This window comes from Peribacillus sp. SIMBA_075 (assembly GCF_046534585.1).
This window is the reverse complement of the sequence record NZ_JAWRYN010000023.1, coordinates 1-57,671: the sequence shown is the minus strand read 5'-3', so window position 1 is coordinate 57,671 and position 57,671 is coordinate 1. Positions and strand designations below refer to the sequence as shown.

At 40.2% G+C, this 57,671-nt stretch carries 53 protein-coding genes, 4 pseudogenes and 1 riboswitch; of the genes and pseudogenes, 24 read left to right on the top strand and 33 right to left on the bottom strand.

Annotation, left to right across the window (positions count from 1 at the left end):
- Nucleotides 1–28: 28 nt before the first annotated feature.
- On the bottom strand, nucleotides 29–451 hold the full coding sequence (locus SB775_RS16780) for an RrF2 family transcriptional regulator (RefSeq protein ID WP_061465352.1): 423 nt from the start codon (nucleotides 449–451) through the stop codon (nucleotides 29–31).
- A 271-nt stretch (nucleotides 452–722) separates the two neighbouring features.
- Between SB775_RS16780 and SB775_RS16775 the strand changes: the two genes are divergently transcribed.
- Both SB775_RS16775 and SB775_RS16770 read left to right on the top strand, forming a co-directional pair.
- On the top strand, nucleotides 723–1,193 hold the full coding sequence (locus SB775_RS16775) for a cysteine dioxygenase (RefSeq protein ID WP_410862339.1): 471 nt from the start codon (nucleotides 723–725) through the stop codon (nucleotides 1,191–1,193).
- A gap of 80 nt (nucleotides 1,194–1,273) precedes the next feature.
- A pseudogene (locus SB775_RS16770) lies at nucleotides 1,274–2,169 on the top strand (4-hydroxyphenylacetate 3-hydroxylase C-terminal domain-containing protein); the annotation flags it as partial.
- 451 nt (nucleotides 2,170–2,620) lie between these two features.
- Here SB775_RS16770 and SB775_RS16765 read toward each other — a convergent pair.
- The 4 genes and pseudogenes from SB775_RS16765 to SB775_RS16750 form a co-directional block, all read right to left on the bottom strand.
- Nucleotides 2,621–3,220 carry a TetR/AcrR family transcriptional regulator gene (locus SB775_RS16765; protein ID WP_410862337.1) on the bottom strand — a complete coding sequence of 200 codons (600 nt, stop codon included), beginning with the start codon at nucleotides 3,218–3,220 and terminating at the stop codon, nucleotides 2,621–2,623.
- An 18-nt stretch (nucleotides 3,221–3,238) separates the two neighbouring features.
- Nucleotides 3,239–3,942: pseudogene (locus SB775_RS16760) on the bottom strand (MBL fold metallo-hydrolase).
- Between the two features lie 211 nt (nucleotides 3,943–4,153).
- Complete coding sequence (locus SB775_RS16755; RefSeq protein ID WP_061465357.1) at nucleotides 4,154–5,608, bottom strand: alanine/glycine:cation symporter family protein; 1,455 nt, start codon at nucleotides 5,606–5,608, stop codon at nucleotides 4,154–4,156.
- A 204-nt stretch (nucleotides 5,609–5,812) separates the two neighbouring features.
- Nucleotides 5,813–7,465, bottom strand: a complete 1,653-nt coding sequence (locus tag SB775_RS16750) for a glycerol-3-phosphate dehydrogenase/oxidase (protein ID WP_410862335.1) — start codon at nucleotides 7,463–7,465, stop codon at nucleotides 5,813–5,815.
- Between SB775_RS16750 and SB775_RS16745 the strand changes: the two genes are divergently transcribed.
- The gene (locus tag SB775_RS16745; protein ID WP_410862333.1) at nucleotides 7,453–7,710 is read left to right on the top strand and encodes a hypothetical protein; all 258 of its coding nucleotides are present in this window, start codon (nucleotides 7,453–7,455) and stop codon (nucleotides 7,708–7,710) included. The genes SB775_RS16750 and SB775_RS16745 overlap by 13 nt on opposite strands.
- Before the next feature lie 16 nt (nucleotides 7,711–7,726).
- Nucleotides 7,727–7,879 carry a hypothetical protein gene (locus SB775_RS16740; protein ID WP_410862331.1) on the top strand — a complete coding sequence of 51 codons (153 nt, stop codon included), beginning with the start codon at nucleotides 7,727–7,729 and terminating at the stop codon, nucleotides 7,877–7,879.
- Nucleotides 7,880–8,232: 353 nt separating this feature from the next.
- On the opposite strand, the gene glpK is transcribed toward SB775_RS16740, so the two are convergent.
- The 4 genes from glpK to SB775_RS16720 form a co-directional block, all read right to left on the bottom strand.
- Nucleotides 8,233–9,723 carry a glycerol kinase GlpK gene (gene glpK, locus SB775_RS16735; protein WP_410862329.1) on the bottom strand — a complete coding sequence of 497 codons (1,491 nt, stop codon included), beginning with the start codon at nucleotides 9,721–9,723 and terminating at the stop codon, nucleotides 8,233–8,235.
- Between the two features lie 24 nt (nucleotides 9,724–9,747).
- A complete protein-coding gene (locus tag SB775_RS16730) occupies nucleotides 9,748–10,572 on the bottom strand; it encodes an MIP/aquaporin family protein (protein WP_377385844.1) in 825 nt (274 codons plus the stop codon).
- 237 nt (nucleotides 10,573–10,809) lie between these two features.
- Nucleotides 10,810–11,352, bottom strand: coding sequence for a glycerol-3-phosphate responsive antiterminator (locus SB775_RS16725; protein WP_089361795.1), 543 nt, complete (start codon nucleotides 11,350–11,352; stop codon nucleotides 10,810–10,812).
- Nucleotides 11,353–11,506: 154 nt separating this feature from the next.
- On the bottom strand, nucleotides 11,507–11,935 hold the full coding sequence (locus SB775_RS16720; RefSeq protein WP_410862327.1) for a hypothetical protein: 429 nt from the start codon (nucleotides 11,933–11,935) through the stop codon (nucleotides 11,507–11,509).
- A gap of 175 nt (nucleotides 11,936–12,110) precedes the next feature.
- Nucleotides 12,111–12,212, top strand: a riboswitch (SAM riboswitch).
- A 247-nt stretch (nucleotides 12,213–12,459) separates the two neighbouring features.
- Here SB775_RS16720 and SB775_RS16715 point away from each other — a divergent pair.
- The 3 genes from SB775_RS16715 (at nucleotide 12,460) to SB775_RS16705 (ending at nucleotide 15,408) form a co-directional block, all read left to right on the top strand.
- On the top strand, nucleotides 12,460–13,563 hold the full coding sequence (locus SB775_RS16715) for a 5-methyltetrahydropteroyltriglutamate--homocysteine S-methyltransferase (RefSeq protein ID WP_410862326.1): 1,104 nt from the start codon (nucleotides 12,460–12,462) through the stop codon (nucleotides 13,561–13,563).
- 211 nt (nucleotides 13,564–13,774) lie between these two features.
- Nucleotides 13,775–14,077: an ArsR/SmtB family transcription factor gene (locus SB775_RS16710; protein WP_410862324.1), complete on the top strand. Its 303-nt coding sequence runs from the start codon at nucleotides 13,775–13,777 to the stop codon at nucleotides 14,075–14,077.
- 155 nt (nucleotides 14,078–14,232) lie between these two features.
- A complete protein-coding gene (locus SB775_RS16705) occupies nucleotides 14,233–15,408 on the top strand; it encodes an MFS transporter (RefSeq protein ID WP_410862322.1) in 1,176 nt (391 codons plus the stop codon).
- 102 nt (nucleotides 15,409–15,510) lie between these two features.
- Here SB775_RS16705 and SB775_RS16700 read toward each other — a convergent pair whose 3' ends face one another.
- Entirely contained in the window at nucleotides 15,511–16,035 is a 525-nt protein-coding gene (locus SB775_RS16700; protein ID WP_061465365.1) for a hypothetical protein, read from the bottom strand.
- Between the two features lie 321 nt (nucleotides 16,036–16,356).
- Nucleotides 16,357–17,841: an amino acid permease gene (locus tag SB775_RS16695; protein WP_410862320.1), complete on the bottom strand. Its 1,485-nt coding sequence runs from the start codon at nucleotides 17,839–17,841 to the stop codon at nucleotides 16,357–16,359.
- A 469-nt stretch (nucleotides 17,842–18,310) separates the two neighbouring features.
- Here SB775_RS16695 and SB775_RS16690 point away from each other — a divergent pair, with 469 nt between their 5' ends.
- Complete coding sequence (locus SB775_RS16690) at nucleotides 18,311–19,936, top strand: M4 family metallopeptidase (RefSeq protein WP_410862318.1); 1,626 nt, start codon at nucleotides 18,311–18,313, stop codon at nucleotides 19,934–19,936.
- Nucleotides 19,937–20,209: 273 nt separating this feature from the next.
- Nucleotides 20,210–20,611, top strand: a complete 402-nt coding sequence (locus SB775_RS16685) for an SET domain-containing protein (protein WP_056523115.1) — start codon at nucleotides 20,210–20,212, stop codon at nucleotides 20,609–20,611.
- 267 nt (nucleotides 20,612–20,878) lie between these two features.
- Here the strand turns inward: SB775_RS16685 and SB775_RS16680 are convergent, their stop codons facing one another.
- Together SB775_RS16680 and nagZ are read right to left on the bottom strand one after the other, a co-directional pair.
- Complete coding sequence (locus SB775_RS16680) at nucleotides 20,879–21,067, bottom strand: hypothetical protein (RefSeq protein ID WP_410862316.1); 189 nt, start codon at nucleotides 21,065–21,067, stop codon at nucleotides 20,879–20,881.
- An 89-nt stretch (nucleotides 21,068–21,156) separates the two neighbouring features.
- Nucleotides 21,157–22,401, bottom strand: coding sequence for a beta-N-acetylhexosaminidase (nagZ, locus tag SB775_RS16675; protein WP_410862314.1), 1,245 nt, complete (start codon nucleotides 22,399–22,401; stop codon nucleotides 21,157–21,159).
- Between the two features lie 271 nt (nucleotides 22,402–22,672).
- On the opposite strand from nagZ, the gene SB775_RS16670 reads away from it, so the two are divergent.
- A complete protein-coding gene (locus tag SB775_RS16670; protein ID WP_089361804.1) occupies nucleotides 22,673–23,026 on the top strand; it encodes a hypothetical protein in 354 nt (117 codons plus the stop codon).
- Nucleotides 23,027–23,098: 72 nt separating this feature from the next.
- Here the strand turns inward: SB775_RS16670 and SB775_RS16665 are convergent, their stop codons facing one another.
- Entirely contained in the window at nucleotides 23,099–23,881 is a 783-nt protein-coding gene (locus SB775_RS16665; RefSeq protein ID WP_318686569.1) for a TrmB family transcriptional regulator, read from the bottom strand.
- A gap of 226 nt (nucleotides 23,882–24,107) precedes the next feature.
- Here SB775_RS16665 and SB775_RS16660 point away from each other — a divergent pair, with 226 nt between their 5' ends.
- Nucleotides 24,108–24,878 (top strand): TSUP family transporter, encoded by a 771-nt coding sequence (locus SB775_RS16660; protein ID WP_089361806.1) that lies wholly within the window; start codon nucleotides 24,108–24,110, stop codon nucleotides 24,876–24,878.
- Nucleotides 24,879–25,001: 123 nt separating this feature from the next.
- A complete protein-coding gene (locus SB775_RS16655; protein ID WP_410862312.1) occupies nucleotides 25,002–25,940 on the top strand; it encodes an oxidoreductase in 939 nt (312 codons plus the stop codon).
- Between the two features lie 469 nt (nucleotides 25,941–26,409).
- Here the strand turns inward: SB775_RS16655 and SB775_RS16650 are convergent, their stop codons facing one another.
- Entirely contained in the window at nucleotides 26,410–26,850 is a 441-nt protein-coding gene (locus SB775_RS16650; protein ID WP_089361807.1) for a peptidylprolyl isomerase, read from the bottom strand.
- Nucleotides 26,851–27,011: 161 nt separating this feature from the next.
- Here SB775_RS16650 and SB775_RS16645 point away from each other — a divergent pair, with 161 nt between their 5' ends.
- A complete protein-coding gene (locus SB775_RS16645; RefSeq protein ID WP_410862310.1) occupies nucleotides 27,012–28,004 on the top strand; it encodes an NADPH:quinone oxidoreductase family protein in 993 nt (330 codons plus the stop codon).
- A 37-nt stretch (nucleotides 28,005–28,041) separates the two neighbouring features.
- Here SB775_RS16645 and SB775_RS16640 read toward each other — a convergent pair whose 3' ends face one another.
- The 3 genes from SB775_RS16640 to SB775_RS16630 form a co-directional block, all read right to left on the bottom strand.
- Nucleotides 28,042–29,502, bottom strand: a complete 1,461-nt coding sequence (locus SB775_RS16640) for a PAS domain-containing sensor histidine kinase (protein WP_089361809.1) — start codon at nucleotides 29,500–29,502, stop codon at nucleotides 28,042–28,044.
- 137 nt (nucleotides 29,503–29,639) lie between these two features.
- Nucleotides 29,640–30,068 carry a cell wall hydrolase gene (locus SB775_RS16635; RefSeq protein ID WP_061465376.1) on the bottom strand — a complete coding sequence of 143 codons (429 nt, stop codon included), beginning with the start codon at nucleotides 30,066–30,068 and terminating at the stop codon, nucleotides 29,640–29,642.
- 227 nt (nucleotides 30,069–30,295) lie between these two features.
- Nucleotides 30,296–30,565, bottom strand: a complete 270-nt coding sequence (locus tag SB775_RS16630) for a DUF1292 domain-containing protein (protein ID WP_089361813.1) — start codon at nucleotides 30,563–30,565, stop codon at nucleotides 30,296–30,298.
- A gap of 209 nt (nucleotides 30,566–30,774) precedes the next feature.
- Between SB775_RS16630 and SB775_RS16625 the strand changes: the two are divergent.
- The 3 genes and pseudogenes from SB775_RS16625 (at nucleotide 30,775) to SB775_RS16615 (ending at nucleotide 32,648) form a co-directional block, all read left to right on the top strand.
- Nucleotides 30,775–31,352: pseudogene (locus tag SB775_RS16625) on the top strand (sigma-70 family RNA polymerase sigma factor).
- Nucleotides 31,352–32,035, top strand: coding sequence for a DUF3600 domain-containing protein (locus tag SB775_RS16620; protein ID WP_410862307.1), 684 nt, complete (start codon nucleotides 31,352–31,354; stop codon nucleotides 32,033–32,035). The pseudogene SB775_RS16625 and the gene SB775_RS16620 overlap by 1 nt, the downstream one beginning before the upstream one ends.
- A gap of 226 nt (nucleotides 32,036–32,261) precedes the next feature.
- Nucleotides 32,262–32,648 carry a VOC family protein gene (locus tag SB775_RS16615; protein WP_061465380.1) on the top strand — a complete coding sequence of 129 codons (387 nt, stop codon included), beginning with the start codon at nucleotides 32,262–32,264 and terminating at the stop codon, nucleotides 32,646–32,648.
- Between the two features lie 383 nt (nucleotides 32,649–33,031).
- Here the strand turns inward: SB775_RS16615 and rpsN are convergent, their stop codons facing one another.
- The 12 genes from rpsN to katA form a co-directional block, all read right to left on the bottom strand.
- Nucleotides 33,032–33,301, bottom strand: coding sequence for a 30S ribosomal protein S14 (rpsN, locus tag SB775_RS16610; protein ID WP_061465381.1), 270 nt, complete (start codon nucleotides 33,299–33,301; stop codon nucleotides 33,032–33,034).
- 266 nt (nucleotides 33,302–33,567) lie between these two features.
- On the bottom strand, nucleotides 33,568–34,737 hold the full coding sequence (locus tag SB775_RS16605) for an NAD(P)-binding domain-containing protein (RefSeq protein ID WP_410862305.1): 1,170 nt from the start codon (nucleotides 34,735–34,737) through the stop codon (nucleotides 33,568–33,570).
- 66 nt (nucleotides 34,738–34,803) lie between these two features.
- Nucleotides 34,804–34,953 (bottom strand): 50S ribosomal protein L33, encoded by a 150-nt coding sequence (gene rpmG, locus SB775_RS16600; RefSeq protein WP_061465383.1) that lies wholly within the window; start codon nucleotides 34,951–34,953, stop codon nucleotides 34,804–34,806.
- A gap of 21 nt (nucleotides 34,954–34,974) precedes the next feature.
- Nucleotides 34,975–36,168 (bottom strand): GTP-binding protein, encoded by a 1,194-nt coding sequence (locus tag SB775_RS16595; RefSeq protein WP_410862303.1) that lies wholly within the window; start codon nucleotides 36,166–36,168, stop codon nucleotides 34,975–34,977.
- 520 nt (nucleotides 36,169–36,688) lie between these two features.
- Nucleotides 36,689–36,859: a hypothetical protein gene (locus SB775_RS16590; protein ID WP_176431796.1), complete on the bottom strand. Its 171-nt coding sequence runs from the start codon at nucleotides 36,857–36,859 to the stop codon at nucleotides 36,689–36,691.
- Nucleotides 36,860–37,023: 164 nt separating this feature from the next.
- A complete protein-coding gene (locus tag SB775_RS16585) occupies nucleotides 37,024–37,404 on the bottom strand; it encodes a nucleotide excision repair endonuclease (RefSeq protein WP_176431821.1) in 381 nt (126 codons plus the stop codon).
- Nucleotides 37,405–37,618: 214 nt separating this feature from the next.
- Nucleotides 37,619–37,771: a YpzG family protein gene (locus SB775_RS16580; RefSeq protein WP_072272311.1), complete on the bottom strand. Its 153-nt coding sequence runs from the start codon at nucleotides 37,769–37,771 to the stop codon at nucleotides 37,619–37,621.
- 103 nt (nucleotides 37,772–37,874) lie between these two features.
- Entirely contained in the window at nucleotides 37,875–38,522 is a 648-nt protein-coding gene (locus SB775_RS16575; protein ID WP_284469374.1) for a DUF4352 domain-containing protein, read from the bottom strand.
- A 21-nt stretch (nucleotides 38,523–38,543) separates the two neighbouring features.
- Entirely contained in the window at nucleotides 38,544–39,908 is a 1,365-nt protein-coding gene (locus tag SB775_RS16570) for an alkaline phosphatase (RefSeq protein ID WP_061466275.1), read from the bottom strand.
- Between the two features lie 500 nt (nucleotides 39,909–40,408).
- Nucleotides 40,409–41,566, bottom strand: a complete 1,158-nt coding sequence (gene purT / locus SB775_RS16565; RefSeq protein WP_410862301.1) for a phosphoribosylglycinamide formyltransferase 2 — start codon at nucleotides 41,564–41,566, stop codon at nucleotides 40,409–40,411.
- A 626-nt stretch (nucleotides 41,567–42,192) separates the two neighbouring features.
- Nucleotides 42,193–43,386 carry a M14 family metallopeptidase gene (locus SB775_RS16560; RefSeq protein WP_410862299.1) on the bottom strand — a complete coding sequence of 398 codons (1,194 nt, stop codon included), beginning with the start codon at nucleotides 43,384–43,386 and terminating at the stop codon, nucleotides 42,193–42,195.
- Nucleotides 43,387–43,712: 326 nt separating this feature from the next.
- Nucleotides 43,713–45,167, bottom strand: coding sequence for a catalase KatA (katA, locus tag SB775_RS16555; RefSeq protein WP_410862297.1), 1,455 nt, complete (start codon nucleotides 45,165–45,167; stop codon nucleotides 43,713–43,715).
- 644 nt (nucleotides 45,168–45,811) lie between these two features.
- On the opposite strand from katA, the gene SB775_RS16550 reads away from it, so the two are divergent.
- From SB775_RS16550 to SB775_RS16525, 6 genes and pseudogenes are all read left to right on the top strand, one after another.
- Entirely contained in the window at nucleotides 45,812–46,702 is an 891-nt protein-coding gene (locus SB775_RS16550) for a TetR/AcrR family transcriptional regulator (RefSeq protein ID WP_061465391.1), read from the top strand.
- Between the two features lie 155 nt (nucleotides 46,703–46,857).
- Nucleotides 46,858–47,205: a phage holin family protein gene (locus SB775_RS16545; RefSeq protein ID WP_410862295.1), complete on the top strand. Its 348-nt coding sequence runs from the start codon at nucleotides 46,858–46,860 to the stop codon at nucleotides 47,203–47,205.
- 420 nt (nucleotides 47,206–47,625) lie between these two features.
- Nucleotides 47,626–47,937 carry an ArsR/SmtB family transcription factor gene (locus tag SB775_RS16540; RefSeq protein ID WP_089362084.1) on the top strand — a complete coding sequence of 104 codons (312 nt, stop codon included), beginning with the start codon at nucleotides 47,626–47,628 and terminating at the stop codon, nucleotides 47,935–47,937.
- 128 nt (nucleotides 47,938–48,065) lie between these two features.
- Complete coding sequence (locus SB775_RS16535; protein ID WP_410862293.1) at nucleotides 48,066–49,241, top strand: MFS transporter; 1,176 nt, start codon at nucleotides 48,066–48,068, stop codon at nucleotides 49,239–49,241.
- Between the two features lie 13 nt (nucleotides 49,242–49,254).
- Nucleotides 49,255–49,518, top strand: a pseudogene (locus tag SB775_RS16530) (endonuclease); the annotation flags it as partial.
- Between the two features lie 312 nt (nucleotides 49,519–49,830).
- Nucleotides 49,831–51,198 (top strand): amino acid permease, encoded by a 1,368-nt coding sequence (locus tag SB775_RS16525; RefSeq protein ID WP_410862291.1) that lies wholly within the window; start codon nucleotides 49,831–49,833, stop codon nucleotides 51,196–51,198.
- 51 nt (nucleotides 51,199–51,249) lie between these two features.
- Here SB775_RS16525 and SB775_RS16520 read toward each other — a convergent pair whose 3' ends face one another.
- On the bottom strand, nucleotides 51,250–52,113 hold the full coding sequence (locus SB775_RS16520; protein WP_410862289.1) for a DUF4349 domain-containing protein: 864 nt from the start codon (nucleotides 52,111–52,113) through the stop codon (nucleotides 51,250–51,252).
- Between the two features lie 310 nt (nucleotides 52,114–52,423).
- Here SB775_RS16520 and SB775_RS16515 point away from each other — a divergent pair, with 310 nt between their 5' ends.
- Nucleotides 52,424–53,530 carry a GerAB/ArcD/ProY family transporter gene (locus SB775_RS16515; protein ID WP_410862287.1) on the top strand — a complete coding sequence of 369 codons (1,107 nt, stop codon included), beginning with the start codon at nucleotides 52,424–52,426 and terminating at the stop codon, nucleotides 53,528–53,530.
- A gap of 105 nt (nucleotides 53,531–53,635) precedes the next feature.
- Nucleotides 53,636–54,847, top strand: coding sequence for a Ger(x)C family spore germination protein (locus SB775_RS16510; RefSeq protein ID WP_410862285.1), 1,212 nt, complete (start codon nucleotides 53,636–53,638; stop codon nucleotides 54,845–54,847).
- Nucleotides 54,848–55,301: 454 nt separating this feature from the next.
- On the opposite strand, the gene SB775_RS16505 is transcribed toward SB775_RS16510, so the two are convergent.
- Together SB775_RS16505 and SB775_RS16500 are read right to left on the bottom strand one after the other, a co-directional pair.
- Entirely contained in the window at nucleotides 55,302–55,523 is a 222-nt protein-coding gene (locus tag SB775_RS16505; RefSeq protein WP_410862284.1) for a hypothetical protein, read from the bottom strand.
- Between the two features lie 194 nt (nucleotides 55,524–55,717).
- Nucleotides 55,718–57,313 (bottom strand): spore germination protein, encoded by a 1,596-nt coding sequence (locus tag SB775_RS16500; protein WP_410862282.1) that lies wholly within the window; start codon nucleotides 57,311–57,313, stop codon nucleotides 55,718–55,720.
- Nucleotides 57,314–57,671 lie beyond the last annotated feature (358 nt).

Genomic DNA, 57,671 nt, shown 5'->3' with positions numbered 1-57,671 from the left:
AGTGGGATGCATATGATTTTGGCACCGATTAATTTTTATAAATATTACCTTCCAAAAGATCTTCCAAAGTTGTATGATCCAGTAATTCTGCCACTTGATCTCTAATCAGTGCCCAAAGGGGTTTTAATAAACAGTTATTATCTTCAAGGGGACAATATTCATATGCTGTAATACTTACACAGCTCATAGGGGCAAGCGGTCCTTCTAAGTCCCGAATTACGTTTCCAATGATAATCTGATTGGGCAATTCCTTTAAGCTATACCCTCCGTAGACCCCCCTTTTACTTTTAACATAACCGTGACTTTTTAAATGTAAGAGAATTTGCTCCAGATATTGAGGCGACACTAGCGTCTCATTCGCAACATCTTTTATCTGCATGAGTCCTTTTTCGTTCTTTGCTAAAGCTATTAAAGCTCTTAATGCATATTCCCCCTTACTTGAAATCTTCATATGATCATCACTCCCAGCCAATACACTTTATATCATGCTATTTTATGAATGAAGATTATATACGTGGAATTTTGTGTCTATTTCATTCCTGGAAATGCACATCTATATACTTTATTCATACTATATTTCAGAAAGTTGACAAATTTAATCATGTTTCTATGGAATCAATTTAATATAGAAAGAAAATATTAAAACCCTTTAATAACGGGACAAGTTCAACTTCCTCATTGTAAAAAATGAACACTATCTTATTTGTAAGGAGGCGCGAAGAATGGATTTTTTAGAGTCTGTCAAATGCACTTTCGATAATTTACCCTCGTATGATGAAGGTAATTTAGTACAAGCCGTTCAATCTTTAAATCTAACTTTTCATGAGGTTTCTAAGTATGTTACTGAACCGATGGATTTAGAATACGGAAGGAATGTTATTTACAAATCCGAAAATGTCGAAGTAATTGTCATTCATTTACCTAGTATGGCTAGGACTTTTATCCATGATCATGGATTGTCTATTGGATGCATTTTTGTGGTAGCTGGTGATTTTTCAAACGTATTATATAAGTCGGAAGACAAAGAATCTAATCCAATTTATGATCAAATAGAGGAGTTTTCCCAAAATGATATCCTCCTTGTTAAAGAAGATACCATTCACATGATGTATAATCCCACCACTTCTCCTGTTATTACCTTTCATATTTACACTCCACCATTAAAAGGCGGAACAATCTATACTTCCCCATAAGATAATCACAAATAATCTAAAAGAGAAAGAGGTGTTATATTTCACAATCAAAAAAACCATGGTTCATTAGGAGGATGTTATTAAGTGGAGCCAAAATGATTGGTACCGCAGCACCCTATTCGAATGATTTAATTGTATATCCCCCCGTAAATCTGAAAGAAGAACAGGAATCCATAGCTCATATGCTTATTGTTGCGGCCAACTCTCCTGGATTGCATATGGTTTGCCGGGAATCCTTTGCTGCAAATCAGACAAAAATAGTGGATTCTCCTCTAAGTTCAAGGTACGACGAGATGGATGCTTTATTAATTTTTGACAATGTATTCGTCCCCTGGGAACGTGTTTTACTTTACGACAACGCTGATGCTTTGCTGCAAATTAAATTGAATCCCGCATCAATGGCTTAGCGTATCATCAGGCTATCGTTCGGTTATTAACTAAGCTGGAATTCGTTACAGCAATAGCTTGTGAGATTGCTGAAGCAATAGGGGCCGATGCCTATCTGCATGTTCAAGAAAAAATAGGGGAACTATTAATCCAGGTTGAAACGATTAGAGCATTATTGATATCTTCGGAAAGGGAAGGAAAGCTAGATCAGTATCAAACGTTCATCCCAAATTTCACGTACATTGAAACAGCCAGAAACCTCGGGACCAAATATTATCCCCGTGCCATAGAAATCTTACAGCTCATAGGGGCCGGAGGATTCATTCAATTACCCTCAAGTGTACAGGACTTCCAAAGTCCCTTATCGGATTTGCTGAAAAAATATTTTAAAGGAGCGAATCTGGAGGCAGAAAAGAGAACAAAACTATTTAAATTAGCCTGGGATCTTGTGGGGAGTCCTTTAGGATCTAGGCATGAATTATATGAACGTTTTTATGCAGGAGATCCAATACGCAATATAGCTAATCAGTATAATAATTATGATAAAAAAAGATTTAAACAAATGTTAAAAAAATATTTAGATCATTAATAGTTAGGGTCACAGCAAAATATTCCAAGCAGGAAGTCCATCAGCTTTGATTTAAGCGGAAGACCATGATGAAACAGGTACTGTAATTTGAAGACCTTCTTTACTTTGCACTATATTGATCCAAGAGCCACATGAAAAATCTATTTAAAATCACGATAACTCCATAGATCCAAGCTAATTTAACGCTTTTAAGGGACAAAAGTAATCCTACTGGAACCAAGAAAATAAATGCCTCCAGCACGAAATGAAGTTGCGCTGATAGTTGTATACTAGCCTAGGGGAACCAAATCCCCCCAGAGGATCGCTATTCCAAGTGGGTTGACAATGCCCTTTCATAATACCGGCGTTTCCCACTTTGAAACCCCAATGACCGTATACAGCAAGTGCAAAAATTTCTAATGAAAATCGGAGGGATAAGTTTACCATCTGCAAGACTGCCAGATAACCCATTTTAACCTTCCACCAGATCATATTTATCTTTATTCATTACAATTGAATGGATTCCCTCTATATATGTATTTAGCAGAATAGAAAAACTTTTATCGATATCAATTGGCATTCCAAACCCACCCATTTTTTCAATTGAAGTAAATCCATGTAAAATACTCCTTAATCCTCTCACCAAGTGAATCGCCATTTCTTCCTTTAAATCATAGGCTTGCAGTACTTGGACAACAAACTCCAAAACTGCTTGCTGTGCTTGCTGTAATTCCATGTCTTCAGAATTTGGAAAACGGGTGGTGGCATCATAAAGGCCTGGATGAACTCTAGTAAATTCAACATACGCCTCACTAAGTGCCCTGATTGCATCATCACCGGAACGTCCCACTGCTGCTTGAATCATGTATTCATAAAGTTTTTTAACTCCATTTACTGCTAGTTTCTGTTTTAATCCATTTAGGCCGTCTAAATGGTTATATAACGAGGGGGACCGTATTTGTAATTCCTCAGCCAACTGGCCTAAAGTAAGATGATCAAGGCCGTTTTCATCAACTAGTTCAGTCGCTTTCTGTAAAATGATGGACAAATCCAACCTTATACGTTTAGACATCCATTTTAACCTCCTTTTTCATTGTTGAAGTTTTAATTCGGCTTCAACTATTGCTCTGTCCATAGAATTCCCAGGGTTTTCAGCATCTTTCCATGACCTACAGCAAGTAAAGCTGGTTTATGACTTCTTAATTTCTTTGCACTTTCAAGTGCGATAAGTTTATCCCATGTGTAAAAGGATGGGAATGGAAATAAAGGCTTGATCATTCCAGAAACCGCAGTTCCACCTCTTGTTTGCAGGGCATCCCCGACAATTAAACTATGATTACGGGTATCAAGAAGCGATATCGAACCAGGGGTATGTCCAGGTGAATAAATAACTTCCAATGAACCGATACGGTCACCCTCTTTAAGCAGTAAGTCTGGCCGAGTTTGAATATTCTTAGGGACTCCGCCACGGATTGGATTTTCATTTTGCAGGAGCGTGACATCACCAGCAAGTAATGATGCTTCCCTAATAGAAATACTCACTTGTACATCAGGCATTGATGCTTTTAGCCCGTCAAGTGCACCAACATGATCATCATGAGCATGAGTAACTATTATTCTTGTTATCGGTTTTCCAATAATTTGCGCCGCTTTCATTATGTTTTTTCCGCTATAGGGTAATGCTGCATCTACTAGTGTAAGGCTATTCTCTTCCTCTACTAAATAACAGTTAACGGGAAATACACGTGGCATGAAAGATAGTTGAAATACTGTACCAACCTTTGTCATCTTCATCTTTAATCAAACTCCTCCCTCAAAACTAATGTAATTAATATTGTAACTAATATGATTAGTTTTACGATATTATTCCATACTTAACTAAAACATCACGGTCAGTCTCAAAATGATGCTAACAAAATATCCCTAGTTATCGAAAAACCATAAAAAACCAGCTCTCAATTACCTTGAGCTGGTTTTTCATGTATCACATCATATTCATTTATTTTCAGGAAACATTTTCCTTGTCGCCGACATATTCATTCTCCCAAAAATCGGCGTTCTTAATGCCTAACGGTTTAGGGTCGAAAACGGGATCCAAACCTTTCTTCTTTTGCCTCTCATAATCCTTTAAGGTAATAAGTGCTGGTTTAGCGAGAATTAAAATGGCAATGACATTGAGCCATACCATAATCCCTAATCCAGCATCACCTAATGCCCAAGCCAGCTCTGCCGTACGAATGGTTCCATAGAAACTAGCCGCAAGAATGATGAGTTTCAATGCAAACATGGCCCACTTACTATTCCGCTTGCGCATTAAATAAGCAATATTCGTTTCTGCAATATAATAGTATGCCATGATCGTCGTAAAAGCGAAGAAGAAAAGCGCAACAGCAACAAACCCAGCACCAAATCCCGGTACTGCGCTATCGATGGCCGCTTGTGTATACCCTGGGCCCGGTGTTACATCTGCTAGATTATTGACAATGAATGATCCATTTTCCGCTTGAGTATTATACATACCTGTAAATAAGATCATGAAAGCCGTTGCTGAACAAACGAACAATGTATCGATATAGACAGAAAATGCTTGTACAAGACCTTGTTTGGCAGGATGCGAAACTTCTGCCGCAGCAGCCGGGTGAGGACCTGTGCCTTGCCCCGCCTCATTCGAATAAACTCCGCGTTTCACTCCCCATGCTATCGCCATTCCGATGAGCCCGCCAAATGCAGAATCCATCCCAAAGGCACTTCTGAATATTAATGAAATGACACCTGGTAATTCTGTAATATTCATTATGACGATGACAACAGAAAGTAATATATAGCCAAGGGCCATAAACGGTACGATTATTTGCGCAGCATTGGCTATCCGTTTTACACCACCGAATATAATGAAACCAAGTAAAAGGATGATAGCTATACCTGTGATTGCAGGTTTAATGCCAAATGCATTCTCCATTCCGGCAGCAATTGAATTGGACTGAACACCAGGCATCAGCACGGCCATGGCTACTAGTGCAGCGAGTGCAAAAAGAACAGCAAACCACTTCACGCCCATTCCTTTTTCAATATAATAGGCAGGGCCCCCTCGATATTGACCGTCTTGTTTGACTTTATATATTTGAGCTAAGGTCGATTCCACAAACGCACTTGATGCTCCTATGAAGGCTATGGCCCACATCCAAAAAACGGCACCAGGACCACCAAAAGCGATAGCCGTCGCCACACCAGCAATGTTACCTGTACCGACCCGACCCGAAAGAGCTATGGATAAAGCCTGGAAAGAGGAAACGCCCGCTTCAGAACTTTTCCCTTGGAACATCAAAACGACCATTTCCTTAATATGCCTTACTTGCAGAAAACGGGTCAAAATCGAGAATACTAAACCTACTCCCAATAAAATGTAAATGACAGGTGTGCTCCACAAAACTCCATTTAAAGCCGTAATAAAATCAGACAATCAAGCTCCCCCTTTGATTATATTTTGAAAATTCAAACTTATCTATTTTTGATTATATTTCATCTTAATCCATTAAACAATAGTTTTTGCGTCAAAAGACCTAACATGCCACTTTTTTATTTTTCCAACTGAGATATCCATACTTTCCTCCCGAATTGAAAAAAACGCCAGCAATTCCGCCGGCGTCATTTTTTTGCATATAGGTCAAGATACTCTAATCGCACCGAGTATTTCCTGTTCCAATTGATTGGTTCTCTCCATTTTTGTCGATTCTGACCATCCAAAATATCCAGCCATATAATCGATCACTGCATTTTTATGCGTTTGGACTAAATCAATATCGAATAACAAGGTCCCGGTCCTGCGGAAGAAAAAGTCCACTGGAGTTGCAGCCATTTCATGATCAAGTGCATATTTCAGCTGTACGAACAATTTCTGCGGAATGCCAGTGCTTATTCCTCCGTTTCCTTCGCTTTTGGCGATATTGAATAACACAGGTGCGTTAGACCCGTACATGGCCAATATATCCTCGGAGTCCTTAACAGCAATTCCTGAGTCTACCCCCATTTGAATATTTTGCTTGATATAATAGGAGAAGTTGCTTGATCCCCCGACATCCCCGCCCGAAATTGGCATTCCTTTAGTGCTGCTGGCTCGGTAAGTCTTATTTGACTGCTGGGAAAGCTTTCCTGCCACAAGGTCGACCGTCGTTTTTGCCATTTTGCGATAACCGGTCAATTTTCCTCCAGCAATCGTGATAAGGCCCGAATCGGACTCCCAAATTTCATCTTTCCTTGATATTTCAGAAGGATCTTTTCCTTCTTCAAGAATCAACGGTCTCACTCCAGCCCAGCTTGATTCGATATCTTCATCCGAAATTTTCACTTCCGGAAACATATAATCTATCGCCTTTAATAAATAGGCACGGTCTTCGGATGTAACGGTTGGCACTGCAGGATCACCATCATAAAAAGTGTCCGTAGTCCCTACATAAGCCTTACCGGCTCTCGGGATGGCAAAAATCATCCGTCCATCTGGTGTATCAAAATAAAGCGCCTGCTTCAATGGGAATTTCGATTGGTCGATGACCACATGAACACCTTTTGATAACTTCAGCGTTTTCCCTTTTTTCGATTGGTCTTTTTCACGGATGGAATCCACCCATGGACCCGCTGCATTAATAACCTTGTCTGCGTATATTTCATAAACATCACCCGAAAGTAAATCGGCAACTTGGACGCCGTTCACCTTTCCATTTTCATATAACAATTTTTCTACTTTTGTATAATTTATCGGTGTTGCACCTTTATCGACTGCTGCCTTCATGACTTCAATCGTCAGACGTGCATCATCTGTCCGGTATTCAACATAATGGCCTCCGCCTTTAAGCCCTTCTTTCTTTACAAGGGGTTCCATTTTCAGTGTTTCACTAACCGATAGCATTTTCCTTCGTTCGCTTTTTTTAACGCCTGCCAGGAAATCATAGACTCGGAGTCCGATGGATGTACTGAATTTCCCAAAGGTGCCGCCTTTATGCATCGGGAGCAGCATTCTTTCTGGTGTAGTCACATGTGGCCCATTTTCATAAACAATCTCTCTCTCTTTTCCAACCTCAGCAACCATTTTTATTTCAAATTGCTTAAGATATCGCAGACCACCATGGACAAGCTTTGTTGAACGGCTTGATGTGCCTGCCGCAAAGTCCTGCATTTCAACCAATGCCACTTTCATTCCACGGGTCGTTGCATCCAGGGCAATTCCTGCACCAGTAATTCCCCCACCAATGACTACCACATCATATTTTTCTTTTTTCAGAAGTTCGATCGTTTCTTTCCGATATAAATTTGAAAACCTCATGCCTGACTCCTCCTTTAAGTAATGCCTTCCAATGTCAATTAGCCTGTATTACTCGTGAGTTCTGCACGTTTACTCGTGAGTTCGCACTGTTTACTCGGGAATCCGCGCTGTTTACTCGTGAATTCCGCTGTTTACTCGTGAGTTCGCGCTGTTTACTCGTGAATTCGCGCTGTTTACTCGTGAATTCGCGCTGTTTACTCGTGAATTCGCGCTGTTTACTCGTGAATTCTGCACTTTACTCGTGAATTCCGCTGTTTACTCGTGAGTTCGTACTGTTTACTCGTGAGTTCTGCACGTTTACTCGTGAATTCTGCACGTTTACTCGTGAATTCGTGCTGTTTACTCGTGAGGTTCGCACTGTTTACTCGTGAATTCGTGCTGTTTACTCGTGAGGTTCGCACTGTTTACTCGTGAATTCGCGCTGTTTACTCGTGAGTTCGCACGTTTACTCGTGAGTTCGCACTGTTTACTCGTGAATTCGCACTGTTTACTCGTGAATTCGCGCTGTTTACTCGTGAATTCTGCACGTTTACTCGTGAATTCGTACTGTTTACTCTTATATTCAATTGGTTCATTTGTTCTCATAGTGTCCATATAGATATTAATATCCCTAATCTGCCTTTAAAAACAAAAAAGAGAGACCATAAATGCACATTATCGAATTCACGATAACGCATTCATGGTCTCTCCTGTTCTCCGGCCGAGTTATTAACTTGATTTTAGTATATCATACTCTAGCTTATATTAGAAAGACTTCGCTTTGTTTTTTATTTAAAAGCCATTGCTGCATGTACAGCTTTTTTCCAGCCTTCATATAATTTATCTCTCTCTTGCACTTCCATGGATGGTTTAAAGGTTTTGTCAACCGCCCATTGCTGAGATATTTCTTCTTGATCCTTCCAATACCCGACAGCAAGGCCCGCCAAATACGCAGCCCCGAGTGCCGTAGTTTCGTTTATTGTCGGCCTTTCGACTGGCACCTGTAATAAATCGCTTTGGAATTGCATTAAAAAGTCATTTTTGACTGCCCCGCCATCCACTCTCAATGTCTGCAGCTCGATTCCCGAATCCGCCTCCATTGCATCAAGGACATCCTTCGTTTGATACGCCAGTGATTCAAGTGTGGCACGAATGAAATGTTCTTTTGATGTCCCGCGCGTCAAACCAAAAATGGCTCCCCGTACTTCACTGTCCCAATATGGAGTCCCAAGGCCTACAAAAGCCGGTACTACATATACTCCATCTGTACTTTCCACCCGCTTTGCATAAGCTTCGCTGTCCTTGGCATCATTAAGCATCCGCAAACCATCACGCAGCCATTGGATTGCGGAGCCAGCTACGAATATACTGCCTTCCAATGCATATTCAACCTTCCCATTCAATCCCCAAGCAAGTGTCGTCAATAGTCCGTGTTCGGAACTGACAGCCTTGGCTCCCGTATTCATAAGCATGAAACAACCTGTTCCATACGTATTTTTTGCCATTCCTTCATTAAAACAAGCTTGGCCAAATAATGCCGCTTGTTGGTCACCGGCTGCTCCTGCGATTGGAATCGACTGGCCGAAGAAATGATATTCAATCGTATGGGCATACACTTCGGAAGAAGGTCTAACCTCTGGCAGCATCGACTTCGGCACAGTCAATATCTCCAGCAGTTCTTCATCCCACTTCAGTTCATGGATATTGTACATCAATGTCCGGGATGCATTGGAATAGTCCGTTACGTGTGCTTTGCCTCCTGAAAGCTTCCAGATCAGCCAAGTATCGATGGTGCCGAATAACAGCTTGCCTTCATCTGCCCTTTGTCGTGCCCCTTCCACATTATCGAGGATCCATTTCACTTTCGTTCCGGAAAAATAAGCATCTATCAACAATCCCGTTTTATCCCGGAATAGATCATTAAGTCCCTTCTCCTTCAAATCATCACAGATTTCACTTGTTTGCCTTGACTGCCATACAATCGCATTATAAACAGGGGTACCTGTTTCCTTATCCCAAACGACTGCCGTTTCACGTTGATTGGTGATCCCGATCCCGGCAATTTGCTCTGGCTTTACACCTGATTCCGATAGTACACCAGCAATTACCGCTAAAATTGATCCCCAAATCTCATTGGCGTTATGCTCTACCCAGCCCGGCTTAGGAAAATGCTGTGTGAATTCCTTTTGAGATGAATGGACAATCTCGCCTTTTTCGTTAAACAAAATCGCCCGTGAACTCGTTGTTCCTTGATCCAATGATAAGATATATTTTTCCATACTGTGTTTCCCCCCTTTTTTAATTTAACTAGCCATGTTGCTAATTTCTAACTCACTTGATTGCTTTTTTCCAAAAGTATATGCTAACACCAATATTATCAGACTTGCTCCTAAAACAGCCCAAAAGGCTGTCGTCAATTCACCTAAAAAGACCGCTTTATAGAAGACAGCTCCAAGTGCTCCACCGACAATCGGACCAACAACCGGAATCCAAGCATAGCCCCAATTTGATTTTCCCTTACCCGGTATTGGCAGCAGGAAGTGAGCAATACGAGGTCCAAGGTCACGGGCAGGGTTTATGGCATAGCCTGTCGTTCCTCCTAGCGACATCCCGATGACAACAATCAATAAACCGACAGCAAATGGGTTCAGACCTTCTGTAAACTCGCCGGCTCCAATAAACAATAAGCCAAGAACAAGGATGAACGTGCCAATCATTTCACTTAATAGATTTGAAAAAGTATGTGGGATAGCCGGTGAGGTTGAAAACACACCAAGCTTTGTACCTGGATCCTCCGTAGCTTTCCAGTGTGGTAAATAATGCAGGAATACAAGAGTCGCACCTATAATTGCCCCTATCATTTGGGCCATGATGTACCCTGGCACATCAGCCCAAGGAAAATCTCCATTGATAGCTAACGCTACTGTAACAGCCGGGTTTAAATGCGCCCCGCTTATGGAACCCACTGCAAAAACACCCATTGTAACAGCCAGTCCCCATGCAATCGTGATAACGATCCAGCCGGCATCTTTTGCATAAGAACCCTTTAAGGATGAACCAGCCCCAATACCTGCTCCGAATAAAACTAAAATCATCGTGCCTACCACTTCTCCCCAAAATGGAGTCATGAATAAAACCCCTCCCCTGATAAATTTTTAAACCATGCCAACAAATAAAAGGAGATCCACAGCAGAACTATCTTCATAAAATAAATTATGAATAGATCTGTTGTGAATCTCCTAGTCTCCGTCACATATATTAACTTATAATTTACAATATACTAGTTTGTGAAAACGCTGTCAATTATTTGGCGAGGAATTATTCTATTTTTCTGTAATTTTTTTCAACTTCCTCGTTCGACCCCATTAAACGATATCCCATAATTCAGTTTTGGAAGTGGTGATTGCCGACGCTCCAGCATCAAGGGCGTTCAGGACTTCATCTGAAGTACGTATGAGGCCGCCTGCAAAAATCGGTGTCTGCAATCGTTCCTTCACCTCTTTTATCATCCATGGCATGGCGCCTGGCAAAACTTCGATATAGTCCGGCTTGGTTTTCTGCACCAGCTTATAACTTTTCTCCAGCGCATGTGAATCTATTAAAAAGATTCGCTGGATGGCAATGACCCCCTTTTGCTTCGCCTTCAATATAACGTTTGATTTAGTTGAAATCAGCCCATATGGATTATATTCCTGACAAATGAATTCTGTCGCGTACTCATCACTTCTTATGCCATGGATCAAATCGACATGATAAATCATTTTCTTATTATGCTGCTTTGCCATCATACTTACGTTTTTCAATTGTGATATATGCAAATCAAGAAACACACCTATTTCATAGGAACTTTCTAAAAATCTTTCGAAATCCTTCATGCTTGCCGAAGCAGGCAAAATCTTCTGGTCCATTATTTCCCTCCTTATCTCCTGGAAAACTATAAGTAATTTAGTATATTTTATAGAGCTTGATTTATCAAACACATTGTGAGGTATGGCATTTCAACCTACCCTTACACTAACATACCTGGCATCCCCTTTAAATATTGTGGCTAAAAACGATCCATCATATTGAAAGTTTCATTTTCAATGCACCTTCGACGAGTTCATACGATTTAATTGTGCCAACGGGGATTTTTCTCACGATGTTCCAAGCATTAACATTCATTTTGATCTTTCTATTTTCGAATTCAAAAAATGGCGGTTTGTTAAATATCCTTCGGTTAATGAAGTTCCTGTCAATTGGTTCCATTTCCACTAATTCAAATGAAATCGTTCTTTTTTCCACGTGAACCGGTTTTAATGTAATCCGGAAAGCTACGTTTTTCTTTAACATCATTTTTTTCACTTCCGTCGTTCCGGAAAGCACTATATGCTTTGGCGTAATCTCGACTTTAATATCCTGACCATATGATTTCATTCTTAAGATTTTCTCTATCATGGCTTCAGTTACCGTTATCGGTAAGCCATTTTTGAATGGACTGAATGTACTCATCCTTGCATTCCCCTCCTGCCGCTCATATGAAACGTCGGTTATAGCATATGCCGGGTTCCCTGATGTAGTTAACATTTCAACCCATATTAATAATCGGTATATTCGAAATCTTCCACCTTCATTACTTGACCTTTATAAAAACTACCTGTATAGTCTTAATTAATTTAATAGACAACTCTTATCCAGAGAGGTGGAGGGACTGGCCCTTTGATGCCTCAGCAACAGACTGATCATGTACTGTGCTAATTCCAGAAGTGTAGAAACTTGAAGATAAGAAGAGTATATAGCTTTGCTGCCAACACCTCTTCTTATTTTTAAGAAGAGGTGTTTTATTTTTAGGCTCTTTTCGTAAAGATTGTTGTTTTTAAAACGAAAGGTTGATTGGAGCGGAAGTGCGAGACTCCTGCGGGAGCAGCGGGACAGGCGAGCATCTGGAGGGGAAATCAACCACAACTCACTACCTGGTAAATAGCAACAAAGTACGTGAAAACAGCCTATTTTTAAAAGGAAAGAAGGAATGCAACATGTCAATCACATTAACGAAGGCACCATTCAGGGCCGATCACGTCGGAAGTTTATTAAGACCAGAACGTTTACATATTGCCAGAAAGCAACTTAAGAAAGGTACCATTTCAGCAGAGCGGCTTCGTGAAGTTGAAACCGAAGAAATCAATCGGATTGTCGAAAAACAAATTGAAGTTGGATTGGAGGCCGTGACGGATGGTGAGTTCAGACGAACATGGTGGCACTTTGACTTCCTCGAACATTTAAATGGCATCGAGGGATATGTGACTGAAAAAGGTCTCACATTCGATGGTGTGGAAACAGAGAGATATAACGTTCGCAATACCGGGAAGGTTTCATTCAATCCTGAACATCCCTTCATTCGCGATTTCATTGAATTGAACAAAATCGTGAACGGACGCGCCGTTGCCAAGCAAACCATTCCCAGTCCGAATCAATTATTTGCTGTAGGCATTCATAATGAAGACATCTACCCTGATATTGAAGACTATGCTAATGATATCATCAAAGCGTATCAGCATGCTTTGAAGGCTTTTTATGAAGCAGGTGTACGTTATCTTCAATTGGATGATGTATATATTGCCAGACTTTCAGCTCCAGATTTCCAGTTCAAAGATGGAAAATATACGAGGGAACAGTTAATCGATCTTGCACTTCGCGTAATTAATGGCGCATTGGAAGGCAAACCAGAAGACCTTGTCGTCACTACACACCTATGTCGTGGGAACTACCAGTCGACTTGGGCGTTTGAAGGAAGCTATGCCCGTATCGCCCCAACTTTATTGGCAAAAGAATCAGTGGATGGATTTTTCTTGGAATATGATGATCAACGCTCAGGAGATTTCAAGCCATTGGAATACATTCCAAATGGCGGTGCACGGGTCGTACTGGGTGTCGTCACTTCAAAAAATGGAGAAATCGAAGACAAGGAAGCTGTTAAGGCACGCATTGAAGAAGCCTCGCACTTCGTTCCTCTCGAACAATTATGCTTAAGTCCGCAATGCGGCTTCGCCTCCACCCATCACGGTAACAAGCTGACCGAAGAACAGCAATGGGAAAAGCTGAAATTCGTCGTTGATGTAGCAAAAGAAGTATGGAAATGATTTTTTAGCGGAGACTTTAATTCTGATTTACAGGATTTGAACAACCTAATCGGCCCGCACTGATATGGGAGCCGATTAGGTTCTTGCAATAATACATTTCCATTCCTTTAATGACTCTTTAGATAACGGTATCAAGTTTTGCTATTTATGAAACTAACGATGAATGATAAAACCATTTGACATATCGATAATTCTCGATATAATGAAATGTATGAAAACAATCGAGATATTTAAAGCATTATCCAATGAATCCAGGTTGCAAATCTTACAATGGCTCAAGGCGCCTGAACTCCACTTCACCCCTCATGAGGGAATAGACATGAAGGAAACCGGCGTTTGCGTAAGTCAGATTACGGAAAAATTAAACATGACCCAGTCCACGGCCTCTCAATACCTCTCGATCCTTCTTAGAGCAGGATTGATTAAAACGGAGCGGATAGGAAAGTTTACGTATTACAAACGAGATGAAGAGGCGATCTCAAAAATTACTGATTTCTTGAAAGAAGAAGTATGAAAATGAGCCTGATCCGTACCTTAGAGGGTTGGGTTCATTTTTCTCTCTAACATTTTGATATTTCGCGATATGTTTATTTTTTTATTCATACATATTAACATATTACGATATGTCTTCATATAAATTAATAATCATTAATGAGGAGTGAATCTATTTTGCTTAATACATGGAAAATTTACATGTTAGCGATCATCAGTTTTTTAGTAGGAACATCCGAATTCATCATATCCGGAATTTTGGATAAGATTGCGGATTCTCTTGGAGTGACCATTGCTGCCGCAGGACAGCTCATTACAATTTTCTCCCTTGTCTACGCAATCGGTACACCCATTCTCATGGCTTTGACAGCAAGTTTAGACAGACGAAGATTAATGTTGTATTCCCTTGGACTATTCGTAGTGGCCAATCTGCTTGCCTTTCTATTACCAGGCTTTGGACCTTTTCTATTTGCACGCATAATCATGGCACTTGGTGCAGGATTGGTTGTAGTCACCGCTCTGAATATTGCCGCTAAGCTTGCTCCGCCAGATAAACAAGCAAGTTCTATTGCGACAGTTGTCATGGGGTTTACAGCTTCCCTTATCATTGGCGTACCTCTCGGAAGAATCATGGCAGATGCATTCGGGTGGAAATCCGTCTTTGGCGGAATCGCCCTATTCGGCCTGATTGCCATGATCGTTTTATTCTTTACCATTCCTCCTACCAAAGGGGATAAACCAATACCACTTCTCCAGCAGCTGGCCCTTCTTAAAAAAAGGAAAGTTGCCCTTGGATTATCGATAACCTTCTTCTGGCTTGGCGGATACTCGATAGCTTATACCTATCTATCCCCTTACCTGCTATCCGTATCAGGGATAAGTGACTCTCTACTTAGCACGGCCTTGCTTATATTCGGTATCGCAAGCTTGATCGGATCAAAGTTTGGCGGTTATAGTACGGATCGATGGGGTGTATCATTTACACTAATTGGCGGTATGGCGCTGCATATTATGATGATCATCATGTTATCCATCGTTACGAATTCATTGATGGGCGTTTTGATAATCCTTACATTATGGTCGTTCGCAGCATGGTCATCAGGGCCGACACAGCAATATCATTTAGCGACCCTTGAACCTGAATCATCAGGAGTCATGCTCGGTCTGAATCAGTCGATGATGCAATTGGCCATGGCGGCAGGTGCTGGAATTGGCGGTGTTGCTGTAGAACAAGTATCCCTTGCATCCATAACCTGGATCGGTGCAACAGGGGTTGCCATTGCCATGGTCATAGTTCTGGTCCTTTCAAGTTCATCGTCAAGCAGTAAAATAGCACAATCCATAAAATCCTAGACCGTTATATAAACATTCATCATAAGGCTAGATTTTAGCCTTATGATAAATCCTAAAGCTGAAAGCAAACAAAAAAGGAACGGTCACTAGCACGTCCCCTTTTTACTTGCAGCTATCATCATCATCCATTTTCTTCACAAATATATCATCCGTCACCCTATCTTCCAGCTTGTTCCTCAAGGCCAATTCCGCAGCCTTCCCATCACTAGGCGACCCGTCCGCGAAATACATCGGAAACAAGGAGAAAAACATAATATAGAAAGAAAAATAGATGAATTGATACCAGATCACCGAGCTGTCCAGGATATTCTGATACACTAAGCTATATATGATCAACATGCTGACTAAATTAAAGATAGCCCCCCCTAAATATATCAGCGTATTCGTCAATCGATTATCATGTTTTAATCCCTTGAACTCGCAAGTCCCATTCCAAAAATAATATTTCCTCACCTCTATGTTCCGAAAGGCGAAAAGTTTATTACCACAACCGATCAAGATCTTCTTTTCTGATCCCCCAAAGATCGTAACAAAGAAAATATGCCCGCTCAAATGTATCAGCGTAACGATTGGCATGATCAAAAAAAAGGAAAATAGAAATTTAATGATATCAGAGAGACCAAACATGTTTAAGCAACCCTCCTTACCAGTGCAATTTTCTTGAACGTCCTTTTAAAAGGATGTTACTCTGATACCCTGCCCACACTAGTTATAACTAGTAAATTTTCACAGAAGGTATGTGTGGATTTCCATAATGATAAGAGAACAATTTCTTCATCCACCAACTTAAATTTGACTGTTTCCAATCAGACCGGACTCCTACTTAATTCGTCCTATCTCCGTTTAATTCGTCCTAGCTCCTATTTTTCGGCCTTTAATATGAGCCTATTGATAAACAAATAAAAGCCGGACAATTGAATTGTCCGGCTGATTTTACTTTACGCTTGTTCATTCATATTTTTTGTCAAAGTCAAATTCTACTTCATCAAGTTTAACGAATTTAGTTTTTCTTACCAGTTTATAGCCAAGCCAAAGGCCAAGGAAAAGCGGGATTCCCAGGTATGCAGCTATAACACTGCCCCAATCAATCTGGTCTGAGAAAAATGCTTGGATATTTTGGGACAGGATGACGATCATGCCAATTAAAATGGCGAAGATTGGCCCTATCGGGAACCATAATGCCTTATATGGAAGCTTCTCCAAAGAATTGCCTTGACCGATGAATGCTTTGCGGAAACGGTAATGGCTGATGGAAATGCCGAGCCAAAAGATAAATCCTGTTATTCCAATCGCATTCATTAACCAAATATACACTTTACCATCACCGAATACGGAAGCTAAAAAGGCTAGCATTCCGATTGAGCACGTCAAAATCATTCCTGCAACCGGTACGCCGCGTTTATTAAGTTTTGCAAAAATGCGCGGTGCTTGTCCATCTTTTGCCATTGAATATAACATACGCGTAGATGCATATAGACTAGAGTTACCTGCTGATAATACCGCTGTTAAAATGACGGCATTCATAAGCGAAGCTGCAAAGGCCACACCAGCCTTTTCAAATATGAGCGTGAACGGGCTTACCATGACGTTATCCCCTTGTAAACTTGAATTTGTATAAGGGATAAGCAGTCCTATCACAAAGATTGCCAATACGTAAAAGAGCAGGATTCTCCAGAAGACACTTTTAATGGCCTTTGGTATATTCCGTGCAGGATCTTCACTTTCACCGGCAGCCACGCCGACAATTTCGGTACCCTGAAAAGAAAAGCCAGCCGCTATGAATACGATGAAGACACCCATGAACCCACCCGGGAAAGGAGCGTCGTCGACTGTGAAGTTTTTAAAACCTACTGCTTCGCCACCCATGATGCCGACAATCATTAGTATTCCAACGATTATAAAAATAACGATGGCTGTTACTTTTATGAAGGAAAACCAGTATTCCCCTTCACCGTATCCTTTAACAGATAAGTAGTTTAATAGGAAAATGAGCACCAAGAATGATGAACTCCATAACAACGATGGACTATTCGGAAACCAAAATTTCATGATCATTGTTGAGGCTGACAACTCGGCCGCTATGGTCATCGACCAATTGAACCAGTACGTCCATCCCAAGGCAAACCCAAATGCCGGATCGACGAATTTCGTTCCATAGGTACTGAATGAACCGCTTGTCGGCATAAAGGCGGCCAGTTCCCCTAAGCTGGTCATCACGAAGTACACCATTGCCCCAACTAAGGCATAAGCAAGTAATGCGCCGCCTGGTCCAGCTGTATGGATAGCTGCCCCGCTGCTAAGAAACAGTCCGGTGCCAATCGCCCCTCCAATGGAAATCATCGTTAAATGACGAGATTTTAAACCGCGCTTTAATCCCTGTTCTTCTTGCTTTGGAGGATGCTGCAAGATGTCGTTTTCTTGTTTTGGTATCATAAATTTTCATCCCTTTCTATATAAGCGCTTTCATTTATGGGGAAATCCATTTAATAAATTTTCCTATTTCATCGACCTTCAAATAGAGCTAATTTACAATCGAATATTCCTTTTCTGATATATATGCAAGTTCTATGCCAGAATTAAAAAACCGCAATATTCAACAAATTATCAAAAAAAACGACTTAAATAGACAAAATATTTTGCACTTTACGCCACGTTTTTTTGCACTTTATGCCACGGTTTTTTGCACTTATAAAAAAGCAGGATTTTTAACGGGGAAAATATTAAGATCCTTTTACATAATTGAAATATTACTGTAAGAATATTCAGAAATAATAAATCTACCAAAAACCATTTTTCTCCATTTTATAACTTTAAATGTCATATTTTTTGCGAGTTTTCTCCATTTGATAATAATATGAAAGGATGCAAAAATGAGGTATTCTCATGAGGGAGTTGAGTGTTTATGAAAGGTAAGGTATTTGTAGGAACTGCACTATCCATCGGTCTATTATTTTCTGCTATTCCCCATCAAGAAGCTTTAGCGGCAAAAAATGTGTTAAGTGTTGAAAAGTACAATAAGCATAGGGATTCGCTAGAATACAAGTCTGGGAAGCTTACGGAACCCTCAAAGCAAACGGCAGAAGATATCATTCTTACCTTTTTTGATGAGAACAAAAAGTCTTACAAGCTAGAAAAGCAAAAGGCGAAGGACTCCTTCACGATCGAGAAAGAAAGCAAGGATGAACTGGGCAATACTGTCCTTAAATTGCAACAAACCTATAAAGGCGTACCAGTATGGAATTCCACACAAGCCGTATTGATTGACGCTAAAGGTGTATTGACCGTCGTGTCCGGTACGGTTGAAGCCAATCTAAACACGAAATTAGGGAAAAAGGCTAAAAAAGGCATCAGTGAATCTGAAGCTATCAAAATAGCGGAAGCGGATCTGGGGTTCACACCTGCCTACGAGCAATCACCTGAATCTGAGCTATATGTATACGCAAATGAAGGCAAGGCCGATTATGTATATAAAGTCAATTTGAAATTCTTAAGTCCGGAACCTGGAAATCATAATTATTTCATTTCAGTCAAAACGGGTAAAATCCTGAATAAATACAATACACTAGATGAAGTGACGGGAACCAATTCCGTCGGAACGGGCACTGGCGTCTTAAACAACACCGTATCGTTGAACACTACCTTATCCAACGGTCAATACTATTTACAAGACAATACACGCGGCAAAGGCATTTTCACCTATAATGCCAATAACCGTTCAAAATTGCCTGGTACACTCTTTTCCAACACGACAAATGCTTTTACTACTTCTGCCGATAAAGCTGCGGTGGATGCCCATTTTTATGCAGGTAACACCTATGATTATTACAAATCCACATTTGGCCGGAACTCCTATGATGGTAATGGAACCACCCTGAAATCAACCGTCCATTATGGCTCAAGATACAATAATGCTTTTTGGGATGGCACCCAAATGGTTTACGGTGATGGAGATGGCACGACGTTCATTCCATTGTCCGGCGGGCTCGATGTCGTTGCGCATGAATTGACGCATGCCGTCACTTCCTCGGAATCGAACCTTACCTATCAATATGAATCCGGTGCTTTGAATGAAGCGATATCTGATATTTTTGGCACTGTCGTAGAATTTAAGAATCAAAGTGCCAAAGCGGATTATTTGATCGGAGAAGATATTTACACACCTAACATTTCCGGTGATGCACTCCGCTCGATGGCTAATCCAACATTGAATGGGGACCCTGACCATTATTCGAACCGTTATACAGGAACGGGTGATAATGGCGGAGTCCACACGAACAGCGGAATCATTAATAAGGCAGCTTATTTAATCTCTGCAGGCGGAACCCACCATGGCGTGAGTGTATCCGGAATCGGCATCGATAAATTGGGAACCATCTTTTATCGGGCAAACACAACATATTTAACTTCGTCGTCTACTTTTTCACAAGCCAGAGCGGCCGTCATACAAGCGGCCTCTGATTTATACGGTTCTAGCAGTGCAGAAGTCACAGCTGTCAAAAATGCCTTTACAGCTGTCGGTGTGATTTAAGGGATTTACCTATACGACCGACACCTCCCTAGCTTCACTTCTAGCGGAGGTGTTTTTTGTATGTATATATATTTTCCGGCCGAATGATCACTTTTTTCGGCCTTCATGTGAATTATTCCGTCACACGGAACTTATGATAAAAGGTAGGGCCTCAATAAATTCCCAAAATGAGTGTGAAAATGATTATTTCCGTAAAATAGTTGCTTTTCTCCTTATTAACTGTCAAGCTTAGATGATCTGGACTATATTGAATAGAACAAGTAGGTGACGAACATGATTGAAGTTAAAACTTCCACACTCAGTGATGGTGAGTTCAATAGAGGCGTATTCGCAACACAAGACATTAAAAAAGGTGAGCTTTTGCATGAAGCACCTGTCATTGCTTACCCAAACGAGGAGCATGTTTTCATAGAGAAAACATTGCTTGCTGATTATGCATTTGAATATGGAATTAACCATACTGCCATGCTTTTAGGCTATGGCATGCTGTTTAATCACTCTTATACACCAAATGCTACGTACGACATCAACTTTAAGAATCATACATTTGATTTCTTTGCTTACACTGACATAAAGGCAGGAGAAGAAATCCTGATTAATTATAATGGTGAAGTCGATAATGAGGATCCGCTTTGGTTCAATAAAGAAGATAATGGTGAAGATGAAGCTGAATGATCATTGATCATTCATGAAAGCACTTGTACTTTTGACAGGCCTGTCCAAGGTCTTCGGAAGAAACGGGTGCTTTTCATTTTCCTTTCACCGGGTTCTAATTAATGGAGGTCTTCTTTGAAGTCAGGTAACACGCCATTAACCCGTTATTTTTTTAACCAGTCGGATCGGGGGAAGAATGGAAAAGTGAAGATATTTGGTCAAAAAGGGAGCAATGAAAAAAAGCCCCATCAAATTGCATGATTGAGCAACCTGATGGAGTTTTTCATCTTAATGAGGGGATGGGTCACTTGATTTTGATTTAGTTAATGATTGGAGTTGGCTCTTAACCTTATCAATGGTTTCTGGTGTGGCTAGCGATTTTATTTGACTCATGGTTTTTTCACGAGTTTTCTTATTGCGCATTAAAAATGCTGCAGCTCCTATCAGGACGGTTCCAATCATTTTGTTTGATGGCATGTGAATTTCCTCCTTCAAGTTAGTTATAGTTAGTATTCCCTCTATCAACTGATTTAAACTAAAGCATCCTGTTGTGTGCGATTTCCCTTTTATTTATCCAAATTCAGACTTTCAATATACTTTATGCTTTCAGGGCTTTTCACCACTTTTTCAGCTTGATCCGGGTCTGCCTTCGTTTGCTTCATAGTGTAGAATTTATATGTCAACACTCTTTTCACTGACTCGTTAATTCTATCTATTGGAACTTCTCCTGCTTTTACAGCTTCGAGTAATCCGTTATATACCTCAAGTTCATGGGAGTATTCATGACAGACAAGTAATAAATCAGCTCCTGCAAGGATTGCTTGCTTCCCCATCTCTTCATAGGAGAAATACTTGTTCACAGCTCCCATTTCCAAATCGTCCGTGACCACAAGCCCTTCATACTTAAGTTTCCCCCGAAGCAGGTCTTCTATGATGACTTTAGAAAGGCTTGCAGGTTTTTCTTTATCATAGGCTGGGTATTTAATGTGGGTCACCATCACGAAAAACTTTTGGTTATCCATTTCACTTATGATTTGCTTGAAAGGATAAATATCCGAGTTTTCTAAATCAAGTTGGTTTGTTTCCACTGACGATGTTTCGACATGCGGATCGATTTCGCTGCGTCCGTTTCCTGGAAAGTGCTTCAATGCACCAGTTATGGATGCATCATTCAAGCCTTGAATGGCTTTCTTTCCGTATTGATAGACCTTTTCCGGATCTTTTCCAAATGAACGCTCATCCGTTTTCGATAGATCAAGAACAGGGGCGAAATTTATGTTAATCCCCATTGAACCAAGTTCTTTCCCATTCAATTTTGCCACCTTGTACATGTCTTCGACAGAGGCATTTTTCCCAAGGTCCTTTTGCGCCGGGAGTGGCGATACCCGTTCCCTCATCCGGATTGTGTCCCCGCCTTCCTGATCGACGGCCACCATGAGCGGAAGCGGATGTAAGCTTTGATCGGCTGTTTGCTGCAGCGAATTTGATAACTTAGCCACTTGTTCAGGCGATTTCATATTGCGGTCAAAATAAATGACGCCCCCTATATGTTTTTGTTCGATAAGCTCCGTAATTTCACTGTTTTTTTCAGTTCCCTTGAAACCGACCATCATAAGCTGTCCGATTTTCTCTTCAAGCGTCATTTTTTCGAGCATTTTTTCTATTTTCTCATGGTTATCCGTGTTTGCATCGAAGTCTTTCCCTTTACCCTCTTTAGAATTCGCATCCATATTCAACTGAATGAACAACACTGTAAAAAAAGAGAGGATTGCGATAAAGGCCAGACCCAAATATATATTTTTTTTCTTCATGCTTTGCCTTTCTTTTGGGGGCCTTGCATTTCAAAAGCGTTTCTCTTCTTCATTGATTCTTCCTCTTCAAATAGTACTTCATCATTCATACTGCCCGTCCTTCCTTAACTGCGTATTTATTTATCCCACACCTGACAACATGATTTCGTAGAACACTCTCTTAATCATGTTCATAAACGGACAATTCTATAGCATCATTGAGTATTTTTTGCATAAAGCATTTGCCACGTACCATACTACATACATACCCTATTTCAAAGGAGATGCCCCCATGGATGGAATCTTGAAGAATCTTGCCGAAACCTTCAGTCATGCAGTCGATTATGCAAAAGAAAAAATAACAACAATTACAGGAACAACTTCTGTTACAATAGTGGAATTGAGTGAGCACATCATCAATCAGCCTGAAACAAAACTAATCAGGAAAGACCTTTTAGGTATACCCTTTTCTTTTTATCATTTACAAAAAGAAGGTGTTACGTACTATGTGGAAATGAAAAGCTCACAAATTCTCCAGTTGGATGTTCTAGCGCATGACCATATCATTGTGTCGTACAGGTCTTATCGAGATAAATCCAACTTACCGACGGCGATTAGATTTCCTAAAACCCTTTTATCCAGATGACTCTGAAATAATAAAAAAGCTGATATCCCCTTACATAAGGGGTTATCAGCTTTTTTATTATGGTTCCAACTGCTATAGCGAGAAAAAACGGTCCCTTTCCCTCGAAATCCATTTCTCAGCATCTTCTTCGTCCTTTTTAACTAAGCGGTTAACGAGGATATCATGCCAAATGTAATTTTCGAGAAAATTAATATGAATGGGATCATCTGTGTAAAACGCCGTTTCTCTCGTTTCCGAAGAAGGGCCGTAAATCGTCTCCTTGCCATCAATGGATAGGATGAACCATTTGTTCTCTCCTATATTGTCCACATAGCTGGTTTTACGATGTATATCTAAACCTGATAATGGGTGTTCAACCTGAAATACAATCCCCTTGAGAGTGCAATGTGCAGCTACCCCCTTAAGCTCTTGTTCAAGTTTCCCATACATCTTGTCCCATAAGGAAACTACCACCCTTCTCTCCGCTTTTTGAATCAAAGTACGGCAAAAGGATAGGATATGCGCTTCACCCTTAAGCGTCATTACACGATTGTCGGTCATGGGCTCGATTTTCTCGAATTGCTTTAGTGTATGGCTGATGGATTGATAGGTATTGTTCCATTTCGATTGGACGGATTCCAAAAACACATCGACTGGTAATGGTGAATATTGTATCGATTCATTGATTTCCTCTTTTAAGACGACTCCTTCTTCTTGAAGTCCATTTAATATTTCATAGATACGTGCCCTGGGAATTCCAGATTCCTTGCTTACTTGATAGGCACTGGTTGGACCTTGGCGAACTAAAGAAACATAAGCCTTTGCTTCATATTGACTAAACCCGAGAGACTGTAGTTTTTGAATGATATCTTGCATAGTACCTCCTAGTGCATTAAGTAAGTTATATGCCTATCATACCAAATCTCCTATCGAAATCTATTCGATTTCAAAAGGTATGGGAACATAACTCATCATATTCTTATTTACAGAAAGATTTTAATTAGTTACTATCTAAATAGTGACTAATTAAAATACTTTGGGTTATGGCTGCCGCAAAAGTAAGCATTTCGGCCATAATGCCCTTGATACGGAGGCTTCTTGGATGGAAGATATACAAATTTCAACACTCTTGCTGCTGATGTTTTTTGGCTTTTTGGCAGCATTCATTGATTCTGTGGTCGGCGGTGGTGGCCTGATTTCCATACCCGCTTTATTATTTTCTGGACTTTCCCCAGCAGCTGCGATTGCAACGAATAAGTTAGCAAGTTCCATGGGGTCTTTAACAAGTACAATTGCCTTCATTCGTTCAGGTAAGGTCGATTTTCGGTTCGTGGCTAAACTTTTCCCATTTATTTTTATAGGATCGTTACTGGGTGCCTGGGTCGTCAATTTCGTCTCACCCGAATTATTAAAACCACTGATCTTAGTTCTTTTACTAGCTATAGCCATTTATACCTTTTTAAAAAAGGACTGGGGACAAGAATCGACTTACAAGAGGCTCACATGGCAAAAGGCCGCACTATTCGCGTTCGCTATATTTGCCATTGGTTTTTATGATGGATTTTTGGGGGCTGGAACGGGATCTTTCATTTTGTTTGCCTTTTTAATGATTGGCTTTGATTTTTTGCACTCTGCAGGAAACGCAAAATTTCTAAACTTCGGAAGTAATCTGGCAGCACTGATCATGTTCATATTTCTTGATACCGTCAACTTTTCCTATGGAATACCGATGGGGATCTCCATGATAGCAGGAGCATTGGCAGGTTCTAAATTCGCCATTAAGAAGGGAGTGGCATATGTAAGAGTATTATTCATCATCGTTACCGTCATCCTGATCATGAAAAATATAATTGATTACTTAATGGGCGGCTAATTAAAAAATTCCGGTTACATCAGAAAAATAGAATACAGCACCTGATTCCCTCCACAGAATGTGACATATAGGAATTATTTGGGTATATGATAGGTATAGAATGTGTGGAAAGGTGTGATTTGGATGATTGAAAAGTGGAATGGCGAAGATATGGCCGATGTATCAGGGCAAACCATTGTGATTACTGGTGCAAATAGTGGACTTGGCTTCGAAACGGCTTTTGCCCTGGCCGGTAAGGGGGCAGAGATCATTCTTGCCGTCCGGAATGCTTCTAGGGGTGAAAAGGCGGTCGATAGAATCATCTCGGTGCATCCTAAAGCGAATGTACGCGTGATGCAGCTGGATTTAAGTGATTTAAGCAGCATTCGGCATTTTACTGATTCCTTTAACGAAAACTATGATTCACTCTCCGTCCTTATCAATAACGCAGGTGTGATGATTCCGCCATACAGCAAAACGAAGGATGGTTTCGAGCTGCAATTCGGCAGCAACCATCTCGGTCATTTTGCTTTGACAGGCCTCCTTCTTCCGCGTATCCTTTCTACACCAAAATCGCGGGTTGTCACATTGAGCAGCTTGGCCGCCATCAATGGATTCATAGACTTCGGAAATCTAAATGGTGAAAACGGCTATAAACCGATGAAATACTATGGGCAAAGCAAGCTGGCCAATCTTCTATTTGCCCGCGAATTACAGAAAAAATTCAACCAGCATGAAGCAAACCCGATTAGCGTTGCCTGTCATCCAGGCCTTGCCCATACTAATCTCATGTCACGCGGATCTGGCAAACCCATGAATAGGTTCGTCCACTTTCTTTCCAAAACCTTCACCCAGCCGGCAAATATGGGAGCACTCCCCACTCTTTATGCCGCAACGGAACCAACCTTAACAGGCGGGGAGTATATCGGACCCGATGGAAAGAAAAGCAGAAAAGGCTTTCCTAGAAAAGATACTATCATCGATACTTTGTATAATGAAGAAACTTCGAAAAGATTATGGGATATTTCGGAAACCATGTCAGGGGTCAAATATTGTTTCAGTGAAAGCATTACGCCAAAATGACTCAATATTTTAAAGGGTTCCCTCTTTTCGTATATGTGTATCTCTAACAAAAATGATGCCCCCTAATTTACATTTAAAAAGGGTCATGAATTAGGACAGACAAGAAACAGACGGTATGGGGAAATTATAAAGGATCCACAGGTGGTTCTATTGTAAAGATGTAAAAAGGAGTGGGGAGCATGAACAAAAGTGGTAACTTTGATCTTTGTGTTGGAACAATGGGTATGTGTCATTCTTAACCATGCTCCTGCAAAAGAAGTAAAATCAACAATCAAAGCCGAAGTTCTAGACAGCGAGAAAGGGCCCCCGAAAAGGGTTCTTTCTATATTTGCTTTGCTCTAATGAAACGTTTTCTTCAAATAGGTTTACTTTCATTAGTTACTATACAAAATGGGCTTATAGTGTAAGTCTGCTGCCCTTTAAATAGCAAAAAGAAAGAGGGAGCATATGCCCCCTCTTTTCACTTCCATCATTCAGCGTCAAAAACTTCGACTTTTTCCATTTTGTCGCCATTTTTCATAGCTTTAGCCGTTTCAAGTCCAGATGTCACTTTACCGAATACTGTGTGAACACCGTTAAGATGCGGTTGTGGCGCGTGCACGATAAAGAATTGGCTTGAGCCAGTATCTTTTCCAGCGTGTGCCATCGATAGGCTGCCTGCCTCATGTTTGTGAGGGTTTCCTACTGTTTCACATTTGATTTGCTTGCCGCTTCCGCCTGCACCTGTACCTGTAGGGTCTCCGCCTTGGCTTACGAAACCAGGGATTACACGGTGAAAGACTACACCATTATAAAATCCTGTGTTTGCTAAGTTTTCGAAGTTAGCCACTGTGTTCGGTGCTTCGTTCGGGAAAAGGTCGAATTCGATCTTTTCTCCATTTGTCATAAGTATGTATCCTTTTTTAGCCATGTAAAACATCTCCTTTAATATGAACTGAATCAAATCTAATAGTAACATTTTTAGAAGTAGAAAGAAAAGGAAGCGCTACTTATTTCGAATTGCATCATTATACTTTTTGACGTTTTTTCTTCTATAATGGAGTAGATTCAGTATAAAAGGGGGAACGAACCATGTTACAGCAATTTGATGCATTGGTTGTAAACAAGCAAGATGATCGATTTTCCGTTAACATTCAGCAACTATCACTTGATGATTTGCCGCAAGGGGAAGTGCTCATCCGTGTCCATTATTCTGGTGTGAACTATAAAGATAGCCTTGCCAGCATTCCGAATGGAAACATTGTCAGCAGCTATCCGATCGTTCCAGGAATTGATATGGCTGGTATAGTCGTTTCATCTGAGGATTCCCGGTTTCAGGAAGGCGACAAAGTCATTGCGACCTCCTACGGGATTGGCGTTTCACAATCCGGCGGCTACAGTCAATTTGCCCGTGTTCCAGCAGATTGGATCGTTCCACTTCCTGATGGCCTTACACTGAAAGAGGCGATGATCATCGGAACTGCAGGTTTCACTGCTGCCTTATCAGTTCTGCGCCTTGAAGAAAATAACCTCACTCCTGATCAAGGGAGCGTTCTCGTCACTGGTGCAACTGGCGGGGTCGGCAGTTTCGCTGTCTCGATCCTTGCCAAACTTGGCTATTCAGTGGAAGCAAGTACAGGAAAGGAATCGGAACATGGATACCTAAAGGAAATCGGAGCGACGACCATTGTATCCCGTGAAGATGTATATGATGGCAAGCTTCGGGCACTTGGCAAACAGAAGTGGGGCGGGGCGGTAGATCCCGTCGGCGGTGAACCGTTAGCCTCGGTCCTTAGCCAAATCAAGTATGGCGGATCTGTGGCGGTAAGCGGATTAACAGCTGGCACAAGCCTTCCTGCCACCGTCTTTCCTTTCATCTTAAGAGGTGTTAATTTACTTGGGGTCGATTCGGTCAATTGCCCGATGGATACTAGATTGCAAGTTTGGCATCGCCTTGCCACCGACTTTAAACTTGCACATTTAGAACAGCTCGTTCAACAGGAAATTACTATTAAAGAATTGCCTGACATCCTTCCTACCCTATTAAAAGGGGAAGCAAGAGGCAGAACGATCGTTAAGCTATAATCCAAAAAGTGACGAAAGCATGGCTTCTCGTCACTTTTCATTGTGAGCTCTCATTGAGGGGGAGAATGATTTCTACAATCGTCCCTTTTCCCACTTCGCTACTGAAATGAATTTCCCCATTATGCCCATGAATGATTTTAGTACTGACCATGAGCCCCAACCCTGTTCCTTTTTCCGTTGTGCTATAAAAAGGCTGCCCCAAATGCTTCATGCGCTCTTTTGAGATTCCACAGCCTTGATCAATGAATCGGATCATCGCGTAGACTCCCTCATAGTTTAACTGTATATGAAGTTTGCCGCCTTTCGGCATGGCTTCAATCGCATTATTGACGACATTCGTGAAAACCTGTTTTAACTGATTCGGTTCGCCAATGACCGATCCCAAACCCGTATTATATTCCTTGATGATTTCAACATCATACAATATCGCTTGAAACTCGGCTAATGTAATCACACTATCCAAAATATCGTTAAGCTGAATCGATTCACAAACCTTCGCTTCAGGCTCTGCTAAACTTAAAAATTCATTGGCCAGCATTTCAATTTTCTCAACTTCGCTGACCGTCATTTCAAGATAGTCCTTTTGCTCAGGGTATTCGCTTAATAATTGTAAAAATCCTTTGACCGTAGTTAATGGATTTCTTATTTCATGTGCGATACCCGCAGCCATTTGTCCAACGGCCGATAACATATTGGATTTACAAAGCAGCTCTTCGGTTTTTTTACGCTCCGTAATATCCCTGCAGAATACCTGTATGGCTGGATGACCTTTATAAATAATCGGAAGACCGAGTGTTTCTCCATAAAATACTTGTCCGTCAAGTCGAATGAACTTTTGTTCCAGTAAACCAACCGCCTGATAATCGTCCCTCATTATCTCGATTCTTTTTTGTACACTTTCCCGGGAATCCAGGTGAACGAACTGAAAGACCGACTTACCGATAATATCTTCCACACTATCCATCCCCAGCATTTTTGCCCCCATGGGATTCATATACTCTATTATCCCATCACGATGTACAAAAATCGCTTCAGGTGACACCTCCACTAAACTGCGATATCTTTGCTCACTTTCCTTCAAGGCAGCTTCAGCAAGCTTTTGGTTCGTGATATCCCGATAAACGAAGACCAGTGCGGACGGCTCATATTCATTATCCCGGATATTAAACAGGGAGATGCTCACATTGATTAACCGGCCATCCTTCCTTTGCCTGACCGTCTCAAAGCCTTTCTTTTTTACCCCTGCCCTAATTTGGTCATGCAATTCCTTGGCTGATTCCTTCAAGAATTCAGGAATAATTGGATATGGCATGCCAATGAGTTCATCATTCTTCCAACCGAAAAACTCTTCAAAAGCGGCATTTACTTGAAGGGTCTTTCCTTCCAGATCAACAATGGATATGGCGTCCGGGTTGTTCTCCATGAATGACTTAAGTGTATCATCCACCGACTGTTCTCCCATTTGCCCTTGTCCATAATTAATAAGCCTTTTACTCATCAAATTTTTTTATTCCTTTCTTATCCGGAAATTTACAGTCTCAATTTTACAGTATCAGTAAATCATTTGCCAGTTTTATCATATGATAAAGATTGATGCACAAAGAGGCCAAACCCCCATAAGGTTCAGCCTCTTCCTTAAAATGTACTATAAATATTTTCACATTCTGCACCTGTAGGTTCATAAAAGCAATGAAGCTTGAAACGCCCAACGAGGGGCTGATTATACCAGGTTGCCGGACAATCTCCCTGTGGCCTGAAGTACCATAGACTAAATTTCGAGGGCCATAGCCTTTCACCATTTATACTGCGACGTGCAAGCCTTATTTCCCTTTCCCTTGCTCGTTGATAAAAATAACCCTTCTGCACAGCTTCAAAGGCATGTTCCTGATAAATCATGTCTGGAATCGTCCTCAACCCTTTGAAATCGGAACAATTAGATCTAATCCGATTGATCCCTACATTCCCGATCATCAACATGCCTTGATCACCTTCACCCTCGCCTTCAGCTCTAAGCAATCTTGCCAATAAGGCACGATCGGCTGCAGTGTTCTTTACAACAGCCATCCTATCACCTCCACTTTTTTATCCTATGCCCCTGATATGGAAAAATACTCCGTTTTTTCACAAAACCTTCATATAAGATACACGTCCCATCAATATTAAAACATTATACTTAAGTAAGGCTGGGTAGCACGCGTGGCTATCATGGTATTTGGCGAAGGCGGGGCCAATACTTTCTTTTTACATATAAAAAGGCGGCACATATTGTGCCGCCTTTTACTCTTGCCCCATCATTCTTTCTCTTCAAATGCCGCTTCAAACGCCAATGATACCTTTTCGAACTCTTCATCCGATTCGATATCGAGCAGCTCACCTTCGCCTTCGACCCTGAAAAAGAAAATATCGATATCTTCCTCTGTATCTTCTTCAATATCTTCAAGCAAGCCTACTGCTACATATTCCGTTCCTTCTACATCCAATGATCCTAAAACCTCAACTTCATGGCCTTCATCATTGTCATCAGTAAGGGTGAAAACCTCACCTTCACGAATATTACCCATATTACCTCTCCTCCCATATCCATTAAATAATGGAGTTGTTTCCATAGTATATCGACTATTCCATATAGAAACAAATTTTTGCCCTGGAAAAAAAATAAATTCTTTTCTTTTCAAGAAAACAATCCATTAAAATGGGAAAATACCCCTAAAAAGCGAACGAAATATTAATACCTTACCAATATATAGTATAGACGAAAGGCGGTTATAGGATGAGTGACCAAAATGATTTAATTTCCAGCATCAAACTTTTCTTAAAGGGAGAGAAACAGGCATACGACGAGCTATATGAAAAAACTATTCAAAGTGTCTATACGTTCACTTTCTTATAGACGAAAAAGCGGATATTGACGATGTGATTCAGGACATCTACATAGAGGTCTATAAGTCTCTTCCTAAATATGATTGCGAAAGACCTTTCAAACCATGGTTAATGGGGATTGTCATACGGCAGCTTCAAACCTATCGACGGAAAAGATGGATGCGCCTAAGGATTTCTAAAAAGGCAGAAGCAGAAGTAGCAGTACGAATCAATGTTCCAGATTTTTCTCATGACATTGTTGATAAAATTTCTAATCAACAACTCGTAGATTTAGTAAACCAGTTACCTTACAAGCTAAAACAAGTCGTAATTCTTCGCTACTTAAATGATTATTCACAAGAAGAGGTAGCCAGAATTTTAGAAATCCCGATTGGAACCGTTAAATCCAGGATTCACGCTTCTTTAAGAAAGCTGAATGCGAAAGGAAAAGAAAGTCAATTATTTTTAGAGAAAGTGAGGAATGTATAATGAACAATCTTCATAATCAATTAAGGGAAGCGTTATATGAAGAAAGTAAGAGCCTAAATCCTTCACCAGAACTAAAAGTGAAAGTAATGAGTACAATAACAACTAATCGAGGAAAAAGAAAAAAATATTTAATAACAAGCGTGCTGATTGCTTCACTGTTACTCCCAACCAGTGCTTTCGCCTATCAATCCTTCCTGGCTGATGATTTATACGGATCATTCGAGCAGGTAAAAAAGCATTTGGCTAATGCTACCATGGAGGGATACCTCCTTTTCGACGCAAAACTGTCCCAAGCTAAAGGTGAATTGGGAAAAGAAGAGTATGCTGATTTCAAAGAATTACTACATGTAGTAACTGAGTCTAAGCTAGACTATGGAGATGCAAACGGCAATATTGATTACGACCAACTTCCTTCAAGAAAAATCGCTGAATTAAAAACAGCTTTTATGGAAATACAGCCATATTTCGATAAATTAAACGGACTAGTATCCAGTGAAGAGTTGTTAACGGCTGGGGAATACGAAACGTATATTGAAGCTCTTATGACATATGAAAAAATTTCCGTGCAAAGTGGGAGTGAAAACGGCTCAGTTAATGTCGATGACTTACCTGCCAATCTTCAAGCTGAATTTCAAGAAGCAAGGGATTTCATGGATTATGTAAATGAGATGCAAATTCAATGAAGTAGAAAGAGTTCTCCACTATACATGTATAGACAATACTTTTCTTCATTAAGTATTGTCTATTTCTTTATCAATCATTTTCCACGATTAACCAGCCAATTCTTCCTTCATCCATAATTTTTTAATAATCAGAAAAACACTACCCCGAAATTGTAATTTTATTACGAATAATGTTATATATACTAATACTTTCATATTGTACTAAACAAAATTAGGAGGAAGTTCCTTGGCTATAAAAAGAGTCGATCATATCGGAGTTGTTGTAAGAGATCTTGAAGAATCCATAACCTTTTATCAGGATGTATTAGATTTAAAAGTGAAATCGCGGGTGCTACATACTAATGGTGTAATCCAACTAGCATTCCTTGGATACAATGATTCAGACGAAACAGAAATTGAATTAATTCAAGGTTATAGCGACACACTGCCATCCGAAGCAACGATCCACCATTTTGCAATTACAGTGGATGATATCGAAGAGGAATATGACCGGATTAAAAGTTTAGATAACATCGAGCTGATTGATGAAGAAATCGTCACCCTTCCAAATGGTTATCGCTATTTCTACATATATGGACCAGAAAAAGAGTGGATTGAATTTTTCCAAAGGTAAAAGTTGATTAATAAAAAGGCAGAGTTGATAAAACTTCTGCTTTCTTTACGTTATCTTACCTTACCTAAACCGATCTGGTTCTCTCACGCCCCCTTTTCGTGCCTTAATTTCTGAACAAGCATTAAAGTTAGTAAAATAAAATTACGCCATACACTTCCTTTAAGCTAGGTTAGACATGAAGCGGCCCTTGGTTTATTAAGGGCTCTTATTCTCATGAACGATTCCTCTTTGTAACTAACAAAAAATCATACATCCTGCTTCTCAAATTGTCTTATTAACCGATTTAATATTATATACTCTTACTGCTTAAAGCTTTCCTTTTCAAAATAAAAAGTTGATTCAAGGAACCTTCCCCCTGAATCAACCTTGCTTTTCTCCCCGCTTCACCAGCTTGCCTTTTTGACACCTGGCAGTTGCCCTTTATGAGCAAGTTCCCTAAAAACGATACGTGACATGTTGAATTTGCGCATATATCCACGGGGCCTTCCTGTTACTCCGCAACGATTGTGAACCCTTGTCGGCGAAGAATCACGCGGGAGTTTGGCCAATGCAGCATGATCCCCCTTCTCCTTCAATTGCGTTCTAAGTTCTGCATACTTTTCGACCATTGCCAACTGTTTTTGTGCTTTTACCACCTTGGATTTTTTAGCCATTTTAATCTCTCCTTTTTAAACATAATGATTTTATAAATTGGCTCTTTTCGTAAAGATTGTTGTTTTTAAAACGAAACTATTTAAGGTTGATTGGAGCGGAAGTGCGAGACTCCTGCGGGAGCAGCGGGACAGGTGAGACCCCACAGGCGTTTACGCCGAGGAGGCTCACCGCCCGCACCAAGGAAAGCGAGCATCTTGAGGGGAAATCAACCACAACTCACTACCTGGTAAATAGCAACAAAGTATGTGAAAACAGCCTATAAATTCTATAAACTGTTCACTATTCGTTCCGCTGCCTGTCTTGCTCCAGATATATTCCTGGATATCGGTCCCATTTCAAGTTCAGCCAATGCACCCGTGACATATAAACCAGGTCCCCACTGCAACGACTGCGATACAATCGGATAACCACATTCAGCAAGGCGTAAATCATGCGACTGGATGACTGGCGTTAGCCAATCCTTCCCTGGCATTGAAGACTTAAAGCCGGTTGCTAAAAGGATCGTCCCTGTTTGTTGGATAACCTTTTCGTTTTTATCCCTGAGGCTAGTATGCCCGTCCCTCCACACAGCGCTTATCACTTCAACATCCATGACACGCAATAATCCCTGTTTAACCTGATTCATCAGCACTTTATGTAAGTCAGGTGGAATGGATCCCTTATAACGGGCATGGATAATGGCTTCGCGTCTTTTTTGATAGCTTGTTATAGCACGGAAAGGACGCTGTCTTTTCGGCCCCAACCAACCAGGATCACTATCGAAATTATGAATTCTAAACGGATGCCGCTTTAGTACCGTTACTTCATTGGGATAGATCTTACTCAGCTTTAAAGCCAGATGGACAGAAGATATGCCTCCCCCAATGATCGTGATGGGTCCATGTAATTGTGTCAGCTCCGGAATATTTTCATCGAATATGTGAAAAATGGAGCCCTCATGCTCTTGTTTTAATTGCAGTGCCCAATCCGGCCAATAATGCTGTTCACCAATACCAATTGAAATCACGAGTTTTTTCCCTGCAAGTCGTCGCTTGTTTTGCAATTGTACTTCCCAGCCCTGTCCCGTTTTACAGACAGACGTGACTTTCCCTTGCACCCATGCCTGCTTAATAGATAAATCATCTGCAACTTGAGCACAGTGTTCATTGAAGGATTGTAGGGATGGCCGCTTATATTGGCCATAAAAGTTATTGTTCCAGTCTGCTCTTTCCACATATTTCTGCAGGCTGAATGGATTCACATCCAGATGGTGTACGGATGGTGAACGTAAATATGGCATTGAAATCACTTCCGTACAATGCTTCCATCTCGCCAATGGTTCTTCATTTCTATCTACAATCGCCAGCTGGTCCACTGTCGTTTTTCCTGACTTTAGTAAAAATGTGGCCATCGTCGTACCTTGAATGCCTCCGCCAATAATGATCCATTCCAACATGAACTCCCCCCCTTTTACATCCATTCTCTTCAATAAAACATAATCATTACGATTTAAACCTCGGAATTACTTCGTTTCTCGGTGAAGCGTGTGTTTCTTTAAACGCGGGCAGTACTTTTTCAATTCGATTCGATCCGGGTTATTCCGCTTGTTCTTCGTTGAGATATAATTTCGGTCCCCTGATTCTGTGCATGCTAAAGTAATGTTTACTCTCATGTTTGTTCCTCCTAAGGTTTATTAATGAACTATTTCCGTAAATGCAGGTAATGGATCTTCATACAGAGACCAATCCTGCTGCAGCTCTATTTCCGTCAATAAGCATTGATCTAATTCATTTTCGATTTCCTGTTGATTCATTTGAATGCCAATCAACACTAGTTCCGTCATCCGGTCTCCGTAAAGATCATCCCAGCGTTCCAATAATTCAGGTTCATCCTGCAGTATCTGCTGTTGTTCATCTTTAGGATAAGCAGCAATCCATTTACCTGCTCCCTCGATCATTAATGACGGTCCAGCCTGTGATAGCAGGCCCGCTGTATCATTTCTTGATGCCAACCAAAGGAAGCCTTTTGCCCGCACAACTTCCACCGGCCAATTTTCCAACCACGTCATCAGCCGCGATGGATGAAATGGTTTTTTCCTTCTGTAAACGAAGGAGGCAATCCCATATTCTTCGGTTTCTGGAATATGCTCTTCATTTAATTCCTTGATCCAACCCGCCCCTTGGCTTGCCTTTTCAAAATCAAACAGATGGGTGTTGATGACTTCTTTTAATGGCACCTGGGAATGATCCGTTTCTATAATCCGCGCATCCGGGTTTATTTTTTGAAGGACCCCATTTAACTCCCCTATATCTTCGGGCTTCATTAAATCCACTTTATTTAGAAGTATTACATTGGCGAACTCAATTTGATCAATCAATAGATCAACCACTTCCCTCTGATCGGCCTCATCCTTTGCCTGCATTCGATCAATAAGAGTTTCTCCTGAAGCGTAATCCTGCCAAAAGTTCTTCGCATCAACAACGGTGACCATCGTATCGAGCCGACAAAATTGTGATAAATCAATTCCCACGTTTTCATCAACATACGTGAAGGTTTGGGCGACCGGAACGGGCTCACTGATACCGGTCGATTCAATCACGATATAGTCGATATTACCTTGTGTGGACAGCTTTTCCACTTCAATCATTAAATCCTCACGAAGCGTACAGCATATGCAACCGTTCTGCATTTCCACCAACTTTTCATCTGTCCGGGTAAACCCTCCCTGTTTGACAAGGGAAGCATCAATATTGACCTCACTCATATCATTGACGATGACGGCAACCTTCAGATTCTCCCGATTTTCAAGGATATGATTCAGCAGTGTCGTTTTTCCCGCGCCAAGGTATCCACTCAAAACTGTAACAGGGATTTTCTTATTTCTCATTCACAAACACTCCTTAAACATTTCTGCTTTTTACCCACCCGCAAATCAAAATCATTACGATTTATTCGATAGAATTATTTTTTCGTTTAGTACTACCCCTTTATAATAAAACGTAATCATTACTATTTGCAAGTTTTTTTCAAAATTACCTCTCGAATATTTCCTGAACGAGTTTATCGCCATTGCTCCAAATACAGCAGCATGGGCACTCACGTAAAAAATTCATCTGTGCAGAAATTCCAAAAATACGCTCCATCGTTTTCGCCGGCCTTGACTGTATAAGTTATTTTATTATTAACGAATTGAATTAAAGTAAGTTTATAAAAATAAATAGAAGCCCAATCACACCTAACAACATGTGTAATGAACCTCCAGTGCGGCTTTATAATTTATTGTACTTCCATATAACAGCTGATCATCAGCAACGTTTCATTATCCAATTCATTTTTCCTTTTTTAAGAAGAACCTTTAACGTATTACTTTGTTGCAAATCGAGCAACAAACTTTTTGGTTCATATGCTTATTCCGCCATTTCCCACTCTGAAGATTTTACTGTCTCTTGTTCAAAAGTTTCAATCTCTCTCTGTTTAGCCAGTTTAGAAGCTTGTGACACGGACCATGTTAAATTCCCAAAGGCAATCACTGTCCCGATCGAGATAACTAACACCTTTTTACAAAGTATTTTCTTCAATAGCAACCTCCTGAAAATGTATTGGATTACTTTAAATATAAACCAACACTGTTAACCTAACATTAAGCGACTGTAAATGTACGGAACTTATATTTGTACATAAGTTGTAAACTTTGTTTGCCCACAAAAAAAAGCTGATTGCATGCGCAGCCAGCTTTTTTTCCTTATTTATAGAACACTTTGTCGACGTTGTATTTAGCATGAAGTTTATTGATCATGTACGTTTCATAGATATCACGTTCCATAGCGTCTTCGACTATAAGAATGTCAATTTTCTTGACTTCATTACGATGCTCTTTAATCGGAGAAACATTATCCTCGAAATGCTTCTTGACCCTTTGTCTTAATTTACGAGCTTTTCCGACAAAAATCAGCTCATCATTTTCATTGTAAAACAAGATGATGCCGCCTTTATCACGGGGAATCAAATGAAAATCGATAAACCCGTAAATTTCAGGAATGACAGCTTCGTCTCCTTCTATAACTTGTTTTCTTTGTTTGATGCTTATATCCGCTGCAGGGATTTCAATTTTTATCATTACAATTCACGTCCTCTATTTGTATAAGGTGAAACTTTCTATCGGAATCAAAACTCCGGTAATGGATAAATTTCACGCCAGGCACACTTAAAGGTAAATGGTATCATAATTATGAATGAAAAGCCATGTATCCCTTTAATGGTTTAGATTCGATGTAGATTCAGCATTAAATATAAAGAAGAAGACTCGCTGAGAGCCTCCTTCTTTGTCGGAAATATCCTTACCACCTGTGAGCCTTTGCATTGCTTCTTAGTATAATGTTTGTTTGCGATTCTTGCGTATGGCCATTAACTTGAGATTTTGAACGCTTAGGTCTTGTCCAATTATGGTGAAACTTTTGAGAATGTGGATCTAATTGATCTTTATAGCTCATTCTGTGTCACCTCATCATTAGGATTTGGATATTCCGTTCAGTGATAGTAATCGCCATCACTTGTTCTAGTATTTTATTTTTCCAAGGCATTTATACATATTCTTTAAAAAGCGAATTCAGCTGACTTGCCTTTTGCAAGGACTTCCCCTTCTTCATCTACCGCATCACTTGTCATGAAGGATATGCCTTCTATGTTTCCATCACTTAGAATGAAACCAATGTTTCCATTTTTCGAACCATTTCCTTCTATTTCACCAGTAAGTTCTTCTAAGTAGATGTCATCTTCCCACGTCAGATGTTCCCCGCTGTCCGTTTCAAGAAATGCGACTGGGGAAAACTTGATTTTTTTATCCGAATTGTTTTTGATTTCCACGTTCACTTTTACGATATCGAAATCTTCATCATGAGTATAGCCATGAAAAAAATCAATCATGCTGTAATCCGGAGTGGCATGCATCACTTTCATGTCTTTGACTTCAACCTCAATCGGACCAACATTCAACGCTTCATTTACTTTTTTATAGGCTTTCAAAGTTAAGTCGCCCTTAGCATCGGAAACGTTTTGGCCGATTTGGTTCAATTTTAAATCATCAGGAAGCTGTGGATTCGGAACATAGACATCCTTTTTCACCAGTGGCCGTGCAACTTCCTCTGTTTTTTCTTTAGCTGTCGTTTCTTCTTTGTAAGCTGGTTGTGTATTAAGAGCACCAAATGTCGTTAATATCAGGGCACCAATCATCAGTCTGTTCATTGAATCCCTCCCTGAAGTATTTTACTTCTTTAATAGATCAAAGATGATTTTGGCTTGATCCGTGTTATCGACCTGTCCTGCAAAACGTTCTTTATATGGTCCATATGCGTAGACCGGAACATCTTCACCTGTATGTCCCCCTGTAGTCCATGCAGTGTTGGTCCGATTGTCGAATATGGCTTCGATGGCATTATCGACGTTCGTCACATTTTTTGATTTGGCGGCTTCTGTTACCGTTTTGATTTCATCGTTAGTTAGTTTCAGTTCATTTTGATTAATATATTGCTTTAAAGTCTTTTCAACATCTGCCCCTTTGACGATGGCATCCGCCATGAAGTCAGGGGTGCGTTTGGCTGCCTTGATCGGTTCACCATACCAATTATATATTCCTTTAGCCCCGATCGAGAATCCTCCTGTAGAGTGATCGGCAGTGGCCACCACTAATGTATGTTTGTCTTTCTTCGCAAATTCGATGGCCGCTTTGTATGCTTTTTCAAAGTCTTCCATTTCACTCATTGCACCTACGATATCATTATCATGTCCGGCCCAATCGACCTGGCTTCCCTCGACCATAAGGAAGAATCCATCTTTGTCTTTATTCAAGCGCTGGATTGCCGAACTTGTCATGTCTGACAAAGAAGGCGTTTCACTTGGGCGGTCAATCATTTTCGGGAGTCCTTCAGAAGCGAATAAACCAAGGACCTGTTCATTTTTGTCCTTAAGCATTTGATTTTTATCAGTCACATAACTGTACCCGTCTTTTTCGAAGGCTTTCGCCAAATTGACATCAGGCCGGACAAAATTGGACTTCCCACCGCCCAATAGGACGTCAATTTTATGTTTGCCCTTGATTAAGTCATTATAATAATCGTCTGCGATTGAATTCATGTTTTTCCGATTTTCATCATGGGCTCCAAAAGATGCTGGTGTAGCATGAGTGATTTCAGAAGTGGCAACCAATCCCGTCGCTTTTCCTTTTTCCTTTGCTGCTTCCAATACGGTTTTGACTTCAGATTTATCATTATCCACTGCAATTGCTGCGTTATAGGTCTTCACTCCGGAAGACATTGCCGTTGCTGCTGAGGCTGAATCCGTTATATTTTGTGCAGCGTCTTCAGGATAGGTCATCTGCTGGCCAACCAAATATTTATCAAACTCAGTCTTTTCTGCCACCTTCGTACCAGGATTATCTTTTAAATACCGGTAAGCGGAAGTATAGGAAACACCCATGCCGTCACCGATAAGGAAAATCACGTTCTTGATTTCCGGTTCTTTTTTTTGCTTATCCTTTGCCGAAACACGATCCGCTGCGGACCATGATAAACTTCCAAATGCTAATGCAGAAGCGAGTGTGATGGGCAAAACCTTTTTACTCCAATTATGTATCAAATGAATGACCTCCCTATAATTAATATCTAATTAAACTATAGGTGAAGAAGATGAATACAATGTCAAGGCTATGTAAAAATGCAGTAGGATTATTGTTAAGACAAGGTAAAGGCAGACATGTCACGGGATTGTATGCACTTTTATGAGGTTGTTGGTGATTCAGGAAAATCATCAGTAGTGGGACCATTTTTTATGGTTTAGAGGAGTGAAAAAAAATTGGTTAACACCAACGTGGTTAAGTGATCTTGAACAAAGTTCTTTTCATTCAACTTCTTCAATTCGGGGTGATTTGTTAGGGATTTGAAAGTGCTAAAAAAATTAATGGAGAAAAAAGAAAATAAAGCATCCATTCAGGATGCTTCAGACTGTAGACAAACTCGCAGAAAGCGAGTTTGCCTTCAGTTTATTTCTTTGAAATGTTCCAGTCATTTTCAGAAAACCGCTCCCTTACCGCCGACTGACTGAAGCGCTCCATTCAAAGAGCGCTTTTTTCACTATTATTTTTCTACAACTAAACATTCCAAAGCACGGGCCGCATTTACTCTCGCTACCTCGATTGAATCGGCAGATGACAGGGCTACAGCGACCCTTCTCCCGGCCTTTGTAACCGGTTTTCCGAAAAGACGGACTTGTGTATTTGGTATAGCCAAGGCTTGTTCAACACCGACTATAGAATATTCCGATAACTCATCTTGCGCTTTTAATGGGCGGCTGGCACCTGGGTTGACCAGCGTGATTTCCGGGATGGGAAATCCTAGGATCGCTCGAACATGCAGGGCAAACTCCGACAAATTCTGAGTCACTAGTGTCACTAGCCCCGTATCATGCGGACGTGGGGAAACTTCACTGAAATAGACTTTATCCCCAGAGAGGAAAAGCTCAACACCGAATAATCCGTACCCTCCAAGTTCATCTGTAATGGCATGGGCAATTCTTTTCGCTTCCACTATTTGCGCTTCTGTCATATTATGCGGCTGCCAGGATTCAATATAATCCCCGCCCTGCTGAATGTGGCCGATGGGAGCACAAAACATGGTACCGTTTACGGCCCGGACAGTAAGCAGCGTGATTTCCGAATCAAAACGGATAAATTCTTCAATGATCACCCGTCCATTTTGAACCCGGCCGCCTTCCATCGCGATTTTCCAGCACTCTTCCATGTCACCTTCCGTTCGGCACACGCTTTGACCTTTCCCTGAAGAACTCATCACCGGTTTTACGACATTCGGAAATCCAACTTCTTTGGCAGCTTGGGCAAATTCTTCATAAGTATCAGCGAATTTGTAGGCTGCCGTCGGAATCTCCAGGGTTTCAGAAGCCAACCTCCTGATTCCTTCACGATCCATAGTCAATTTAGCTGCTCTTGCCGTCGGAATGACATGAAAGCCTTCCTCTTCCAATTTGACTAATTCAGATGTAGCAATGGCTTCGATTTCCGGTACAATCAAATCGGGTTGTTCTTTTTCTACAATTCCCCTTAGTTGTTCCGCGTCAAGCATATCGATCACATAACTGCGATGGGCGACTTGCATGGCAGGGGCTAGTTCATAGCGGTCTACAGCAACGGTCTCCACACCAAGGCGCTGTGCTTCAAGTATGACTTCTTTCCCCAATTCACCGGAGCCCAATAATAAAATCTTTTTGGATTTATACATTCAGTCTCTCCTCCTCAATACCTTAAAATCATTATATACGAACTATACACGAATAAAAATAAATATTTATTCGTATTTTCATTAAAAATCACACAAAAAACATGAAATGACTACAGTTCATTTAAGTTTTTAAAAAATAACTTGAAAACTAGGAATAATAAGTTTTATGTAGTTTTCCGGAAAGGTATATACACCGGAGTCTCCCTATTCAGGCCCTTTCCCCTCTGTTGATTGGGGGACACAGATGCACATGTCGAAATTTGTACTACGATTCATTTTGAAAATGTAAGCGCTTTCTATTATAATGGAATTAGGTTGGATGGCATGCGTGGCCGTCAAAGTATATGGCGTAGGTGGGGCCAATACTAGCGCTAAGGAAGTCAAACTTCTTTACCGTAAAACTATCAGGATTCTTTTTGGTAGGGGCTGCAATATTACTCGGACGAGTACTGGAGAACGTCCGTTACTTTTTAGGCTAAAAAGCGAGTTAATCATGCAATCGATAAGTAAAGCATAACTTTACTTATTTTTTGCAGCAGCCCTCATCGTCTCAAGTCTAATAGTTTATAAGACTAAAAAGCTCTTCCCCATGGAAACGGAGTCGAGCTTTTTCAATTGGTCAAAATTCACATATATAACCCTGCTAAGAAAATCCCTAGCGACTTTTGATAAATCTCATCGAATTGTGATATAGGAAGGGGATTGGTTCCTTTGCCAAGCTCCACGGTAAACCCTGGCCTTCGCCAATCCTGAATGTACCAATCCTTATACCCTGCGTAACTATTGGCGGATTTGACTGGTTCATATCCACTGACCCTCGCAAACTCATTGACTATCGTTTCGGACTCGGGCGGTTCCATATCTTCAAACCCCCAATAAATGACCTCTCCTTGGGTATGGAAAGCAAGAACTCTGTTAAAATCACGTTTTCTTGTCAACTCTGCCATTGCAATAGCTTCAGGCTGTGTAAGCGGCCCTTCCCCGGAATAATTTGCCGGACCTGGCTTTGTTACATTATTGCGAGCTTGTTCCAATTCCCATTTGGCAGGAAATTGATCATTCAGATCCACCCCATTAATATTGGCTTTCCAGCCAGAAAAGTCTTCGCTTCCATTATTCCATTCCACGAGCCGTCCTCTCAATGTCTCATCGGCAGGTGCGCCTTTTAAAACCAAATCCACTCCATCCGGATTCACCATTGGAACGATCGACAGCATCGTCTGTTGATAAAAAGGCAACAGGGTCATACCGCGGATGTCAGTCTGATTCGTGACCGACAGTAAATAATCATTTAAAAAGGTCATGATCACAGGCGTCGTAATCCACTCATTCGCATGAAAGGAACCATTATAGTGAACTCGTTTGCCACCATTCCCAATCATTACTTCGGGAATATTCTTTCCAAGCACCGAGTCCCCAATGGGGGAGGTTTTAATAAATGGGTAGATACTTTTCAAACGTCTTACATCGGTCACCATCGTCCCATAATCATATTCCTGGTTTCCTTGAATTAGCCTCCACGTAATCCTTAATGGCACAGAAATCGTCTGACCGACATGCAGGGCATTAGGGTTGAGTTTAGGATTAACAAGAAATATGGCATCCAGTGAAAGATTATGTGATTTGGCAATTGCCCATAATGAGTCCCCTCGCTTAATCTTATAGCCGGTCGTCGTAAAGCCAGGAACTTTGATTTGCTGTCCTATAATAAGCGCAAGCGGATCAATCCGACTATTGGAATCAATGATAAGTTGGTAATTCACCTTGAATAATTGGCTATAATACCACAAGGAATCATTCTGCCGAACAAAAACGTCCATACTGCACCTCCTCTTAACCAAATGTATGCTGATTCGGTTTAATTATTGCCAAAGCACCCGGACCTTTCTTCATTTATCGGGACTATAAGATTGTTGTAGATCACTCCTCAAAATGGCATCATCCAGAATTCGCTGATCCATGAACTCCAACGATGCCTTTTGATTATTTACTTCAGGCATTCGCCAAGCTTTCAAAAAGCTTACTATTTAAAATGGGGCATAACATTCACCTTCTTGATAAACAGGACATCCCGGAATAAAACAAAACAGGCACCCATTCATGAATGGATGCCTGTTTGCATTTAATAGATTAGAATTTCCATATTTTACACTTCTTGTGGTACAGCCAAACCTAAACCTTCAGCTACGCGCGTTCCGTATTCTGGATCGGCTTTGTAAAAATGGCCGATTTGGCGAAGTTTAATTTCTTCCAATTCCACTGGTTTCATTGCGCCCACAATCGTTTCAACAAGACGGGTTTTCTCTTCCTCACTCAATAGACGGTATAAGTCACCTGCTTGAGTGTAGTGATCATCACTATTATGACCTACTTGTGCAGCTTTCCCTGTCACCTCAAAAGGAGTGACTTTATTTTCCGTTGATTCTGCAGGGCCGCCAAAACTATTTGGCTCATAATAAACGGATCCCTTGCCATTGTCATCTGCACGCATGAAGCCATCACGCTGATAGTTGTTCGCTTCTACTTTCGGACGGTTAACTGGAAGCTGGTTGTGATTCGAGCCCACACGGTAACGGTGTGCATCTCCATATGCGAATAGACGTCCTTGAAGCATCTTGTCTGGGGAAGCTTCAATTCCCGGTACGAATGTTCCCGGTGAGAACGTCGCTTGCTCCACTTCAGCAAAGTAATTTTCAGGATTTCTGTTCAATTCCATACGCCCAAGCTCGATTAGCGGATAATCTTTTTGAGACCATACCTTCGTTACATCAAATGGATCGAAACGGTAAGTATCCGCATCTTCCAAAGGCATGATCTGAACATATAACTTCCATGCAGGGAAGTCCCCTTTTTCAATGGCATTGAAAAGATCTTCCGTATGGTAATCAGGGTTTTCACCTGCTAGTTTTGCAGCTAGATTGACATCAAGATTTTTGATGCCCTGTTCTGTTTTGAAGTGGTATTTCACCCAAACGCCTTTCCCTTCATCATTCACCCATTTAAATGTGTGGCTTCCGAAACCATGTGTATGACGAAGTGTGGCAGGAATGCCTCGGTCGGACATCAGGATCGTTACTTGGTGTAAAGATTCTGGTGAATGTGACCAGAAGTCCCAAACTGCCGTCGGGTTTTTCAAATGTGTTCTAGGATCTCTTTTTTGTGTATGAATGAAGTCGGGGAATTTAATCGCATCCCGAATAAAGAATACAGGCGTATTATTACCGACGATATCGTAGTTTCCTTCTTCCGTGTAGAATTTAACAGCAAATCCACGTGGGTCACGGACTGTATCAGCAGAACCCAATTCACCGGCTACTGTAGAGAAACGGATAAAAAGATCTGTCTTCTTGCCAACACCATTGAAAAGTTTAGCTTTCGTATACTGAGAAAGGTCGTTCGTTACTTCAAAAGTACCGAATGCACCGGCACCTTTCGCGTGAACTACACGTTCAGGCACACGTTCACGATTAAAGTGGGCAAGTTTTTCCAACAAGTGTACATCTTGAATGAGTACAGGACCCCTTTCGCCGGCAGTGATTGAGTTTTGATTATCTCCAACTGGTGCTCCCCAGCTTGTAGTAAGGTTTTTCTTGTTTGTCATAATTGAACCACCTTTTCATTATTATTTATGTATATAATGATAAAGCTTCTCAGGAAAAAATCAATACTTATTTATAATAATTTTAATATAATAATCAATTCATTATTCTTTTCATTAATGTATAACTTTATATTTATCCAGAATATGGAAAATAGGAGAAGTATAAACACTGACGGTATAAAACATGTCCCCATAATAGAATTCCTAATAATGGTATACGACCTTCATATCCAATATTCCTTCATGACAAGTGATTTTATCATTTCTCCCACTAATGGGATAGTAATCGAGAATCGGAACGGATATCCATTTATGCTTTCTTGAAATGATGCCACTGCACCTATTTCATTCTATTTATTTTATAACAAACCCGATGGTTCTCCCTGTGACTTTATTCACTTCATTAGCCTTTATTTACATAATGAAAAGAAGGATGCATGGAACTTAATTTTTCATCGCTTTTGTGAGTTGATTTAAACAGTCCTGATCCATTCCCAAGCAGCACTGAAACAAAGTGTCCATAAGAAGCCATCGCCCTTATTATGCTGGGGAAATTGTAAACATACTGGTTTGTGTTCGTATAGAAAATAAGATACTATTACGATAAAATGACCGTCCAATAAAAGTAAGGGTGATATAAATATATGAATGAGCGGAAACAGCACGTAGTAAAATATGCACACCAATTATTTATTGAAAAGGGTTATCAAGCAACATCCATTCAGGATATTTTAGATTATAGCGGCATTTCAAAAGGAACATTTTATAACTACTTTTCTTCTAAAAGCGAATTGCTTAAGGCAGTCTTCCTATCTACGCAAGAAAAATTCGAAAAAGAGCGGAATGAATTGCTAATTGGGCAAAACCTTTCAAATATTGAAATATTCATCAAACAATCTGAATTACAAATGCACTCCAATAAAAGTAATAAACTCTTTTCCTTATATGAAGAAGTAATGATTTCAAATGATACAGAACTTAAGAACTTCATTACACATGCTAAATTCCAGCATATACATTGGCTATCAAAACGGTTTCTGGATATTTTCGGTACTGAGAAAAAACCCTATATATTGGACTGTGCCATTCTTTACTCGGGGATGATGCATCAAACGATTCATTTTAATGCCCTGGCTAAAGAGCCCGAATTCAACCCTACTGAAATTATCCGTTATTGTGTGGACAGGATTAAAACCATCTTCGAAGATGTTAGCAAGTCAAACGCACAGCTTTTAGAACCCGATCTTATCAAGCAATGGCTGCCGGAGTGCTTCCATACACAGCAGGATTTTCATACAGCACTGCTGCACTCTGCAAATGATCTAAAAAAGATGATCTTGAAACTATGTCAAGATGATGAAGCAGAACGGGTAAAAAACTTAAAATTAATTCACTTTATCCAAGAGGAATTTTTACAAAGCAGCGATCCGCGAATCTTTCTCATCGAAAGTGCCCTTCTTTCCTTAAACACCAATCCAAAGCTGAAAAACACATTGGAATTAAGTGAATTCGAAAAGATCATTGCCAACAACTAAATAGAAAAAACGGCCCCAAAAATGGGGCTTCCTCTTATGGGGAATACAAATCCGTCCCCCTCTTTTTTTGTGACAATTCTGCAAACATTTAACTGAAATTGACGAAGTTTTAGTATAATGGACTTGTAGTATAGTGACTTCAGGAGGAGTTTTTCATGAACATAATAATGCGTTTTCTTATCAACGGGCTGGTATTGCTCGTTATTGACTGGCTTCTCGACTCCATCACGATTAAATCTTATGGCACAGCCCTGCTGGCGGTTTTTATATTATCAATCATGAACTTGCTGGTTAGACCCATTCTACAACTTATCACATTGCCGATCACCATCCTGACGTTCGGATTGTTTTCTTTCATTATCAATGCTTTCACATTCCAAATCACTTCCTATGTAGTCAGTGGCTTTGTCATACATTCTTTTTGGGGAGCTTTAATCGGATCATTGTTATTGAGTTTCACTCAGAGTCTTCTTATAAAAAAGAGTAAAAAAAACCGTCAGTGATGCTGACGGTTTTTAGTATCCATGCCATTTTCATAACAGCCTTCGATATTTCCCGGGCTATTTCCCCAAATTCCGCAGACCTTCACAGGCTGTATTCGCCCATCTTTGACAATTAACAAGGAATAACCGTACATACCGATTTATCTGGAAATGGAACGAATCGATTTATGGAGGAATGACCTGTTCACAAAGCTAAACCAAGTTTTATGCTGTCCTTTATGCTCAGATTCCCCCTTGCACGAAATCATCGATGACCGTACAGGAATATCGAAAGGACTACTAAAGTCGCCCATTGATGAGAGCTTATTCACTACATAGATTCACTTCTTTTCGTATTACTTTTTCCGCATCTTCAAATTCCGCATTAGTAAAACGGTAAATTACATTTACAAATCTATAAAAATAGATATAATGATTTATATGGAACCTACATTAATCTATAAAGCTTTATCAAACGATACACGTCGTCAAATTTTGCTATGGCTAAAAAATCCAGAGAAGTACTTTAATGAAAAGCCTTATTTTCAACAAGGTCTAAATTTTCAAGTTGGTGTATGTGTGGGAGATATTCAGGTTAAATCCGGGCTTGCCCAATCTGTCATCTCTAGTTATTTGTTAACCATGCAAAAAGCTGGTCTGTTGGAGTCTGAGCGAATCGGGAAGTGGACTTATTATCGTCGGAATGAAAAAACAATACATGAATTTTCCGAGTACATTCAAAAAGAACTATAAAATAAACGTAAAGGAGGTCATTCTTTTTTTGTTTTTACATATCTAGATATACAGATATTTAATTTTATGAATGATTTTAATCTGTATATAAATAAAGGAATATACAATAGGAATGGAGATTTTTATTAATGAAAACAGTTAACCCTTTGCTTATCATTATGTTGGCTCTAGGCGTATTCGGCATTATTACAACTGAAATGGGTATTGTGGGAGTCCTACCCCAGATCACTCAAAAATTTAATATAACAACTTCACAAGCAGGTTTACTTGTAAGTATATTTGCTTTAATTGTTGCCATTTCAGGTCCATTCTTGACCTTACTCGCTTCTGGAATTAATCGTAAAGTAATTCTATTAACCTCAGTATTTATGTTCACGATTTCAAATATTATGTATGCATGTACAACGAAATTTGATATCATGCTAGCTTTCCGTATACTACCCGCCATTTTTCATCCTGTCTTTTTTTCGATAGCCCTTGTGACTGCAGCCAAAATTGTTCCTCCGGAAAAAAGTAACCAAGCAGTTACAAAGGTTTTTGCCGGAATTACTTTCGGATTTGCATTTGGTGTACCTTTAACTTCTTATTTCGCGGAAAAGTTTTCGTTAGAAACTGCTTTTCTATTTGGGGCTGTTGTAAATGCGATTGCTTTTGTAGGAATATTATTGTGGCTTCCTTCCATGCCTAATGAGGAAAAAATGTCTTATGGCAAGCAGCTTGGTATATTACGTAAACCGGGATTATGGTTAAACATCGCCGCCGTTATGTTTATCTTTGCAGCAATGTTCTCTGTATACAGCTACTTTGCCGAATATTTTGGACAATTAACACATATGAATGGTTCGTTGATTAGTGTAATGTTGATGGCGTTTGGTCTAGTCATGATTTTTGGGAATTTTTTATTTGGTGGATTCTTGCGAAAAAGCATAACTAAGACCGTTATAATGTTTCCCCTTCTATACATAGTAATTTATTTATTCGCTTATTATTTGGGCTCTTATTTAATTCCAATGATTCTAATGGTTTTCATTTGGGGAATAGTTCATTCTGGTGGTCTAATTGTCAGTCAAACATGGTTGACAACTGAAGCGAACGAAGCACCTGAATTCGGCAACAGCTTGTTTGTCTCATTTTCAAATCTTGGAATTACTATAGGGGTGTCTATTGGTGGTTGGTTTATTTCTCACTTAGGAATACATCAACTCATGTGGAGCGGAATAGTGTTTGCATTGCTAGCTTTCTTTTTGATCATGATAAAAATTAAAATTTCCAGTTCGAACGTAGAGGGAGTTAACGTAGCGTAGGTTCGTGAATTGAATGAACAGCGAAATTGCTCGAATGCTGTTTTATATGGCCGTTCATTACGGTGAAATTGATTTAGAACTAATACAAGTGAGCAGCTGCACCAATCCCTATCATGGAAAGTTGGCGGTCCTGCTGGAATGGAACGAACAGGACCCAGCAGATACTTTTGAACGAAAAGAAATCGAAATGAAATCATTTATAATAAAAATTACTATAATCGATAATCGCAACCCTTTCATAGATCACCCGGAATTGGCCCTCAGCCACCTGTCATGAATAAACGAAAAAGCCGTTCCTTTTTATGGGACAGCTTTTTCTTATTTAAAAGTCTAAATCTTTAGAAAAATCACATAATTATACTTTACTTAAATAGCAATCTATTTTAATATTATAAAAATTCTAACTTTTTTATATTGCTAACACCCTTTATAGTAAGCGTTTTCATTTTTTACTTTACAAACTTTCTATTAAAATATATTATTTAGTTGTAATATTATGTGAAAAATCAATAAATAATATGTATTCAGCTCTACTAGTGATAAAATGCTAGATAGAGAAAATTAAACTCCAAAAGAAAAGGGGAAACTTATGCAAAACTCCAAAGAATCTCAACTGCATAGAGGTTTGGAAGAAAGACATATCGCATTAATGTCTCTTGGCGCAGCAATTGGAGTCGGTTTATTTCTCGGATCGGCCTCTGCGATTAAATTAGCTGGCCCAGCCATTATTATTTCTTATGCTATCGGCGGGCTTATGATCTATCTTATCATGCGGGCACTAGGGGAAATGGCGATCAAAAATCCAGTCGCAGGCTCTTTCAGTCGCTATGCAAGTGAATTTGTCGGTCCTCTTGCCGGATATATAACCGGTTGGAATTACTGGTTCGTTTGGATTGCCACCTGTATGGCTGAAATTACGGCAGTCGGAATCTATATGCAATTTTGGTTCCCTGGGACTCCACAATGGGCTTGGGCGTTAGCCGCACTTGCCATCATGACAACGGTTAACTTTCTTGCTGTAAAAGCTTACGGTGAATTGGAGTTTTGGTTCGCCTTAGTTAAAATAGTTACAATCATCCTTATGATCGTTCTTGGCTTCGGGATGATTATCTTTGGACTGGGGAACGGCGGAATCGCGGTTGGATTCGGTAACCTAGTTGAACATGGTGGATTTTTCCCTAATGGAATATCCGGTGTCATCCTCTCTTTCCAAATGGTCATGTTCGCCTATTTGGGAATTGAAATGCTCGGTGTAACCGCAGGTGAAGTCAAAAATCCAGAAAAATCTTTAAAAAGAGCCATCGATACCGTCTTTTATCGAATTTTACTTTTTTACGTTTTAGCTCTTACAGTCATTCTATCGATTACTCCGTGGGATCAAATGAATGGAAAAGACAGCCCATTCGTTATGATGTTTGATAAAATCGGTATACCAGGCGCAGCAGGAATCATTCAGTTTGTCGTACTGACAGCGGCCCTTTCATCTTGTAACAGCGGGATCTTCAGTACAGGAAGAATGTTATTCAACCTAGCGCAGCAAGGTGAATCACCTAAAAGTTTCGAACGTACTACAAAGTCAGGCGTTCCTGGCGTTGCCATTATCGTTTCAGCTGTAGTTCTACTTTTCGGTGTTTACCTTAACTACATGGAAGCCGAGAAAGTTTTCAGTTACGTTACAAGTGTCGCCACATTTGGTGCACTCTGGACATGGGGAACCATACTTGTCACACAGATCATCTCTAGACGGAAAATGAGTCCGGGAGAAAAACAAGGCTTAGCTTACAAGATGCCACTTTTCCCATTCACTTCTTATTTCACTCTAGCCTTTTTAGTATTCGTAATGGTTATACTCGGCTTTTCTGCAGATACAAGAATCGCTCTTATCGTTGGTCCAATCTGGATCGTCCTGTTGGTAGTCCTGTATTATGTGACCGGATTGAATAAACGAAAAGGATAAATGCAAGAGGGTGCCCAAAACGAATTTGGGCACCCTCTTTTTTTCTGCCTTTTACCTTTTACCCCTTCTTTTCATCGCCCAATGTACCACCGCACCAGATCCGCCTAAAACAATGAGGATCGGCAAGTTTCCTATTATAAAAACAATGATCCCTGAGCCCGCTTTAAGTAATAGATTCGCACTTGTTGCAAGTTGTTTCTTCGTTCTCTCCCATGTATCCAGTTTTGCATTATCAATACCCGGTACCACGATCCGTTCCTGTGATAATGTGATTGTAACCGTCGAATATGAGGTCTGGTTTTCAAGATACTTCATTTGGCCGGTCAGCTGCTCGATTTCTTCTTGAACCGCGGCAAGATCGGATGATATTTTCAGCAAATCTTCCGTCTTCTTAGCGTCCTGCATGAATGCAAGTAACCTCTCTTCCACAGCCCGCTTTGACTTCAGTCTTGCTTTTAAATCTACATATTGCTCCGTTACATCCTGGCCTGTCACGTTCCTTCCGGCCACTTCTGAAGCCTGCCCCTCGGTAACGACAAGAAAGTCCTGAAAACGAGCTTCCGGAATCCTGACTGTGATCGTACCTTCTACCCTCTCTTCATCTTCCCTGTATACATTGGACTCTACAATATAGCCGCCGTATTCGTTCGCCTTTCTTTCAATCTTCATTTGTGTTTTTTCTAGATTTTTTACTTTCAACTGAAGCTGTGCTTGGTGGATGACCATCCTATCATTTGTTGCCGCCTCTTTTTCCGCCTTCTTATCAGAAGCCTGTTCCCCTGATAAAGAGGAGTCCATTTTACTTTCCGCTTTTTCTTCCTGTGACTTCGGTAAGGATTCTTCTTTATCATTACTACTACATGCCCCCAGGAAAAGAAACAAGCCGAAAATTAGTATCACTTTTTTTCGATTCATCGGTATTCCTCCTTGTCTTAACATTACCGACGAATAATTTGGAAGAAAGTTACACTTTCAGATAAAAGGCAGCATTCCAAAACATCCAAATTATGTATAAAGATGGATGCTATATCGACTATAGAGAATTAGCTAAAAGTGGATTAGTTCCGGTTGTCTGAGGCTCAAAAGAAGATGTATTGACCAACAAGAAATTCTAAAGAATTTTGAAAGCCTAGATGTATCAACACTTTCTAAAAGGCACGAGTTTATTCTAACAATACAAAGGCAACAATAAGAATTATAATCAGCGATGGGAAGCCGGGATATAGTGGAAAATTTCAAAATTAGCGCTCGACAATTTGCAATAATAGTCATTCTATTTTCTGTAGGTACGACCATCTTGGTGATTCCTGGAATCATGGCTCAAGAGGTAAAACAAGATGCTTGGATTGCAGCTGTATTCGGTATAGGCATAGGTTTATTGCTAGTGGCTTTATATATCGCAGTAGGCAGGATGTTCCCTACTATGACACTGGTGGAAATCAATGAAACACTTTTTGGCAAATGGTTAGGTAAGGCAGTCTCTCTTTCGTTTGTTTTATTTTCACTTTACTCAACGTCAGAACTATTGCTTTATGTTGGGAACTTCTTAACTACACAGATTATGCCTGATACACCAATTGAAGCGATCATTATTCTTTTCGCATGCATCTTAATAATGGGAATTCGACTTGGTCTTGAAACATTGGCTCGTTCTGCAGAATTGTTATTTCCTATCTTTGTTTTTTTATTCATAATTCTAGTGGTTTCAATATTATTACCTCCTGTTCAATATAAGGTTGAAAATATACAACCGGTATTTGAAGCAGGAATAAAACCGATGATTCATGCTGTTTTTCTTTTTACAGGTTTTTTTTCTTTGCCATTGATTGTTTTATTAATGATTTTTCCTGTTTCAGTGAATCAACAAAAAGCAGCAGAAAAAACCTTTTTTATCGGAGTACTAATCGCCGGAATCTGTTTACTCATCATAATCACTTTAACTATTATAGTTTTAGGTGCAGATGCTAGTGCCCGAAACACGTATCCAAGTTATATTTTGGCCAGAAAAATAAACGTTGGCGATTTTTTTCAAAGGATTGAAGCAATAATGGCTATCATGTGGATTATCTCGATTTACTATAAAATGAGTTTTTACTTTTACGCTTCTGTTATAGGTCTTGCACATACATTTAATATGAAGAATTACCGGCCGCTTACGCTACCTTTAGGGATGGTCTTGGTTTCGCTTTCAGTACTTATACATCCCAATGTGGCCCATTCAATCAAATTCGATAAAGAAATTTGGCCCCTATATGTTTCAACGTACGGACTTGTTTTTCCTATTCTCTTATTAACAGTCAATGCATTCCGAAAAAAAATACATCAAAAATAAAAAACGTTCCTTTACTTCAGATTTTTAGAGTATAGATATACCACATAACTATATTCTTCTCGGCTGAAACCCCTATAAATGAATAGAGCGAAAGGAGTCTCGTCTATGAAACGGAGCTATACCCTGTTTATCCTGCTAATCGTATTCCTGTTATTCACTACAGGTTGCTGGAACCGTCGTGAATTGAATGAACTAGCTATTGCGCTGGCAATAGGGCTGGATAGTACAAAGGATGGTCAATTTCTCTTAACCGCCCAAGTGGTAAATCCAGGAGAATTAGGTACGGGGAAAAGCGGTGGAAGTTCCGGTATATCACCGACAGTCATCTATCAGGCGAAAGGGAAAACTGTCTTTGAGGCTTTCCGCAAAATGACCAAGGAATCCCCAAGAAAAATATATCCCTCACATCTTCGAATCCTCGTGATTGGTGAGTCATTAGCGAAAAAAGGAATTGGTAAACCGTTAGATCTTCTCACAAGGGACTGGGAACTGCGATCCGATTTTTATATCGTCGTAGCTAAGGGAATGAGAGCAGAAGAGATCCTGAAGGTGCCCACTTCTTTAGAAAAAATCCCTGCAAATCAGATATTTGATGCCCTGGATGTCTCAGCTACTGCATGGTCAGCGACAAGTTTCGTTGAGTTAGACGATCTGGTCGCCGATATTGTAAGTGATGGAAAACAACCGGTGTTAACAGGAATTCAAGCAGATATAAAAGGAGACAAAAAAACTTCTTTAAGCAAACAGAATATAGAAATGATTGATCCCCCCGCTCGTTTGCATTTTCAAAAATTAGCGGTATTTAAATATGATAAATTAGTTGGCTGGTTAAATGAAATGCAAAGCAAAACGTATAACGTCATTACAAACAAGGAGAAAAGTACTGTTGTGAATTTACCGTGTCCTAAAGGTGGAAAAGCTGTGTATGAAGTGAAAAGGTCAAACACGGAAATGAAAGGTAAGATAAAGAATGGAAAACCTGAGATTGATCTAAATATTCATGTGGAAGGCAATTTAGGTGAAGTAGAATGTCATATTGATTTGACAAAACCAGAAACGATTGAAAAATTGGAGGAAATTTATGAAAAAAGAGCGGAGGAAGCCTTCAAAAAGTCAATAATAGAGGTACAGAAAAATGAAAAAGTGGACATTTTTGGATTTGGTGAGGCGATTCATCGAGCTGATCCTAAAGCCTGGAAAAAACTAAAAAAAGATTGGGATAAAAATTTTGAGAACTTGCCTGTAAATATAAATGTAGAAGGAGAAATACGGCACGTAGGTACTGTTGGTAATTCCTTTTTAGAAAAGATCAAGTAATTGGTTTGCTTTATCAAGAAATGGGGTTATGTTGTGTTTCATGAAAGCCTTTAGGAATCTATTTGCACATGGCCCCTAATTGGTATACCACACAAAGGAATAAACCAAGGATTTTCCCATCATCTAGCGGAAAAGAAAAGGAACTGTCTCCAGCTCCCGTTTTGAAGGCCTCATTACTCCGAATCACACTGATTCATTTCTTTTAGCCATTCGTTATTAAATTGACCAATTTTTAATTCATGTCTACATTATGATCGACTTGTGGATCATAATGTAGACATGAATGCGCTTCTTCAAGTGTTTCTGTAAAGTAGCCTGAATCATCCATGAAAGGTCCACTTTCAAAATCTTTCTCTTTCTAATCAGATTCGTCTAAATACTCGATATGAAGCGGACACACTTGCTTATTTTTCCATTCTAAACATCTTTTGTTCTTTTTTCACTTCAATACTTTCTAAAAAATCATGTCAGAAAGCGGTTTATAAATAGCTGTAACCCAACCTAGTGGATTGGGAACCTTGATATTCAGTGCTTGGGCAACGCTTAATGCGGTTCCGAATAGTAGAATAATGGAAAAAATCCATAGTTCCTTTTTTAATTTTTTCCTCAAAAGATAAGGAACATCAATCGCGATAATCCCAGCGACGATGACAAGGATTCCTGCAACACCCACCACTATTGATTACTCCTTTCCCTAATTGCTTTATAACAGAATGGGATACCGTACGGTCAAATCTTTGTCTCTACCTTACATAAACATTGTTTATTTCCAATCCAACTAATACCACTTGGTAGCTTTTGACTTCATCCAATCTGAATAGAAGCATTTTGTGTATTTTGATGGCCCTTTACATAACTTTGGTTTCAATCTTATATGTTATTCCGCGGCGGTTTCGGTGCTGTCGAAACTTGTTCGCGTTTATTGTTTTTCTGGTTGATTAAACGGGGGCGAGAAAACATCCCCCCTCTAGGTACCCGAATAAACGTATCCTTAATGTCTTCACTGATAAAAGGAGCAAAAGGACTCATATAGGGAACCCCAAAGGAACGCAAGCTGCACATGTGAAGAACAATTGCGATGAACCCAACGATTAACCCGAATATGCCAAAAGAAGCGGCAAGCGCCATCATCGGGAAACGGAGCATTCGAATCGACATGGACATGGTAAAAGCAGGAAGCACAAAGCTTGAAATAGCCGTGATTGCAACAACAATTACCATGGCAGCCGATACGATTCCAGCATCTACTGCCGCTGTTCCAATCACCAGTGTCCCTACAATTGAAATAGCTTGTCCTATAGCTTTTGGCATTCGCAAACCAGCTTCCCGCAAAATTTCAAACGCCCCTTCCATCATAAGGGCTTCAATGAATGCAGGAAAGGGAACCCCTTCTCGTTGAGAGGCTAGACCGATCAGCAGTCGGGTTGGTAACATTTCCTGGTGGTACGTGGTGATAGCGATATATAGGGATGGTCCTAGTAGAGCAATAAAAATAGTAAAAAAACGAAGAAAACGAATCAGGGTGCTAATATCTGCACGCTGATAATAATCTTCCGCAGCCTGAATAAAGGAGATGAATAGTGCAGGAACGACTAGAACAATCGGCGTTCCGTCCACTAGTATGGCAACTTTCCCTTCCAAAAGCTCGGCGGCAATCACATCAGGGCGTTCCGAATAATATATAGTCGGAAAGGGACTGAACGTTTCATCTTGAATCAATTCCTCAATATACCCACTTTCCAGGATTCCATCGATATCGATTCGATTCAGACGCTTATGCACTTCTTCGACGACTTTGTCATTCACAATTCCATCGATATACATGATCGCTACTTCGGTTTTGGTCAATTCTCCAATTTTTTTCGATTCCAACCAAAGTCGGGGGGTTTTTATTTTTCTGCGGATTAACGCCGTATTGGTCCGCAAGTTCTCAGTAAAACCTTCCTTTGGCCCACGAACGACGCTTTCCGTGGTGGATTCCGTTACACCACGGTCTTTTCCACCACGCATACCGATTGTAAACCCTTGTGCATATCCATCCAATAAGAGAATAACATCCCCTGATAACAGGGAAGTAAATAAAGAATTGAATTCCGTAACATCCTGTATGTCTCCAACCGAAAGGATGCGATCTTTCAATACTTGTAAAACGTTCTGTTGAGACGATATCATTTGCTCCTGATCAGGATGGATATCTAACATGAGTGATTCCATGATAAAATTCTGAATGGCATTAGTGTCCACCAATCCATCCGTATAAAAAATACATGCTTTAACGATTCGCCCTTTGCCAATTTGTATTTCTCTAATCACGATATCGGCGCTATTTCCAAGCTGTTGCTTAACATGTTGAATGTTTCCTTGAAGGCTTGTTTTTAACAAGTCTTTGTTTGTTTCCTTATTTTGATCGTCTTTGGATGGGGAGAGGTTAATGCTGTTTTTTCTTTTTTTCTTAAATAAACTCATACATTTTATCCCCCTCTCAGTTTTTTTTCTTCTTTAGAAGGTAGAGTTATTAGATAAATTATTGAGAAAAGATTTGGTTCTTAAAAGCACTTGTAATTTTATATTTATTCTCTGCTATGTATTTGCTAATTCATGATGGTCATGTTTATGGAGGTTGTATGTACAGTTTTTAATGTTGTTAAACTCATAAGTCGTTCTATATTAAAACTGCCAATGATGTCATTAGTTAACTAAATAATCTGGACTATCAGCCATGAAGATTCACGGACGAGCTAAGATTCTTTTTATTTGGCTCTTTTCGTAAAGATTGTTGTTTTTAAAACGAAACTATTTAAGGTTGATTGGAGCGGAAGTGCGA

What these genes read in the sequence shown, in the direction of transcription:
- SB775_RS16780 (WP_061465352.1), bottom strand. Translation starts at nt 451, where the DNA reads ATGAAGATTTCAAGTAAGGGGGAATATGCATTAAGAGCTTTAATAGCT.
- SB775_RS16775 (WP_410862339.1), top strand. Translation starts at nt 723, where the DNA reads ATGGATTTTTTAGAGTCTGTCAAATGCACTTTCGATAATTTACCCTCG.
- SB775_RS16765 (WP_410862337.1), bottom strand. Translation starts at nt 3,220, where the DNA reads ATGTCTAAACGTATAAGGTTGGATTTGTCCATCATTTTACAGAAAGCG.
- SB775_RS16750 (WP_410862335.1), bottom strand. Translation starts at nt 7,465, where the DNA reads ATGAGGTTTTCAAATTTATATCGGAAAGAAACGATCGAACTTCTGAAA.
- glpK (WP_410862329.1), bottom strand. Translation starts at nt 9,723, where the DNA reads ATGGAAAAATATATCTTATCATTGGATCAAGGAACAACGAGTTCACGG.
- SB775_RS16730 (WP_377385844.1), bottom strand. Translation starts at nt 10,572, where the DNA reads ATGACTCCATTTTGGGGAGAAGTGGTAGGCACGATGATTTTAGTTTTA.
- SB775_RS16725 (WP_089361795.1), bottom strand. Translation starts at nt 11,352, where the DNA reads ATGGACCAGAAGATTTTGCCTGCTTCGGCAAGCATGAAGGATTTCGAA.
- SB775_RS16720 (WP_410862327.1), bottom strand. Translation starts at nt 11,935, where the DNA reads ATGAGTACATTCAGTCCATTCAAAAATGGCTTACCGATAACGGTAACT.
- SB775_RS16715 (WP_410862326.1), top strand. Translation starts at nt 12,460, where the DNA reads ATGTCAATCACATTAACGAAGGCACCATTCAGGGCCGATCACGTCGGA.
- SB775_RS16710 (WP_410862324.1), top strand. Translation starts at nt 13,775, where the DNA reads ATGAAAACAATCGAGATATTTAAAGCATTATCCAATGAATCCAGGTTG.
- SB775_RS16700 (WP_061465365.1), bottom strand. Translation starts at nt 16,035, where the DNA reads ATGTTTGGTCTCTCTGATATCATTAAATTTCTATTTTCCTTTTTTTTG.
- SB775_RS16695 (WP_410862320.1), bottom strand. Translation starts at nt 17,841, where the DNA reads ATGATACCAAAACAAGAAAACGACATCTTGCAGCATCCTCCAAAGCAA.
- SB775_RS16690 (WP_410862318.1), top strand. Translation starts at nt 18,311, where the DNA reads ATGAAAGGTAAGGTATTTGTAGGAACTGCACTATCCATCGGTCTATTA.
- SB775_RS16685 (WP_056523115.1), top strand. Translation starts at nt 20,210, where the DNA reads ATGATTGAAGTTAAAACTTCCACACTCAGTGATGGTGAGTTCAATAGA.
- SB775_RS16680 (WP_410862316.1), bottom strand. Translation starts at nt 21,067, where the DNA reads ATGCCATCAAACAAAATGATTGGAACCGTCCTGATAGGAGCTGCAGCA.
- nagZ (WP_410862314.1), bottom strand. Translation starts at nt 22,401, where the DNA reads ATGAAGAAAAAAAATATATATTTGGGTCTGGCCTTTATCGCAATCCTC.
- SB775_RS16670 (WP_089361804.1), top strand. Translation starts at nt 22,673, where the DNA reads ATGGATGGAATCTTGAAGAATCTTGCCGAAACCTTCAGTCATGCAGTC.
- SB775_RS16665 (WP_318686569.1), bottom strand. Translation starts at nt 23,881, where the DNA reads ATGCAAGATATCATTCAAAAACTACAGTCTCTCGGGTTTAGTCAATAT.
- SB775_RS16660 (WP_089361806.1), top strand. Translation starts at nt 24,108, where the DNA reads ATGGAAGATATACAAATTTCAACACTCTTGCTGCTGATGTTTTTTGGC.
- SB775_RS16655 (WP_410862312.1), top strand. Translation starts at nt 25,002, where the DNA reads ATGATTGAAAAGTGGAATGGCGAAGATATGGCCGATGTATCAGGGCAA.
- SB775_RS16650 (WP_089361807.1), bottom strand. Translation starts at nt 26,850, where the DNA reads ATGGCTAAAAAAGGATACATACTTATGACAAATGGAGAAAAGATCGAA.
- SB775_RS16645 (WP_410862310.1), top strand. Translation starts at nt 27,012, where the DNA reads ATGTTACAGCAATTTGATGCATTGGTTGTAAACAAGCAAGATGATCGA.
- SB775_RS16640 (WP_089361809.1), bottom strand. Translation starts at nt 29,502, where the DNA reads ATGAGTAAAAGGCTTATTAATTATGGACAAGGGCAAATGGGAGAACAG.
- SB775_RS16635 (WP_061465376.1), bottom strand. Translation starts at nt 30,068, where the DNA reads ATGGCTGTTGTAAAGAACACTGCAGCCGATCGTGCCTTATTGGCAAGA.
- SB775_RS16630 (WP_089361813.1), bottom strand. Translation starts at nt 30,565, where the DNA reads ATGGGTAATATTCGTGAAGGTGAGGTTTTCACCCTTACTGATGACAAT.
- SB775_RS16620 (WP_410862307.1), top strand. Translation starts at nt 31,352, where the DNA reads ATGAACAATCTTCATAATCAATTAAGGGAAGCGTTATATGAAGAAAGT.
- rpsN (WP_061465381.1), bottom strand. Translation starts at nt 33,301, where the DNA reads ATGGCTAAAAAATCCAAGGTGGTAAAAGCACAAAAACAGTTGGCAATG.
- SB775_RS16605 (WP_410862305.1), bottom strand. Translation starts at nt 34,737, where the DNA reads ATGTTGGAATGGATCATTATTGGCGGAGGCATTCAAGGTACGACGATG.
- rpmG (WP_061465383.1), bottom strand. Translation starts at nt 34,953, where the DNA reads ATGAGAGTAAACATTACTTTAGCATGCACAGAATCAGGGGACCGAAAT.
- SB775_RS16595 (WP_410862303.1), bottom strand. Translation starts at nt 36,168, where the DNA reads ATGAGAAATAAGAAAATCCCTGTTACAGTTTTGAGTGGATACCTTGGC.
- SB775_RS16580 (WP_072272311.1), bottom strand. Translation starts at nt 37,771, where the DNA reads ATGAGCTATAAAGATCAATTAGATCCACATTCTCAAAAGTTTCACCAT.
- SB775_RS16575 (WP_284469374.1), bottom strand. Translation starts at nt 38,522, where the DNA reads ATGAACAGACTGATGATTGGTGCCCTGATATTAACGACATTTGGTGCT.
- purT (WP_410862301.1), bottom strand. Translation starts at nt 41,566, where the DNA reads ATGTATAAATCCAAAAAGATTTTATTATTGGGCTCCGGTGAATTGGGG.
- SB775_RS16560 (WP_410862299.1), bottom strand. Translation starts at nt 43,386, where the DNA reads ATGGACGTTTTTGTTCGGCAGAATGATTCCTTGTGGTATTATAGCCAA.
- katA (WP_410862297.1), bottom strand. Translation starts at nt 45,167, where the DNA reads ATGACAAACAAGAAAAACCTTACTACAAGCTGGGGAGCACCAGTTGGA.
- SB775_RS16550 (WP_061465391.1), top strand. Translation starts at nt 45,812, where the DNA reads ATGAATGAGCGGAAACAGCACGTAGTAAAATATGCACACCAATTATTT.
- SB775_RS16545 (WP_410862295.1), top strand. Translation starts at nt 46,858, where the DNA reads ATGAACATAATAATGCGTTTTCTTATCAACGGGCTGGTATTGCTCGTT.
- SB775_RS16540 (WP_089362084.1), top strand. Translation starts at nt 47,626, where the DNA reads ATGGAACCTACATTAATCTATAAAGCTTTATCAAACGATACACGTCGT.
- SB775_RS16535 (WP_410862293.1), top strand. Translation starts at nt 48,066, where the DNA reads ATGAAAACAGTTAACCCTTTGCTTATCATTATGTTGGCTCTAGGCGTA.
- SB775_RS16525 (WP_410862291.1), top strand. Translation starts at nt 49,831, where the DNA reads ATGCAAAACTCCAAAGAATCTCAACTGCATAGAGGTTTGGAAGAAAGA.
- SB775_RS16520 (WP_410862289.1), bottom strand. Translation starts at nt 52,113, where the DNA reads ATGAATCGAAAAAAAGTGATACTAATTTTCGGCTTGTTTCTTTTCCTG.
- SB775_RS16510 (WP_410862285.1), top strand. Translation starts at nt 53,636, where the DNA reads ATGAAACGGAGCTATACCCTGTTTATCCTGCTAATCGTATTCCTGTTA.
- SB775_RS16500 (WP_410862282.1), bottom strand. Translation starts at nt 57,313, where the DNA reads ATGAGTTTATTTAAGAAAAAAAGAAAAAACAGCATTAACCTCTCCCCA.